Source organism: Streptomyces bottropensis ATCC 25435 (assembly GCF_000383595.1).
GTDB classification, from domain to species: Bacteria; Actinomycetota; Actinomycetes; order Streptomycetales; family Streptomycetaceae; genus Streptomyces; species Streptomyces bottropensis.
Genome location: NZ_KB911581.1, coordinates 5322702 through 5380372 on the forward strand (window position 1 = coordinate 5322702; position 57671 = coordinate 5380372).

The 57671-nt window shown below is 69.8% G+C and carries 39 protein-coding genes and 10 pseudogenes (2 of these 49 cut by a window edge); 34 read left to right on the plus strand and 15 right to left on the minus strand.

The window, feature by feature from the left end:
- On the minus strand, positions 1 to 697 hold the 5' end (the start) of the coding sequence (locus STRBO_RS45485) for an FG-GAP repeat domain-containing protein (RefSeq protein WP_005476558.1). It extends 758 nt beyond the left edge of the window; the window shows 697 of its 1455 coding nt (coding positions 1-697); it begins with the start codon at positions 695 to 697; its stop codon lies off the left edge, out of view.
- 254 nt (positions 698 to 951) lie between these two features.
- Between STRBO_RS45485 and STRBO_RS46010 the strand changes: the two are divergent.
- The 6 genes and pseudogenes from STRBO_RS46010 to STRBO_RS0123705 all read left to right on the plus strand — a co-directional run.
- A pseudogene (locus STRBO_RS46010) lies at positions 952 to 1051 on the plus strand (IS6 family transposase); the annotation flags it as partial.
- Between the two features lie 43 nt (positions 1052 to 1094).
- Positions 1095 to 1328 carry a hypothetical protein gene (locus STRBO_RS0123685; protein ID WP_005476563.1) on the plus strand — a complete coding sequence of 78 codons (234 nt, stop codon included), beginning with the start codon at positions 1095 to 1097 and terminating at the stop codon, positions 1326 to 1328.
- Positions 1329 to 1683: 355 nt separating this feature from the next.
- On the plus strand, positions 1684 to 2457 hold the full coding sequence (locus STRBO_RS0123690; protein WP_005476565.1) for a sporulation delaying protein family toxin: 774 nt from the start codon (positions 1684 to 1686) through the stop codon (positions 2455 to 2457).
- Between the two features lie 109 nt (positions 2458 to 2566).
- The gene (locus STRBO_RS41960) at positions 2567 to 3058 is read left to right on the plus strand and encodes an SdpA family antimicrobial peptide system protein (protein WP_158690947.1); all 492 of its coding nucleotides are present in this window, start codon (positions 2567 to 2569) and stop codon (positions 3056 to 3058) included.
- 17 nt (positions 3059 to 3075) lie between these two features.
- Positions 3076 to 4044, plus strand: a complete 969-nt coding sequence (locus STRBO_RS0123700; RefSeq protein ID WP_005476569.1) for a sporulation-delaying protein SdpB family protein — start codon at positions 3076 to 3078, stop codon at positions 4042 to 4044.
- A gap of 261 nt (positions 4045 to 4305) precedes the next feature.
- The gene (locus STRBO_RS0123705; RefSeq protein ID WP_005476570.1) at positions 4306 to 7851 is read left to right on the plus strand and encodes a BTAD domain-containing putative transcriptional regulator; all 3546 of its coding nucleotides are present in this window, start codon (positions 4306 to 4308) and stop codon (positions 7849 to 7851) included.
- A 40-nt stretch (positions 7852 to 7891) separates the two neighbouring features.
- On the opposite strand, the gene STRBO_RS41965 is transcribed toward STRBO_RS0123705, so the two are convergent.
- The gene (locus tag STRBO_RS41965) at positions 7892 to 8632 is read right to left on the minus strand and encodes an IS5 family transposase (RefSeq protein ID WP_078531390.1); all 741 of its coding nucleotides are present in this window, start codon (positions 8630 to 8632) and stop codon (positions 7892 to 7894) included.
- A gap of 2 nt (positions 8633 to 8634) precedes the next feature.
- Between STRBO_RS41965 and STRBO_RS0123720 the strand changes: the two genes are divergently transcribed.
- Together STRBO_RS0123720 and STRBO_RS0123725 are read left to right on the plus strand one after the other, a co-directional pair.
- Positions 8635 to 10203: a hypothetical protein gene (locus STRBO_RS0123720; RefSeq protein WP_005476578.1), complete on the plus strand. Its 1569-nt coding sequence runs from the start codon at positions 8635 to 8637 to the stop codon at positions 10201 to 10203.
- Positions 10204 to 10366: 163 nt separating this feature from the next.
- Positions 10367 to 10927, plus strand: a complete 561-nt coding sequence (locus STRBO_RS0123725) for a serine/threonine protein phosphatase (protein ID WP_245170611.1) — start codon at positions 10367 to 10369, stop codon at positions 10925 to 10927.
- Between the two features lie 29 nt (positions 10928 to 10956).
- Here STRBO_RS0123725 and STRBO_RS0123730 read toward each other — a convergent pair whose 3' ends face one another.
- The gene (locus tag STRBO_RS0123730) at positions 10957 to 12450 is read right to left on the minus strand and encodes a hypothetical protein (protein ID WP_005476586.1); all 1494 of its coding nucleotides are present in this window, start codon (positions 12448 to 12450) and stop codon (positions 10957 to 10959) included.
- A gap of 881 nt (positions 12451 to 13331) precedes the next feature.
- Here STRBO_RS0123730 and STRBO_RS0123735 point away from each other — a divergent pair.
- Positions 13332 to 13735: pseudogene (locus STRBO_RS0123735) on the plus strand (telomere-associated protein Tap); the annotation flags it as partial.
- Between the two features lie 147 nt (positions 13736 to 13882).
- Here the strand turns inward: STRBO_RS0123735 and STRBO_RS0123740 are convergent.
- Positions 13883 to 16678 carry an alpha/beta hydrolase family protein gene (locus tag STRBO_RS0123740; protein ID WP_005476588.1) on the minus strand — a complete coding sequence of 932 codons (2796 nt, stop codon included), beginning with the start codon at positions 16676 to 16678 and terminating at the stop codon, positions 13883 to 13885.
- A 267-nt stretch (positions 16679 to 16945) separates the two neighbouring features.
- A pseudogene (locus STRBO_RS0123745) lies at positions 16946 to 17143 on the minus strand (alpha/beta hydrolase); the annotation flags it as partial.
- Positions 17144 to 17284: 141 nt separating this feature from the next.
- Here STRBO_RS0123745 and STRBO_RS43500 point away from each other — a divergent pair.
- Together STRBO_RS43500 and STRBO_RS41975 are read left to right on the plus strand one after the other, a co-directional pair.
- Positions 17285 to 17473 (plus strand): hypothetical protein, encoded by a 189-nt coding sequence (locus STRBO_RS43500; RefSeq protein WP_158690949.1) that lies wholly within the window; start codon positions 17285 to 17287, stop codon positions 17471 to 17473.
- Positions 17474 to 17660: 187 nt separating this feature from the next.
- Positions 17661 to 18190 (plus strand): annotated as a pseudogene (locus STRBO_RS41975) (IS5 family transposase); the annotation flags it as partial.
- A gap of 266 nt (positions 18191 to 18456) precedes the next feature.
- Here the strand turns inward: STRBO_RS41975 and STRBO_RS0123750 are convergent.
- Entirely contained in the window at positions 18457 to 19470 is a 1014-nt protein-coding gene (locus STRBO_RS0123750; RefSeq protein WP_005476590.1) for a LacI family DNA-binding transcriptional regulator, read from the minus strand.
- A 316-nt stretch (positions 19471 to 19786) separates the two neighbouring features.
- Between STRBO_RS0123750 and STRBO_RS0123755 the strand changes: the two genes are divergently transcribed.
- The 5 genes and pseudogenes from STRBO_RS0123755 to STRBO_RS45670 all read left to right on the plus strand — a co-directional run bounded on the left by STRBO_RS0123755 (position 19787) and on the right by STRBO_RS45670 (position 25928).
- Positions 19787 to 21097, plus strand: a complete 1311-nt coding sequence (locus STRBO_RS0123755; RefSeq protein ID WP_020114891.1) for an ABC transporter substrate-binding protein — start codon at positions 19787 to 19789, stop codon at positions 21095 to 21097.
- Between the two features lie 95 nt (positions 21098 to 21192).
- The gene (locus STRBO_RS0123760; RefSeq protein WP_005476592.1) at positions 21193 to 22185 is read left to right on the plus strand and encodes a carbohydrate ABC transporter permease; all 993 of its coding nucleotides are present in this window, start codon (positions 21193 to 21195) and stop codon (positions 22183 to 22185) included.
- A 12-nt stretch (positions 22186 to 22197) separates the two neighbouring features.
- The gene (locus STRBO_RS0123765) at positions 22198 to 23115 is read left to right on the plus strand and encodes a carbohydrate ABC transporter permease (protein WP_005476594.1); all 918 of its coding nucleotides are present in this window, start codon (positions 22198 to 22200) and stop codon (positions 23113 to 23115) included.
- A gap of 128 nt (positions 23116 to 23243) precedes the next feature.
- On the plus strand, positions 23244 to 24683 hold the full coding sequence (locus STRBO_RS0123770; protein ID WP_005476595.1) for a GH1 family beta-glucosidase: 1440 nt from the start codon (positions 23244 to 23246) through the stop codon (positions 24681 to 24683).
- Positions 24684 to 25008: 325 nt separating this feature from the next.
- Positions 25009 to 25928 (plus strand): annotated as a pseudogene (locus STRBO_RS45670) (transposase).
- 67 nt (positions 25929 to 25995) lie between these two features.
- Here STRBO_RS45670 and STRBO_RS0123780 read toward each other — a convergent pair.
- Positions 25996 to 27888 carry a CASTOR/POLLUX-related putative ion channel gene (locus STRBO_RS0123780; protein ID WP_005476598.1) on the minus strand — a complete coding sequence of 631 codons (1893 nt, stop codon included), beginning with the start codon at positions 27886 to 27888 and terminating at the stop codon, positions 25996 to 25998.
- Positions 27889 to 28185: 297 nt separating this feature from the next.
- Between STRBO_RS0123780 and STRBO_RS0123785 the strand changes: the two genes are divergently transcribed.
- Both STRBO_RS0123785 and STRBO_RS45490 read left to right on the plus strand, forming a co-directional pair.
- Positions 28186 to 30216 (plus strand): flavin monoamine oxidase family protein, encoded by a 2031-nt coding sequence (locus STRBO_RS0123785; protein WP_028796819.1) that lies wholly within the window; start codon positions 28186 to 28188, stop codon positions 30214 to 30216.
- 454 nt (positions 30217 to 30670) lie between these two features.
- Positions 30671 to 31131 (plus strand): annotated as a pseudogene (locus tag STRBO_RS45490) (sensor histidine kinase); the annotation flags it as partial.
- A 69-nt stretch (positions 31132 to 31200) separates the two neighbouring features.
- Here STRBO_RS45490 and STRBO_RS0123795 read toward each other — a convergent pair.
- Entirely contained in the window at positions 31201 to 33576 is a 2376-nt protein-coding gene (locus STRBO_RS0123795; RefSeq protein ID WP_005476602.1) for an Orn/Lys/Arg family decarboxylase, read from the minus strand.
- Positions 33577 to 34136: 560 nt separating this feature from the next.
- Between STRBO_RS0123795 and STRBO_RS42995 the strand changes: the two genes are divergently transcribed.
- The 3 genes from STRBO_RS42995 (at position 34137) to STRBO_RS45495 (ending at position 36070) form a co-directional block, all read left to right on the plus strand.
- Positions 34137 to 34930 (plus strand): IS5 family transposase gene (locus tag STRBO_RS42995; RefSeq protein WP_425336039.1). Its coding sequence is split into 2 segments (ribosomal slippage): positions 34137 to 34469 and positions 34472 to 34930, totalling 792 coding nucleotides; the frame shifts between segments, so codons are not numbered across the junction.
- A 292-nt stretch (positions 34931 to 35222) separates the two neighbouring features.
- On the plus strand, positions 35223 to 35759 hold the full coding sequence (locus tag STRBO_RS0123810; RefSeq protein WP_005476605.1) for a DUF4240 domain-containing protein: 537 nt from the start codon (positions 35223 to 35225) through the stop codon (positions 35757 to 35759).
- Positions 35760 to 35935: 176 nt separating this feature from the next.
- On the plus strand, positions 35936 to 36070 hold the full coding sequence (locus STRBO_RS45495) for a hypothetical protein (protein ID WP_020114894.1): 135 nt from the start codon (positions 35936 to 35938) through the stop codon (positions 36068 to 36070).
- Between the two features lie 261 nt (positions 36071 to 36331).
- On the opposite strand, the gene STRBO_RS0123820 is transcribed toward STRBO_RS45495, so the two are convergent.
- Complete coding sequence (locus tag STRBO_RS0123820) at positions 36332 to 37756, minus strand: FG-GAP-like repeat-containing protein (RefSeq protein ID WP_005476606.1); 1425 nt, start codon at positions 37754 to 37756, stop codon at positions 36332 to 36334.
- A 422-nt stretch (positions 37757 to 38178) separates the two neighbouring features.
- Here STRBO_RS0123820 and STRBO_RS0123825 point away from each other — a divergent pair, with 422 nt between their 5' ends.
- Positions 38179 to 38706, plus strand: a complete 528-nt coding sequence (locus STRBO_RS0123825; protein WP_005476607.1) for a hypothetical protein — start codon at positions 38179 to 38181, stop codon at positions 38704 to 38706.
- A gap of 480 nt (positions 38707 to 39186) precedes the next feature.
- On the opposite strand, the pseudogene STRBO_RS40425 reads toward STRBO_RS0123825, so the two are convergent.
- Positions 39187 to 40135, minus strand: a pseudogene (locus STRBO_RS40425) (NAD(P)H-dependent glycerol-3-phosphate dehydrogenase).
- Positions 40136 to 40274: 139 nt separating this feature from the next.
- Positions 40275 to 40763 (minus strand): annotated as a pseudogene (locus STRBO_RS40430) (lamin tail domain-containing protein).
- Positions 40764 to 41434: 671 nt separating this feature from the next.
- Between STRBO_RS40430 and STRBO_RS0123850 the strand changes: the two are divergent.
- From STRBO_RS0123850 to STRBO_RS44180, 4 genes and pseudogenes are all read left to right on the plus strand, one after another.
- Positions 41435 to 41908, plus strand: a complete 474-nt coding sequence (locus STRBO_RS0123850) for a DUF6417 family protein (protein WP_005476612.1) — start codon at positions 41435 to 41437, stop codon at positions 41906 to 41908.
- Between the two features lie 400 nt (positions 41909 to 42308).
- Positions 42309 to 43274: an LLM class F420-dependent oxidoreductase gene (locus STRBO_RS0123855; protein WP_005476614.1), complete on the plus strand. Its 966-nt coding sequence runs from the start codon at positions 42309 to 42311 to the stop codon at positions 43272 to 43274.
- Positions 43275 to 43281: 7 nt separating this feature from the next.
- A pseudogene (locus STRBO_RS41985) lies at positions 43282 to 43513 on the plus strand (HAD family hydrolase); the annotation flags it as partial.
- A 1206-nt stretch (positions 43514 to 44719) separates the two neighbouring features.
- Complete coding sequence (locus STRBO_RS44180) at positions 44720 to 44884, plus strand: hypothetical protein (protein WP_005476621.1); 165 nt, start codon at positions 44720 to 44722, stop codon at positions 44882 to 44884.
- Positions 44885 to 45551: 667 nt separating this feature from the next.
- On the opposite strand, the gene STRBO_RS46015 is transcribed toward STRBO_RS44180, so the two are convergent.
- Positions 45552 to 46016, minus strand: coding sequence for a scabin-related ADP-ribosyltransferase (locus STRBO_RS46015; RefSeq protein WP_425336040.1), 465 nt, complete (start codon positions 46014 to 46016; stop codon positions 45552 to 45554).
- 224 nt (positions 46017 to 46240) lie between these two features.
- Here STRBO_RS46015 and STRBO_RS0123870 point away from each other — a divergent pair, with 224 nt between their 5' ends.
- Positions 46241 to 48925, plus strand: a complete 2685-nt coding sequence (locus tag STRBO_RS0123870) for an NACHT domain-containing protein (RefSeq protein ID WP_158690950.1) — start codon at positions 46241 to 46243, stop codon at positions 48923 to 48925.
- A 1067-nt stretch (positions 48926 to 49992) separates the two neighbouring features.
- Here the strand turns inward: STRBO_RS0123870 and STRBO_RS0123880 are convergent.
- Complete coding sequence (locus tag STRBO_RS0123880) at positions 49993 to 50445, minus strand: hypothetical protein (protein WP_005476637.1); 453 nt, start codon at positions 50443 to 50445, stop codon at positions 49993 to 49995.
- Between the two features lie 435 nt (positions 50446 to 50880).
- Here STRBO_RS0123880 and STRBO_RS43840 point away from each other — a divergent pair, with 435 nt between their 5' ends.
- A complete protein-coding gene (locus STRBO_RS43840; RefSeq protein ID WP_005476639.1) occupies positions 50881 to 51018 on the plus strand; it encodes a hypothetical protein in 138 nt (45 codons plus the stop codon).
- Positions 51019 to 51242: 224 nt separating this feature from the next.
- Here STRBO_RS43840 and STRBO_RS43505 read toward each other — a convergent pair whose 3' ends face one another.
- Positions 51243 to 51392 carry a hypothetical protein gene (locus STRBO_RS43505; RefSeq protein ID WP_158690951.1) on the minus strand — a complete coding sequence of 50 codons (150 nt, stop codon included), beginning with the start codon at positions 51390 to 51392 and terminating at the stop codon, positions 51243 to 51245.
- Between the two features lie 168 nt (positions 51393 to 51560).
- Between STRBO_RS43505 and STRBO_RS40440 the strand changes: the two are divergent.
- Positions 51561 to 51845, plus strand: a pseudogene (locus STRBO_RS40440) (Fe-Mn family superoxide dismutase); the annotation flags it as partial.
- Positions 51846 to 51897: 52 nt separating this feature from the next.
- Here STRBO_RS40440 and STRBO_RS43845 read toward each other — a convergent pair.
- Positions 51898 to 52074 carry a hypothetical protein gene (locus STRBO_RS43845; RefSeq protein ID WP_005476642.1) on the minus strand — a complete coding sequence of 59 codons (177 nt, stop codon included), beginning with the start codon at positions 52072 to 52074 and terminating at the stop codon, positions 51898 to 51900.
- A 131-nt stretch (positions 52075 to 52205) separates the two neighbouring features.
- Here STRBO_RS43845 and STRBO_RS0123905 point away from each other — a divergent pair, with 131 nt between their 5' ends.
- The 5 genes from STRBO_RS0123905 to STRBO_RS0123925 form a co-directional block, all read left to right on the plus strand.
- Entirely contained in the window at positions 52206 to 53606 is a 1401-nt protein-coding gene (locus STRBO_RS0123905; RefSeq protein ID WP_005476643.1) for an enolase C-terminal domain-like protein, read from the plus strand.
- On the plus strand, positions 53603 to 54370 hold the full coding sequence (locus STRBO_RS0123910) for an SDR family NAD(P)-dependent oxidoreductase (RefSeq protein ID WP_005476645.1): 768 nt from the start codon (positions 53603 to 53605) through the stop codon (positions 54368 to 54370). The genes STRBO_RS0123905 and STRBO_RS0123910 overlap by 4 nt, the downstream gene beginning before the upstream one ends.
- A 91-nt stretch (positions 54371 to 54461) precedes the next feature.
- On the plus strand, positions 54462 to 55505 hold the full coding sequence (locus tag STRBO_RS0123915; protein WP_020114902.1) for a sugar ABC transporter substrate-binding protein: 1044 nt from the start codon (positions 54462 to 54464) through the stop codon (positions 55503 to 55505).
- A 43-nt stretch (positions 55506 to 55548) separates the two neighbouring features.
- Entirely contained in the window at positions 55549 to 57099 is a 1551-nt protein-coding gene (locus tag STRBO_RS0123920; RefSeq protein ID WP_005476648.1) for a sugar ABC transporter ATP-binding protein, read from the plus strand.
- A 49-nt stretch (positions 57100 to 57148) separates the two neighbouring features.
- A protein-coding gene (locus STRBO_RS0123925) for an ABC transporter permease (protein ID WP_202499230.1) crosses the window boundary here: on the plus strand, positions 57149 to 57671 show its 5' portion. The gene runs 485 nt beyond the window's last position; 523 of the gene's 1008 nt are visible here — the first part of the coding sequence; it begins with the start codon at positions 57149 to 57151; its stop codon lies off the right edge, out of view.

The window sequence follows — 57671 nt, forward strand, 5'->3', positions numbered from 1 at the left end:
CGATCCGGGTCGTGGTGCGGGGTGCCGCGTGGGAGCGGTTGAACGGGCCGTGCAGGACGGTGGCGTACTGCCGCTTGCCCCGGCGGTCGTAGTCGCTCACCGTCTCGTCGAGGGTGAGGAGATCGAGCGCGCCGTCCCCGTCGACATCTCCGGTTCCGATGGGCTTCGCGATGCTACGCGGAAGCACGGTGGCACCGGCGGCGCCCTTGGAGCCGCCCCAGACGATGCGCCGATTCGAGGTGTACTTCCCGTCGGGACTGCTCAGCACGTTGTCGACGACGACATCGGCATGGCCGTCGTCGTCCAGGTCCCCGGTGAACTGGGCCGACCGGTCCTGATAGGCGGGGGCGGAGGTCAGCCGGGGATCAGGCTTCGCCCAGCGGTGCGCGAGCCGTACGGCCTTCGCCGGGTCGAGGCCGGAGGGCGAGGCGAGGGCGACGAAGCGGTTGTTGTACCACTTGCCGCCGGTCTTCGGATGCTTGTACCAGCCGTTGACAAGGGCGTCGTCCTTGCCGTCGCCGTTGAAGTCGCGGCGGTTGACCTCACCTTGGTCCTGCCGGGCAGGGGCGGACCAGGCGGGGGCCGGCCCGCTTGGCATCTCCTCGGACGTGCCCTTGCTTCCGCCCTCGGAGGAGCAGGCCGCGACGACGGCAGCCGCACAGAGGACGGCGGCCAGGCGGAGATACGGAGGATGCATGCCGCCAGTGTGCGCACCCGGGTGTCACAGGGCGGTAGAGGCCAGATCCCGATGCGGAGCCGCAGGCCGACGACCGTCGACCTGTCCAGCAGGGCGTGCAGCCACAGCCGTGGTGGCGGCGAGGCTCAGACGTGGCGCCTTGAGCTGGGCATCGCTGCCCAGCCGTTCGGCCTCGGCGAGCAGTTTCGTAGGCACCGTCACGTTGGCTGACCGGGGGATGATCTTCTGGTTGATCAGCCGGGGAAGGGTAGTCCGTGGGGAGCGCGTCGTCGCTGTCGTACAAGGGGCACCGGTACCCGGTCGAGGTCGTCTCCCACCGTGTGGCCGTACTTCCGCTTCCCGCTGTCATCCCGAGGGTCGACCTCGTCGTCCGAAGGACCGGCCGCCCCCACCCGCTGTGTCCGCCAGGACCGAGCAGGCCCTTGGTGCCGCGCTGGACCGGCTCTCCTCCGGCCGACCGTGGCACACCGACGGCAAGCTGACCAAGAACATTCTCTGGCGGGAAGCCGGGGTCAGCCGGGCCGCCTTGAACCGGGCGACCGCACTGCTCGCCGAGTGGGATGCCCGGGCCGCCACGAGCCCTGGTCGCGTTGGCGGGCGGCAACGCGACCAGGAACTCGCCGAACGCTAGGAAAAACTACGAAGGAACAAGGCAGAACGCCGTCGGATCCAGGGCCAGTTCGATGCAGCAGCAACGGTGATCGCGGTGCTCCTCGCCGAAAACGCCGCCCTGCCGCGCGATTGCCGGTCGATTGCCGGTTTCTTCACTCCGCCTTGCCGGTCACGATGCGCCACCGCACTCGATGAGCGGAGTTTTCGCAGGTCAGCAGCCGTAAGCAGACCGGTCCGACTGATCCAGGACGAATCCAGCCCTTTCTGTGGGGCCGCTTCCTAGGCTCTGACTCAGAAAGCGGCCGACCGACGGGGCTTCGCGAGAAGCCCACAAGAAATCGGTCCGAAAACTCCGATCAACCCACAGGAGAGCCATGCGCATCCGCAATGTCCTGCCCACCGCACTTCTGGCCGTCTCCGGCCTCCTCGCCGGGGCGGGAGCCACCTTCGCCGCCGGCGCCGGGGCAGAGTCCCCGGAGAGTAGCGGTTACCCGGCCTACCAGTGCTTCAAGACCGCGGACCGCGACGTGTACTGCAGTGACAAGAAGGTCAAGAACCATGCCGCAGGGGCCGCGTGGATCGGGATTTGTCCGCCCGACGTCCAGAAGAGCCTCACCGGCAAGCCGTACCTCAGCGACCTCCGCCCGAAGGACGCCCTCAGCTGCTCCGGTGAAGAGACCCCGGAGAACAGCGATTACCCGGCCGACCAGTGTTCGGGATACACGGCGGCGGAGATCATCCTGGGGTTCATGGGTGAGGGGGTAGTGGCCGAGGAGTATCCCGAGCTGGCGCTGGTGCACGTGAAGGAGGCTGTCGGGGCGACCCCCAGGGACGTGGAGGTCTTCCTGGCGCTTGCCTCGCTGAAGGAGTCGGGGTTCGCCGAGGAGTTCCGCGCCGATGTCACCTCAGGTGACCCGTACCGGGTCCGTAACGGGCTGGAGCGGCTGGACACCATGTCTGTGACCATCCACCAGGCAGTCACCAAGGGGCCCGTGGACCAGGGCACCGGCTCCGATGTGATCATCATAACTGAGGTCGCCCTCGCCGTGAATCAGGTGGTGATAAAGGCGGACTTCGAGGAAGGCAAGAGCGGTCTGACGACCGAAGAGGCCGTAGCGGTCGTGACCAAGCTGCTGGCCGGCAAGTAGATCTTCGAAAGGGCGGCTCCGCTGCGTGCGGCGGAGCCGCCCTTGGGGGTGGAGAGACATGTCTCGCATAGGTTTCTTCGGCGGAGCCGTTCTGTGGGGAACGGTCGGTGTGACATCGCTGCTGGTGGCCCTGCCGAGTTCGGCAGTCACTTCGGCGGGAGTCGTCGCATCGCGTCAGTATGTCGGCAAGGTGTGGCCCCAGGGTTGGTCGTTCTTCACAAAGAGCCCCCGGAGCCCGTCCAAGGGTGCTTACAGCATTTCATCCGACGGGCTGCCACGGAGCTTGTTCATCGGACCCCATGCCAGCCCGTCCAACGTGTTCGGGGCCGGCAGAAGAGTGCGGGCCCAGGGCCCCGAGCTGGCAATCCTGATGAATGCCACGCCGGAGCGGGCCTGGAAGAAATGTGGGGGATACACGGTCTCCGACTGCGGCATCGACGATTTCGGTGACGCTCCGAAGATCCGCAACGATTCCCCGATCCCGACGCTGTGCGGGAAGACCGTGCTCACCCGGGAGGAACCGATTCCATGGGCTTGGCGAAAGCTGACAGAAGGCCAGTACCGGGTCACGAAGGCGGCGGAGGTGAACATCCAGTGCTGAGACTCAGACTTCCGGCTGTGCCCGAAGCCGCCGAACGGTTCGACCCGCGCACCAATGTGTACGGGCTGATGCGCACTCTCATCGCCGTGGGCATGTTCGCCACCCTGTTCCTCACCCCGGCCGCGGCCTTGTTCCACCCCGTCATCGGCATGAAGGACGCCCCGTACTGCGACGGGCTGTCCGCGATCTCGGGATTCTGTGTCGGTGGGGACTCGCTGAGTCCAGAGATCCGCCGGTATCTGCTGGCAGCCGTTCTGGTCCCCGTGATGATCGGCTGGCGGCCGAGGTTCTGGGTGATACCGCACTGGTGGGTCGCGTTCAGTATCGCTACCTCGCTCAGTCTGCCCGACGGCGGAGACTCGGTGGCCCTGGTCCTTACGCTGTCCATTGTTCCCTTCGGGCTGGTGGACGACAGAAGGTGGCACTGGAGCACCAAGGGCGGCTCGAAACAACTCGGCGGTTCCGCCGCCGCCTTCTGCTACGTCACTCATTGGGCCATCCGGATCCAGGTGGCCGGAATCTATTTCCAGTCGTCCGTGGCGAAGTTCGGCGTGACGGAGTGGGCCGACGGAACCGCGCTCGCCTACTGGCTCAACGATCCGTTCTTCGGTCTCCTGCCGTTCTGGAAGCCCGCCATGCAGCCCCTGCTGGAGAACGCCTACACGGTCGCCGCCCTCACCTGGGGAGTCCTCGTCATGGAACTCGCCCTGGCGTTCTCGCTCTTCTGGAAGGCCGAGGTGCGGCGCAAGACGTTCTGGCTGGGGATCGCCCTCCACGCGGGGATAGCGCTCTTCATGGGCCTCTTCAGCTTCGCGTTCACCATGTTCGGCGCCCTGGTCATCGCCTACCAGGTTCCGACCACGAACCTCGCCCTTCCCCGGTTCGCGGCGCGACGAGTGCGACGCGTGCGAAGAGCGCGGCGCGAGGCTCGTGACGACGACACGTGCGACGCATCGGTACGGGACGCGTCCCTCGTTCCGGGCTGAGGTCGTCTCGTGCACTGCCCCCGCCGGGCGGCTCCGGGCGGGGGCAGTGATGTTTTTCCGCGCAAGTTGCCTGTATATAAAGGAAATTGACATGACGTCAGCGCAATTCCGCAGAAGAATTTTCGGCCAGTGGTTGACGGAGAAGGGTCTCTCCAAGCGACGGCTCGCAAACGTACTGTCATCCATCCGTGGCGGGAGGTTCCGCCTGGTGAGGTCGCCGCCGGTGCCGGGCGGTGAGGATGCGGGGAGAAGCAGGGGTGCATGCCTGAGCAGTTGGGGGCCTGGCTCCGTGGCCGTCGGGCGCAGCTGGGGCTGAGTCAGCCGCAGCTCGCCGAACTCGCCGGCGTCAGCACCCGCACCATCCGGGATATCGAGCGGGGCCGGGCGCGGTCACCGCACAGCCCGTCGGTGCTCAGGCTCATGGAGGTACTGGGACCGGGCAACGCTCCGGAACCCGGCGACGAACGGCGGCTCCGGCTCGACGTCCTCGGTCCCCTCCTGCTCCAGGTGGCGGGCCGGCCCGCCGAACCCGGCGCGGCGAAACAGAGCGCTCTGTTGGCCCTGCTCGGTCTGCACCCGGGCATCGCCGTGTCGCAGGACGAGATCGTCGACACCCTGTGGGACGGCCGCCCCCCGGCCAGCTCCCTGAACATGGTCCACACCTATGTGGCCCGGCTGCGTCGGCTGCTCACCTCGGCGACAGGCCCGGGGGACCCGCCTGGCGGCGTACTGCGCCGGACCCGGACCGGCTACGTACTGGACCTGGACGAACAGGACTCGGACGCGGCGCGGTTCACCGTCCTGGCCTCGCACGCCCTGCCCTCCCTCGCCGACGACGGGGGAGAGCCCGACGACCGGGCCGAGGCGTACGCGCAGGCCGAGGCGGCCCTGCGGCTATGGCGCGGTCCCGTCCTCCAGGGCATGGCGCCGGGGTTGCGTGAGCACCCCTCCGCCGTCGGCCTGACCCGGCTGCGCCTGTCCCTGGTCCAGGCGTACGCGGACAGTGCCCTCGCCGCGGGCACCACGGAGAATGCCGTCCACGAACTGCGCCGGACCGCCGACCTGGAGCCACTGCACGAAGGGGTCCACGCCCGGCTGCTGCTGGCGCTCGCGGCCTCGGGCGAGCAGGCCGCCGCCCTGAGCCTGTACACGGCGTTGCGCGACCGTCTGGACGACCAGCTCGGCGTCCGCCCGGGTCCGGAGCTGACCGACGCCCATCTGCGGGTCCTGCGCATGGACGTACCGCGCGCCGCCACCTCCCGGCCGCCGGCCGAGGCACCGGCCCCCGCCGCCCCGCCGATCGCTCCCGCCCTGCTGCCCTACGACGCCGCGTTCTTCACCGGACGCGACGATCACCTGGCCCGGCTGGACGCCCTGCTGCCCGTCCCCGGGGAGGGGCCCGCCGGTGGGAGCGGGGTCTGTGCCCTGACCGGTGCCGGGGGAGCGGGCAAGACCGCCCTGGCCGTGCACTGGGCGCACCGGGTGCGTGACCGCTTCCCCGACGGCCAGCTCTTCGTGGACCTGCGCGGCCATTCGCCGGAGGGCCCGGTACGCCCCGTGGAGGCGCTGGGCCGGTTCCTGCTGGCGCTGGGGGTGGCAGCGGAAGTCATCCCTGGGACGCTGGAGACCGCCGCCGACCTGTACCGGACGCTGGCCGCCGAGCGGCGGATGCTGGTCGTCCTCGACAACGCCGTGGACGCGGAGCAGGTGCGGCCGCTGCTGCCCGGCGGGCCCGGCTGTCTGGTGCTGGTCACCAGCCGCGACCGGCTGGCCGGGCTGGCCGCCCGCGACGGTGCCCGGCGGGTCGGTGTGGACGTGCTCAGCCCCGACGAATCCCGGCTCCTGCTGCATCGCACCCTCGGGGCGGCACGCGTCGACGCCGACCCGCGGGCGGCGGACGACCTCGCCCACGCCTGCGGACACCTGCCCCTGGCCCTGCGGATCGCCGCGGCAAACCTCGACCACACCCCCTGGCGCACGCTGGAGGAGCAGGCCGCCGAACTGCGCGAGGGCGACCGGCTGACCGCCCTGTCCGTCACCGGCGACGCCGCCACCGCCGTACGGAGCGCCTTCGACCTGTCGTACCACGCCCTGGACGCCCCGGCCCGGCGGATGTTCCGGCTGCTGGCCCTGGTGCCCGGCCCGGAGACCGGTCTGGACGCCGCCGCGGCCGTGGCGGGCCTCGCCCCCGCTCAGGCCGCCGGGCTGCTGGAACGGCTCGCCGCCGCCCACCTGCTGCGGGAACACCGGGCCGGCCGGTACCGCCGCCATGACCTGGTGGCGCTGTACGCGGCCGAGCGGCTGCGCCTGGAGGAGACCGCCGAGGATCGCAACGCGGCCTCCGACGCCCTGTACACCTGGCTGCTGAACGCCACGGGCCGCTGCGCCCAACTGCTGTACCCCGGCCAGGACCCCCTGCCCCCCACCGGCACCAGCGGCCCGGACGGCTGCACTCACGGCGACGGTGAGGGCGGCGCCGGCCGAGGCAACACCGTGCCCCCGCCTCGCATCCCCGACGCCGCCGCGGCGATCCGCTGGCTGGACGACGAACTGCCCAACCTCGCCGCGGCCGTCCAACAGGCCGCCGCCGAGTGCCACCCCGCCTCCTGGCGGCTCGCTTACACCCTCACCGGCCACTCCTGGACCCGCAAGACCGCTGTGGACTGGGCGGCCCTCGGGCGGGCCGCCCTGGACGCCGCCCATGCCGCCGACGAGCCCGTGGCCCAGGCCGCCATGCACAACCTGCTCGGCGCCGCGGACCTCCACAAGAGCCTCCCCTATGCGGCGATCTCTCACTTCGAGCAGACGCTCGCCCTCGCCGACGCAGGCGGCTGGCTGGAGGGCACGGCTGTGGCGCTCACCAACCTCGCCAGTGTGAACTGGCTCGTCGGCCGGCTGACACGCGGCGCGGAGTACCTGGAACGGGCCACGGAGATCGACCGACGCAACGGCATGCCGGACGGCCACCCGGTCGTCCTGCTCACGCTCGGGATCACGCTGCGCGACCTGGGCCGCCTGACCGAGTCACTGGACCGTCTGCGGCGGGCCGAGCGTGCACCGCGCAACCTCGACTCCCAGCACAACCGGATCCTGACCCACGCCAATCTGGGACGGACCCTGTACCTCCTCGGGGATCCCGCGCGGGCGGCGCACCACCTGAGGACCGCCCTGAAGATGGTCCGGGAGAGCGGCGAACAGGGCAGCGAGGCGTACGTGCTGCGGTTCCAGTCCTCCGTCCACCGCGACACCGGTGACCTCACCACCGCCCTGGACATGGCGACGACCGCCACCCGTCTCTTCGACCAGGACGGCGAGGAGCACTACCGCGCGGACGCCCGCATCGCCCTCGGCAGCGTCCTGCTCGTCCTCGGCCGCCCTGGCGAGGCGGATGTCGTCTACCGGGAAGCGCTCAAGCTGGCCGAGGAACGCGGCGCGGACGAACTGCGGGCACGTGCCCTGCTCGGCCTGGCCGCCGTGACCCACCCGCCAGACCGGGAGCAGATCTCCCGCGCCCTGGACATCGCCCGGGGCACGGAACACCTGATGGTGCAGGGCGAGGCCCTCACCGCCCTGGCCCGTGCCGAACTGCTGCACGGCGAAGCGGCCACCGCCGCCGCCCGCGCCCACGAGGCCCTCGCGGTGCACCGCGGAACCGGCTGGCGCAGGGCCCTGGCCGAGAGCCTCGACATCCTTGGCCGCGCCGTCGCCGCGACCGGCGAGGAGGACCCGGCCCCGTATCGGAAGGAGGCCCAGGACATCTTCCGCGCCCTGGGCATGACATCTCATCAGGACTCAAGTCTGTCGTGATCGTTCAGTACACGCGCAAGACTTGGGACTGCTTCTTGGATCATGTGCGGAGCCAGATCATGAGGGCTGCGAGGGTGACGGTGCCGAGGTAGATGTGGGCGCGTTTCTCGTAGCGTGTGGCGACGGCCCGGAAGCCCTTCAGCCGGTTGACGGCTCGCTCGACGGTGTTGCGTTTCTTGTAGCGCTCGTTGTCGAAGCCGGTGGGCCTGCCGCCGCGGGAACCGCGGTTGCGCCGGTGTCTTTGCTGGTCGAGGCGTTCGGGAATGGTGTGGGAAATGCCGCGCCGTCGCAGGTAACGGCGTTTCTTTCGCGACGTGTAGGCCTTGTCCGCCAGCACATGGTCCGGCCTGGTGCGAGGGCGTCCGACTCCGGTGCGGGGCACGGAAACATGGTCCAGGACACGCTCGAGTTGAGGGCCGTCACCGTAGTGTCCTGGCGTCGGGACGAGGGCGAGGGGGCGGCATCGTCCGTCGGCGGCGAGATGGAGCTTGGTGGTAAATCCTCCGCGGGAGCGTCCCAGGCACTCGCCGCCTGACCACCTCCTCCAGCCGGACGACCAGGTACACGGCGGGGAGCCGGAGCTGGCCGTGTTGATGCGGGTGCTGGGACGGCCGCTGGAGCAGTTCGCGGTGCTCTGCGGGGCGGGCGGGCTGGAGCGACGACCGGTCGAATCCACCACACGCGCCCCACGGCGTCCGTGGGGAATTTCTCTGCCGTACCTCTCTTGTTGGCCAGGTCTGGCTATCTTCGCCTCGCCCGGTCCGGCACAGGAGAGGTACATCCATGAGCACGCCGATCCACCGCACCTCGACACGGCAGTCCGCAGCCGTCCTGACGTCGGCCCGGCACCGTGACGGAGGGAGCCGGACCGGGAGTACGTCCGCACGCTCGCATGAGCGCGCCCTCCTGGAGATGCAGTCCCGCGCCGGCAACCGGGCCACGTCCGCGGCGGTGCAACGCATCCGGGACACCGAGAGAGGGAATGCGGCGGCGAACGGCGACGCGTCCCCCGGAGCGAAGAAGAACTATCGCGACCGGATCGCCGCGCTCCTCGACAGGTTCAAGAAGAATCTCGAACCCATCGACACCTTCATCAAGGGCTTCCAGACCCCCACCAACGCGGCCTTCACCCAGCAGGCCGCCGTGGCGGCCAACGAGGGCCTCAAGCACTCCGCCGCCGCCTCGGGGACCTCCGCAGCGTCGGGCAACCTCCTCACGGAGGCCGCCGGCACCCTGGTCAGTGGCATGGACGCGTACAAGAACATGAAGGACAGCAAGAAGCACGAGACCGGGGCCAACCACCACACGGCGAAGAAGAAGGCCAAGACCAAGGGGGTCGACACGGTCGTCGGCGCCGCCGGTTCGGGAAGCTACAGCGCCGCCATCGCCAAGGAAGTGACCAAGATCCAGAAGGCGGCGGACGCCGCGGTGGCATCCGAGGCGAGCGGTATCGCCAGCGCTTCCGTCGGCGCGATCAAGGGCATGCGGTCCGCCTTCCGCATCGGGGGAGCAGCCAACAAGTACAGGCAGGTCAAAAAGCTGGGAGATCCCCACCTCGTCCAGGCGGGGTCACTGGCACGGCTGAACGAGTCGCACGAGCAGGCCGGCTGGGCCGCAGCGGAGGCTTACGTCGCGCTGGACACCTACTGGAAGCATGAGGGCCCGGGACGGCTGGAGCTCGTTTCCGAGGCCATCGACGCCGCATGGGAGGCGATGGGCGAAGCCCGTGACGCCGCCGAGAACCTCCAGCACGCTGAAAACGACGTGGAAAAGCTGAGCAAGGTGCAGCAGTACGCGAAGAAGAAGCAGCTCACCAAGATCGGCAAGGAGACGGCCGGCGGCGGGGGCGAGTCCGTCAAGGCCGCAGCCGGCGTCGTGACGGCGGTCGCGGCGGGAACAGTCGGGCTGGCGAGCAACCCGGTCGGATGGGGCCTCGCCGGGGCCGGGGCCGGTCTCGTCCTCGGCGTCACCATGTACAAGGCGCTGCGTGCCGCCACGAAGCGCTACGAAGAGGTCCACCACCCCGAGCGCTGGGCGCTGCAGGGCGAGACCCCTGCGGAGGCCGCCTCCCGCAAGGAGTCGCTGAAGCACGCGATGAAGTTCTGGAAGAAGGTGTCGAAGGGCGAACGCCAGGCCATGGCGCGCGAGATCTACGCCCTGGCGGCAGGCCCCGACATCTCCCGGAACACCACAGCCGAGATGCGGGAATCCGCCAGGTCCCTGCTCATCGCCCTCAAATCCGGCCCCGCCAAGCACAAGCTGGAGCCGGACGCTTGGGCCGAGACCCTCAACGACCCGGCGAAGACCTCCGGTTGGATCGCGGAGATAGCGGAGCAGCTGGCCTCGGGGTGACCTGGAGCGGGATTGGTGAGGGCCGATCGCCGGCGTCGGTCGCGGACGACGAGATCGGCGAGGCCCTGAACGACTCGGGAGGCACGGGCCCCGAGGCCGACAGGCCGGCCCGGACGGGTCGCAGGAAGCGCCGTATTTCATCCCGGTCACCGTCGCGGTGACCGTGGCCGCCTCGGTCGCCGGCGCCGCGCTCTACCTCGATTCGGACCCCGGGGGACGCCGCCGCCCAGGGCGGCGCGAACGCATCCGCGACCCCGTCCTACTCCCGCTCCCCGTCCCCGAGGGCTTCCAACTGGTCACGGACGAGACCCTCGGCGTCTCTTTTCCCGTCCCCTACGGCTGGAAGGCCGGCAAACGGACGGCCCAGCCGGTCACTTACACCGAGGAGACAGGTCTGTCCGAACTCACGATCGGTGTCGTGGGCCCCGCCGGCTCACACCCCCTGGCCCACTTCGAGGACATCGAGGCGAACACCAAGACCCACTACCCCGGCTCGCACCGGAGGCTGTGGATGCAGCAGACCACCTTCCGTGGGCAGCCGGCGGCCGTCTGGGAGTTCACCTTCCGGGGCCGGGCCCGCGTCTTCCGTGCCATCGACCTCGGATACAGCCGCGAGGGCGAACGCGAGTACGACATCTACCTCTCGGCCCCGGACTTCGACGGGGACGCCTACCGTCCCACCTTCGACAAGGTCAGGGACGGCTTCAGCGCAGACGTCTCCTGATCCCTGCCCGGGCGCGATCCACCGGCCGGTCATCTTCCCGGGGCGCGTGCGCCTGCCGTCGGCTGCGCCACGAACAGCCTGAACCCGGCGGCCTGGTGAGCGGGCCACGCTCGCGCGAATCCGGGCGGGCCGCCGCCCGGCGCGACGAGGGCGGCGACGGGGACGCGTTCGGCGGTGCGCAAAATGCCGGCCCGGGTGATGTTGGCGTTGTTGCCGTGAGTGTGGGCGGAGGAGCAGCCCGCGTAGTAGGCGATGGGGATGGCGTAGGCGCCGGTCAGCAGACAGGGCGGCCGCACGCCGAGGCGCCGCAGCTCGGCGGCGACGCGGTCCCAGTCGCGGTGGAAGGCGACGGTGCGTTCGACGGTGCGTGCCAGCACGGTGTACTGCACCGCCAGATGCCCGAGGACCCCGGCCACCACGACCGCCCCGAGGACCGGCCGCCACGCTCCGCCCGGCCGCCGGACGAGACTCAGCAGCGCGTCGGCGACCGGGATCGCGAGCAGGGCGTACGCGGGCAGCAGGAAGCGCGGAGCGGCGTACCCGATCAGGAACAGATAGGGGACCGCGGCGGTGGCGGCACAGACCAGCGGCACCACCGTGGGAGTCGCCCGCCCGGCCCTGAGTGCGACGGCCAGCCCGATCGCGGCCAGCACCGGCAGCGCGAACCACCAGGCGAAGATCGCCGGATGCGGCAGGTCGCCGGTGCACGGACGGCACAGGGTTCGCCCCACCAGAGCGCGCAACTGGTCGTCGACAGCGATGTTCCAGCCCAGCCCGCCCTGGATCCGCGACGCGTCGGCCAGTCGCCGCGCCGGCCCGCCGAACTGGGCGTACGCCTCGACGACCCACGCCCCTGCCCCGGTGGCCAGCCCCACCACCATCGCCCCCGCCGGCCGCGGCTGCCGCCACTCCCGTACGCCCACCAGCAGCACGAACAGCGGAAGGGTCACCCACAGGGTGTCCGTGGGCCGCATCCACGCCATCAACGCCGTACCGGCGCCCGCACCCCACAGCGCCGCCCGGTCCCCGGGGTTCTTCCGCACCCGCAGGAAACAGCCCACGCAGACGAGCGCGCCGACCGCGACCCAGTAGTTGGGCATGGCCTGCGGCCCATAGAAGAGCGTCACCCACAGGGACGCGAACAGCGCCCCCGCGACCGCCCGCACCCGCACCGGGAACAGTCCCCGCCACGCGCGCAGGGCGAAGTAGAGCCCCATCCCCGACAGCACCGCCAGATATACCCGCAGCAACGCGGTGGATGACGACCACACGGCGACCGGCGCCACCAGCACCGGCACCCCCCGTGCACGCGGGGCGCTGAAGAACGCCGCCGGCGCATGTGGGCTGACCTGGCTGACATACACCGTCTCGTCCCAGCCGAGCCCCATCTCCGGTGGGACGAGCAGGAGTTGGGTCAGCGTGAAGGCTCCGGCGACCATGGCGACGGGGCCGAGCACCGGCGCGACGGCCGCCGGAACGGCGGTGGGTGTGACGGCCGGAGCGGCGCTCCCGTTCACACGCATGGGCCCTCCCGGAGAAATGAAGACAAGCCTTCAAAGAGACAAAAGGATGAGATGCCGACCGCACCCCGAAAGACGCGACGCACCGGCCCGCGCCCCTCTCTCACCCACCCGGCCCAGCACGTCGCGAGTCGCCCCAAGGGCCTCTCAGAGAGGGGTTCCTTCGCCCGGTGTGGGGTCCCCGGCCCGCAAGTGCCGGACGTCACCCGTCCGTTGTGGCTGTGCACACGTCAGTCGGTCGGCGGGGGCGGAAGCGACGACAGTTACCGGTCGGCCGGCGGGACCGGGACCGGAGCCCAGGGCTGCGAGTGGGACGGAGATGCGGCCGGCCGGTCGTCGGACCGTCGGCCGATCCGCTGGGCCGCTCCGCCGCACGGGGCTGTCGGCCACCTGGTGTGCGCTGCCCCCGGCCCGCCGACGGAGCGTGAGACACACCACTTCCCGGAACGTCAGCGTCCGCGCTGCTCCAGACGGGTGATCGCGCCTTCACTCAGGTGCCGGGCATCACCAAGGGGCGGAGCGGGCCTTGAGAGTGCGATGAGGCGGCATACCCCGAGGGTGTTGAGGACCAGGCCGAGAGCGCCGATCCAGCGGGCCGCCGTGGTCCGGCCGCGGCCAGCGGCCCCAGCCACGGCCGGTCTACCCGCTCGCCCAGCCGGTGGCACAACGGGTCGTCCTCGCCCCGCGCCCGAAGCCGCATACCCCCGCTTGCCCGCCACGCCAGCTCGGCCATGGCTGGGTCCAGCAGTGCGTCGGCGACGGCCCATCATTTCGGGGAAGACGGCCGCGTCCCGTCCCACGATCCGCCACCGCTAGCTCCCGGCGTTGCCGCCGGCCACCTGGTGCAGGCGCTGCGGCCAGACCGCCGCGCGCTCCCAGTGGAGCGCCTGCTCCCACCCACCGGGTTACCACCGCATGAGCCAGCGCGAACACCCGCCGCGCCACACCCGCCCACCGCCGCTGCGCCGCGGTCTCCTCCGGCACACCTCGCACGTCCAGGAGCCAGTGCCCGTGGGATCCGGTGGACTGCGCGCCGTGCGACGCCCCCGACGGGCACCCGCTCCTGGCGGATCTTCCGCGCTTCCACGTCCGTGGCCCTGGCGAGAAGCTGTTCGAGGAGGCGTACAACTGGGCGCGGCCGATGACGGATGCCGAGTGCACGCTGCGTCACCTGGTGGGCATCGACGTGCATATGGCCTTCGCGGCGGGTGCCAACGGCTTGGTCGTCGGCCTCGGTGCGCCCACCCACGTCAAGAAACCGGTGTTCGACCCGAAGCTGCCCGGCTCCCGGTGAAGCGCATGCCCTGGTCGAGGGGGCCCACCGCCGGCAACCGCGTGGCACCCGTGCCGGTGCGTGGGGGTTCCGTCGGGCCTCCCCCGGGGAGGGGAAGGCCCGACGGCGCCTCATGGGGTCCCGGGCGGTGTGGGTGTTCCGCTAGGAGGCGTCACGTACCGTGCCGGTGAACTCCGGGCCCTCGACCGGCGCTCCGTCGGCGTCGTAGGTCCACAGGAGCAGGCGCAGCGACTCCGTGTCCTCGCCGAGCTGGTCGGTGACGGTGGGCACGGACACGTCGATGCTCAGGTCGCCCGCGGGCACTTCGGACATGAGCAGCGCGTCGTTCGGCAGGGCGGACAGGGGCCGCTCGGGATCCGGCGAGGCCCGGAAGGTCTCCTCCAGCCACGTCGCGGGGACGTCCTTGGTGGACAGTTCGGTGCCGTCGGGGACGGGCAGCAGTTGCAGATCCGTCCACGTCACGACATCGGCGACCGCGGAGAGGCTGATCCGCCAGACCAAGGGCCGGCCCTCGGTGACCTGGTCGGCGACCGGTGTCACGGTCACCGTGGGCTGGGGGTCGTCGTTCTGCGCGGTGACGCCGCCCAGGTAGGAGCCGACCAGGGCGCCGCGTACGGTCTTGACGGCCACCCGGTGGAGATCGTCGGCGCCGTAGCGGGTGTTGCCCTCGACCGTGACCGGCACGTCGACGCGGGTGCCCGCCCGGACCCGCACCGTGCGCACGACCTGCTGGTCGCTGCCCGGCTCGTCCACGAACAGCCGGACCTCGCCGCTGCCCGACCCGGAGACCTGTACCGGCACCTGGTAGGTACGCGTGCCGGAGTCGCCCTCCTCGACGGTCAGCCCGCCGACGTCCACGCGCGGCAGCCGCGCGGGCTCGACGACGGGCGTGCCGGGACGCCAGCCGTGCGCGTCCACCAGCCAGGCCGTCCCGGACCCGGTGCGCGGGGTCAGGTGGAGCGTCTTGACGTGACCGAGGTCGATGCGCTCCCGCGTCTCGGCGGTGAGGGGTACGCGGACCTCGCGCGCCCAGTAGGAGGAGGTGCGGGAGGTGCCCGGCAGACCGTCGACGCCGACCCGGCCGAGGTCCGCCCGCCGACCGGCGGTGTCGGTGAGGGCGACGTCCAGCTCGGTGCCGGTGGTGTTCGGCGGGACGATCACGCGCAGGCTCAGCGACTTCGCGCCGGACAGGGAGACCGGGCGGGCGGGGCTGAGCTCGGTGGCGGTGCCGGCGCGGCTCCAGTTCATGGCCAGCGCGTACCGGTCCGGCTCCTTGCCGGGTGACACCCTGCGCCACTGGGCGAAGTGCGGGGAAGCGGTCCTGAGTTCGGGGTCCAGGCAGGAGACGTCCGGGTCCGGGTCCACCTGGGCGCACAGCCGGCCGCCGCCGACCGTGGCGGAGGGAGCCGGGAGGAACGCCCCCGAGCGGGCGGCGCCGACGGCGTGCGTGAGGACGCGGGCGGATCCGGCGGAGGCGGCACGCACGGGGGAACCGTCGAGCAGCGGGCGGGCCCGGTCGTCACCGGCGACGAACAGCCGGGCCGCGGCGGCTATGTACGTCGAGCCGGCCTTCTGCTGCTGCTCGGCGCTGAGCCGGGTGGCGGTGCCAGGCGAGCACAGCGGGTCGTGCTCGTCGCCGCCGTAGGAGAAGTCGTCGTCGGCCGGTGCCGTGGCCTGGCCGGGGGTCCACTCGCTGTTGAAGTAGTTGTGGTTCGCGCCGGTCATGTAGACCGCGCTGTGCAGGGCCCTGCCGCGGCTGACCCCCCGGGTGCCGTCGACGTAGAGCTCGCCCTGAAGGTCGATGACGTCTCCGTCGCAGCCCGGCAGGATCGTCACGGACGGCACGTCGGGTGCGGGGTTCTGGCCGAAGATCGTGGGGCCGATGAGGACGGTTCCGCGTATCGTCCAGCGGGTTTCGCCGTGGTAGCCGTCCTTGTCCGCGGGCGGCGGGGCGAGGCTGTCCAGCGCGGCCCGGTCGGCGCCCTCACCGCCACGGGAGTGGCCCACCAGCAGCACCCGGCCGAGGTCGGCGCCGGGCGCCCGGCGTACGGCCTCGGGGGCCGTGGACGGGTCGGCGGCCCAGGCCGCCCAGTGGGCCAGGTGCAGCCGTATCAGCGAGGAGCGGGCCTGGGCGCCGGCGTCGGTGGCCTGCCAGTCCTGGGCGTTGATCGAGTTGGCGGAGATCGAGACCGTCACATAGCCCTGGGAGGCGAGGAGTTGCTGGTCGTGGAGGTAGCCGCGGTAGCTCGGGACGGCCTCGTGGTCGGACGGGCACGGCCATTCCAGGGTCAGGTCGTCGCCCTTGAAGCAGGTGGAGTGGCGGCCGTGGAGGAACAGCGCCAGCGGGCGGCTGCCCGGGGCGTCCTCCGGCGCGACCACCACGGCCTTCATCTCGACGTCGGTGTCGTAACCGGGCAGGTGGACCGACGGCAGGGAGTACTCGCCGCTGGTCGTACGGAACGAGCCGGGCACGCCGGGGTCGACCTCGTTCACGGTCGCCGCGCGGGGCAGGAGCGACGGGTCCGACGAGTCGTCGAGTTCACGGCGCTCACGGGCGGCGGCTTTCGCTCCGGCCACGTCCAGACGGCGGCCCGCGGCCTCGACCCGCAGATCGTCCGTGCTGCCGAGGCGCACCCCGTCGAGCGGCAGCCGGAACGTGCGCCCGTCCGCGGCGGGTCTGGGAGTGCCCAACAGGCGTTCCCCGCTGCGGAACTCGACCTGGGCGTCGCCCACCGGCACCTTCTCGGGCGCCCGCCACACGAGCTCTGCGGACTCCCCGGAACCGGTGGTCAGCCAGCCTTCGGGAAGTCCCGGAGACGCGGGGGCGGACGGCCGCCCGGGCTCCGGTTCCGGCGCCGCGAGTGCCGTCCCCGGCACCACCAGCGCCACCGTGAGGGCCGCTGTAACAGCGGCCACCACGCGCGAGACACGGATCACTTCTTGTTCCTCCTGATGGTCGGTGCCCCGGGAACCCCACGGGCCCCGGGCTCCCCCGGCGCACCAAATGCAGCACATCAGATCGCCCTGTCACCTCTTCGCACAGCATTCGCACAACATCCGACCGCTGCGCACATCAAGTGGCTTGAAAACAGAGGCTGTTGGGCCGCGATCGCGCCAACCACTTTGCGGGTTAAGGTGGTTCCCTCGGACGGGCGCGCCGCGTCAACTCGGGCCGGACGACCGAGGCCCGGCAGACGGTCGGCCTCACTGCAGGTGGGGGTCCAAGAACCGGCAGGCGTCCTCCAGTTCGAACCACGGGGTGCCGGTGTGCCCGCCCGGATTGGCGTGCAACGCCTTCTCCTCGCTGCCGAAGGCGTCGAAGGTCCAGGGCCCGTTGCCGGGGATTCCCTCGTCGTCCCACTGCAGCAGGAGCAGTAGCGGAACGGTGGCCTGCCGGGCCTCTGCCACCGGTTCGGGTTCGGCTTGTGGTCGGCGCCGTGGGCGTGACTCAACGTCTGGGTCGGGGTTTCTCAGCCCAGACGTTTCGACAGGCAGCAAGCACCGAAATCGGAAGAATGCAGAAGGCGGGCGACGAGGAGACTCATGATAGAGGAAGCGATTTGGAAAACGCTGATCTTCTCAGCTATTGCGATACTGGCTGGCGTCTGCGTATGTATTGTTGGTGCTGCAACTGGCGACACGCCGCCCATTATCTTCGGGGCAGTGGCGATAGCGGGAGGATTGATTTTGGCCGTCATGGCCGCCCTGGCCAGACGTAAGGGCAACCGCTGAAACCGGAGTGAGCCAGGAAGACACCGTTTCATATGGAAGCCGTCACGGGCCAGCGTCCCGCACACATCAGCAAGCAGCTTCTCTACGGCATCCGAAGTAATGGCCGAAGCCTACGTGCGCTCAAGACTAGCTTCGAGAATAACTAAGACCGTGTCCTACATGGTCAGTTGACAGTTGTCCTGGGCATGTGAGTGGACGGTGGGGATGGATCGTTCCGGACGGACTGTGGGAAATAGCGAGGCCGTTGTTGCCGCCGGCCCGGGTGCGTCCGCAAGGGGGCGGGGTCGCGAACATCGATGATGAAGCGGTCTTCGCCGCGATCATCTATGTGTTGGTCAGCGGTTGCGCTTGGGGGCGTTGCCACCGTGCTTCGGGGCGTCGAAGTCGACTGTCCATCGCCGGTTTGTCATCTGGTCGCGAGCCGGTTTGGGGACGGCTGCATCAGAAGATTCTCCGGCTTCTGGACGAGCGGGACCCGGTCGACCTCTCCCGTGCGGTCCCTTGACTCTGCCCATGTGAGGGCTAAAAAAAGGGGCGAACTTGCACGGTCCGAGCCCCGTGGACCGGGGTAGGCCCGGTTCCAGGATGCATGTCCTGTCCGACGCGAACGGACTGCCTCTACGCGTCGGAGTCTCCGCCGCCAACACCCACGACAGCCAGGCCCTGAAGCCAATGCTGTCCCATTTCCACATGGGACACGAAGCCCAGCGCTGGAGGCCGAAGGGGCCGCCTGTCGGCCCCGGAGATGCCGCCGGTCCCGCTGAAGCCGCGGGGGAGGGGCGCTGAACTGCGGCTGCACTGCGAAGAGGTCTGCGGAAAGGTCTGCGGGCGGCAGGGGCACACCTCTTGCTGACCTGACGCACACCCGATCTGAGGCCTCATCAAGGAGGGCCGGGGGCTCCCGCCGGGGCTGACGGTGCCCGAAGGTGCGCCAGGCCCGTGGGCCGCCCTGCGGGACCTGCCGCGCCGAACACGCGGGATCGTCACGTGGACTCGCGCACCACCAGCTCGGTCGGCAGCGTGACCTGCCGCCGTGGCGCGCCGTGCTGGGTGATGTCGGTGAGGATGCGGGCCATCGTGCGACCGAGTTCCTCGACGGGCTGGCGCACCGTGGTCAGCGGCGGGTTGGTGTGGCGGGCGAGGACGGAGTCCTCGAATCCGGCGACGGCGACATCGCGCGGCACCTGCCGCTTCTGCCGCTTCAGTTCGGTGAGGGCGCCGACGGCCATGAGGTCCGAGGCGGCGAAGACCGCGTCGAGGTCAGGGGCGCGTTCAAGAAGCGAACGCATCGCGCGGATGCCGCTCTCCTCGGTGAAGTCTCCTTCCTCGACGAGCAGCTCACGCGCGGGAACGTTCGCCTCGCGGTGTGCGGTGTGCCAGCCGGCGAGCCGGTTGCGGCTGACGTCCATGTCCAAGGGGCCGGTGATGGTGGCCACGCGCCGCCGGCCGCGTTCGAGCAGGTGCCCGACCGCCGCGGTGGCGCCTCCGGCATTGTCGGCGTTCACATAGCTCAGCTGTTCGCCGGCGTCGCGGCGGCCCGCGAGCACGGTGGGCAGGCCCATCTCCTCGAGCATGCCAGGCAGTCGGTCCGTGGAGTGCACGGAGACCAGGAGCACGCCGTCCACGCGGCGGGTCGCCACCGATTCGGTCAGCTGATCGCGTTCGGCCTGGTCACGGACGAGCATCAGCTGCAACTGGGTGCGGCTGTCGGCGAGGGCGCCGCTGACGCCGCGGATGAGCGCGGCGAAGAAGGGCTCCGATCCGAGCCGGCTCTCGGACTCCGGGATCACCAGGGCCACGGCGTTGGTGCGGTTGGTGACCAGGCCGCGGGCGACCGAGTTGGGCACGTAGTTGAGTTCCTTGATCGCCGCGAGGACCCGGGCGCGGGCGTCGGCGCTGACGAGGTCGGAGCCGTTGACGACACGGGAGACGGTGGTGCGGCCCACACCGGCGCGGGCGGCGACCGTTTTGATCGTTGGGCGGCGGTTGCCGGACATGTGCTTCCCCCTCGGCGTCGCGCGGCGGTGCCTGCCGCGGAGGTGACCTGCGGCAATTTTGGCAGACCCGGCGGTCGGCACGGCACCCGGGATGCCGCGGGGCCGACTGCACCCGGGACGGCGCCAGGACGAGTTGCGTTCAAGTCATTGACAGACCGGCCCTGCTCCGACGAGTCTTCGATGCGCGGTGGGAACGTGCCCACCCCGCGTTGGGCACGTTCCCACCACCATTTGTCAGAGCCGCTGTCCGGCATCGCTGCAGCCATCGCAGAACTCGTCACTCCGATGTGCCGGCGCCGCCGCTGGGAGGAGATCCATGGGCACTTTCGGTTGGTCGCACAGAAAGGCGGTGGCGACGGTCGCGGCCGTCGGCGCGCTGACCCTCGTCGTCGGCTGCAGCGGCAGCGACGACTCGGTCACCGGTGGGGGCAAGAAGGACGGCAAGGTCACCATCACCATGGGCCTGTTCGGAGTGATGGGCATCAAGGAGACGGGCCTGCTCGAGCAGTACGAGAAGGAAAACCCCGGGGTCGACATCAAGGCCGAGATCGCCGGTGACGAACAGACCTACTACACCGCGCTGCAGACCAGGCTCGCCGCCGGCAAGGGCCTGAAGGACATCCAGGGCATCGAGATCGGGCGTGCCAAGGAGATCACCGAGACACAGGCGTCCAAGTTCGCCGACTTCGCCGGGACGTCGGGCACCGACCACTTCCTGCCGTGGAAGGAGTCCCAGATCAGCACCGCGGACGGCAAGGTGCTGGGCCTGGGCACCGACATCGGCCCGATGGCCGTCTGCTATCGCAAGGACTACTTCGAGAAGGCGGGCCTGCCCACCGACCGAGACGAGGTCGCGGCGCTCTGGGAGGGCGACTGGAAGAAGTACGTCGAGGTCGGCCGCACCTTCAAGAAGGACTTCAAGGGTGAAAAGGTCGCCTACATGGACGCGGCCAGCGGCCTGTTCAACGCCATGGTCTACGGCTACCCCGAGCAGTACTACGACGAGCAGGGCGAGCTGATCTACGACTCCAATCCCGCCGTCAAACAGGCGTGGAGCCTCGCCGCGGACGCTGCGGAGGACGGTCTGACCGCCAAGCTGCGCCAGTTCCAGCCTGGTTGGGACCCCGGTCTGGCCAACGGCACCTTTGCCACGGCCGTGTGCCCCGCGTGGATGCTCAGCCACATCAGTGAGAAGGCCGGTGCGGCGAACAAGGGCAAGTGGGACGTGGCCAAGGCCCCCAAGGGCGCCAACTGGGGCGGCTCCTTCCTCGGCGTGATCGAGCAGAGCCCGGTGAAGGAGGAGGCCAAGAAACTCGTCGCCTGGCTGACCGCGCCGAAGCAGCAGGCCCACATCTTCAAGGAGATCGGCAACATCCCGTCATCACGCGAGGCACTGGAGAGCGCCGATGTGAAGAACGCCAAGTCGGCGTACTTCAGTGACGCGCCGATCGGCGAGATCTTCGGCGCCGCCGCCCAGGAGATACCGGACAAGCAGGTCCTCGGCCGCAAGGACGGCACGATCAAGGACACCTTCTCCCAGGGACTCACCCTGATCGAGCAGCAGGGCACCGCGCGGGACAAGGCGTGGAAGACCACCGCGGAGCGCATCGAAAAGGCGGTCGGCTGACACCCGTCCGTCCGGACCGCGGCCGTCCGGGCCCGCCTTTCGGCGGCGGGCCCGGACGGCCGGCTCACCCATCCGCTCTCAGGAAGGATCCTCCGGTGGCCACCTCCACCTCCACCACCACCGCCCCGGCCGGGGGCGGGCCCGCCGGGCACTCCCCGGACAAGGCCCCGGCCCGGCGGCGCGGCGCACTCCTGCACCGTCTCGATCTCAGGGGCGCCCCGTATGCGTTCGTCGCGCCGTTCTTCGTGGTCTTCGCCGCGTTCAGCTTCTACCCCCTGCTCTACACGTCGTGGATCTCGCTGCACGACGTGGAGCTGGCCACCCTCGACGTCATGCAGTGGGTGGCGTTCGACAACTACGTGGAGCTGTGGGGTGCTTCCCGGTTCTGGAACGCGCTGCAGAACACGATCACCATCGGTGTCATCTCCACGGTGCCGCAACTGCTGATGGCCCTGGGGCTGGCGCACCTGCTCAACTACCGCATGCGGTTCTCGCTGTTCTTCCGCGTCGCCTCCCTGGTCCCCTACGCCACCTCGGTCGCCGCCGCCGCCCTCGTCTTCACGATGATCTTCGAGCGGGACTTCGGCATGATCAACTGGGCGCTCGGCACGGTGGGGATCGACCCCCTGGACTGGGAAGGGGGCAAGTGGCCCGCCCAGATCGCGATCTCCACCATCGTCATCTGGCGCTGGACCGGCTACAACGCCCTGCTCTACCTGGCCGCGATGCAGGCCATCCCCGCCGAACGCTACGAGGCGGCCTCCCTGGACGGCGCCTCCCGCTGGAAGCAGTTCACCCACGTCACGGTCCCCGGGATCCGCTCCACCATCGTCTTCACCATCGTGCTCTCCACGATCGGCGCCACCCAGCTGTTCGGCGAACCGCTGATCTTCGGCCAGGGCCCGAACGGGATCAGCGGCGGGGCGGACAACCAGTACCAGACGCTGGGCCTGCTGCTGTACGAGGAGGGCTGGAAAAACTACCAGATGGGCCGCTCGGCCACCGTCGCCTGGGCGATGTTCCTGCTGCTCGTCCTCGTCCTCCTCGCGCAGCGCCTCGTCAAGCGCCTGCGCTCCGGCACGTCCTGACCTGGAGTCACCATGACCACTCAGAGTCTCCCGGCCCGGACCGGCAGCGCGGTCCGCACCTCCGGGAAACCGGCCGGCCGCGGCGGCCGGCTGCTGCGCCAGCGCGCGGGCCGCCAGCACCACGCCGGCCCCCTGGCCTATGTGCTGCTCGCCGTCATGGCACTGCTGTCGATCTTCCCGTTGTACTGGACGATGGTGGCGGCCTCCACCGACAACACCCGGGTCAGCCAGACACCGCCTCCCTTCCTGCCCGGGCCGAACCTGTTCGGCAACCTCGCCCGAGCATGGGACGAGGCGGCGATGGGCAAGGCCATGATCAACAGCCTCATCGTGGCCGGGGTGATCGCCCTGTCCACGGTCATGTTCGCCACGCTGGCCGGGTTCGCCTTCGCCAAGCTGCGGTTCAAGGGCCGCAACGCGCTGCTCATGCTGGTGATCGGCACGATGCTGGTGCCGCCGCAGCTCGGTGTCGTACCGCTGTTCATGATGATGGCCGACCTGGGCTGGTCCCAGCAGCTGCCCGCCGTCATCTTCCCGACGCTGGTGAGCGCGGTGGGGGTCTTCTTCATGCGGCAGTACCTGTCGGAGGCGTTGCCGGACGAACTCGTCGAGGCCGGACGCGTGGACGGGGCCCACTCGCTGCGGATCTTCTGGAGCATAGTGCTGCCCGTCGCCCGGCCCGCGATGGCCGTCCTGTTCATGATCACGTTCGTGCACGCCTGGAACGACTTCTTCTGGCCGTTCGTGGTCCTCGACATGACCAATCCGACCGTCCCTGTCGCCCTCACCCAGCTCAGCGCGGGCTATGTCCGCGACCAGTCGCTGATCATGGCCGGCGCGCTGCTGGGCACCCTGCCGCTGCTGGCGATGTTCATCGTCTTCGGCCGCCAGATCGTCAGCGGCATCATGGCGGGCGCGGTCAAGGGCTGACCCGCCCCCGCGCGGCCATGAACAAGCCGGGCCCCGCCCTCGCCCGGCCCGGCGCGCCCCGGAACTCACCGCGCCGGGTGCCACCCACCGCACCCACACACCCCTCCGTCCCCCTCGAAAGGACTTACGTGGCCACCGCAGCACAGCAGAGCCCGTCCGCCTCGGACGCCGCACGCACCTTCCCCCGGGGTTTCGTCTGGGGCTCCGCGACCGCCTCCTACCAGATCGAGGGGGCCGCCACGGAGGACGGCCGTACGCCGTCGATCTGGGACACCTACGCCCGCACCCCCGGCCGGGTCCGCAACGGCGACACCGGTGACATCGCCACCGACCACTACCACCGCTGGAACGAGGACGTCGCCCTGATGGCCGAACTAGGTCTGGGCGCCTACCGTTTCTCCCTCGCCTGGCCCCGGATCCAGCCCACCGGCCGCGGCCCGGCCGTGCAGAAGGGTCTGGACTTCTACCGGCGGCTGGTCGACGCGCTGCTGGAGAAGAACATCCAGCCCGTCGCGACCCTCTACCACTGGGACCTGCCCCAGGAACTGGAGGACACGGGCGGCTGGCCCGAGCGGGCCACGGCGGAGCGGTTCGCCGAGTACGCGGCCCTCGCGGCGGACGCCCTCGGCGACCGGGTGAAGACCTGGACCACGCTCAACGAGCCCTGGTGCAGCTCCTTCCTGGGCTACGGCTCCGGCGTGCACGCCCCCGGCCGCACCGACCCGGTCGCCGCCCTGCGAGCTGCCCACCACCTCAACCTGGGCCACGGCCTGGCCGTTCAGGCGCTGCGCGACCGCCTGCGCGCCGACGCGCGGGTCTCGGTCACGCTCAACATCCACCACGTGCGCCCGTTGACCGCCTCGGACGGCGACACCGACGCGGTCCGCCGGATCGACGCCCTCGCCAACCGGGTCTTCACCGGGCCGATGCTGAACGGCGCCTACCCGGAGGACCTGCTCAAGGACACCGCCGAGCTGACCGACTGGTCCTTCGTCCAGGACGGCGACCTGCGCAACATCCACCAGCCGCTGGACTTCCTGGGCGTCAACTACTACAGCCCCACCCTGGTCTCCGAGGCCGACGGCAGCGCCACCCACACCTCCGACGGACACGGCAACAGCGCCCACAGCCCCTGGCCGGCCGCCGACCGGGTCGCCTTCCACCAGCCGCCCGGCGAGACCACCGCCATGGGCTGGGCCGTCGACCCCAGCGGGCTGTACGACCTGCTGCGCCGCCTCACCGCCGACTTTCCCAGGCTGCCGCTGGTCATCACCGAGAACGGTGCCGCCTTCGACGACTATGCCGACCCGGCCGGCCAGGTCAACGACCCCGCCCGGATCGCCTACGTGCGCGGCCACCTGGCCGCCGTCCACCAGGCGATCCTGGACGGCGCGGACGTGCGCGGCTACTTCCTGTGGTCCCTGCTGGACAACTTCGAGTGGGCCCACGGCTTCAGCAAGCGCTTCGGCGCCGTGTACGTCGACTACCCGACCGGCACCCGCATCCCCAAGGCCAGCGCCCGCTGGTACGCCGAGGTCGCCCGTACCGGCGTGCTGCCCGGCGCCTGACCGGGCCGGTGCGGCACACACAGCATCCCCGCGTGGTGTGCCGCACCAGGGGGACCGCCTCCGCCCGCCGCTTGCGCGCGGACGGGGGCGGACCCGTGCCGGGCGCCCGCTGCGCGTGAAGGACAGCAGGGGCCGTCCGTGCGGCGCGTCACTGCGTGCGGGCCACGAGGAATTCGGCACTGCCGCACAGCGTGGACAACCGGGTGGTGCTGTAGGTGGGAGCTGGCAACGTTTGTCGACGGCTTTGGGCAGCACTTACGAGTTGGTGCGTGATAGCGAGTGAGGCGTTGTGCCTGGTCGGTGGCATGATCCGTCTGTGGCGATCATGGTCAATCGGGCAGTGCTGGCGCATCGGCTGTTCACGGGGATCTCTCGGCGTCATCTCGCGCTCCTGGCGTTGGAGTTGGCGGCTCCCTGGCAGGCCGGGGGTTGAGGGTCGTCGCCATGCTGCACGCGGTGGGGTCCGGAAGCGGGCCGCGGGAGCTGGCGCCCGTCACCGGCTGGTCTTCGTCGACCGGCTGGTGGCCACGCTGATCCATCTGCGGCACGACCTGCCGCACTCGGTGCTGGGCCTGCTGTTCGGTGTCGACCGCTCCACTGTCACCCGTGCGATCGGAGAGGTACGGACGCTCCTGGCCGAGCGGGGGTGCGCGGTCCCCGACCGCCCCGGCCTGCGCTTACGAACGCTGACTGACGTGTTCGCCTATGCCCAGGCCGAGGGCATCGAGCTGCGGTTGGGTGCCACCGAGATCCAGGTCCGCCGGCCACCGGCCGGCCGCGGTGGGACGGCGCGCATTCGTTTCCGGGAAGAAGAAACAGAGCACCATGAAGGCCACCGTCATCGCTGACTGGCGGGGTCGCACGTGTGATGGACCGACACCCTGCGGCCCGGTCGTATGCACGACGCCACGGCCGCCCGCACCGAGGGCATCGCCGTCTGCTTCCAGTATTTCCCCGACGTCGAGGTCCTCCTGAACGACAGCTACCTCGGCCTGAGCCGTGACCACCGCGGGCAAGCCATCGCGCCACCCAGAAAACCCCGGCCTGCAGCACTGCCCCGACAGGGTCGAACAGCGGGAACGTGCCCGCCACGAACACTCCTCCGACCGCATCACCGTCGAACATGCCCTCGCCGACCACAAACGCTGGAAGCAACTGACGCGCTGGACCCACCGCCGCGATCGCCTGCCCGACACCTACCGCGCGATTGCCAGCCTGCTCTCCGACCGCACCGTCACCACCTGAAAGCAGGCCACGACCAGGCCAAACACGCCTCACTCGCTATCACGCACCAACTCGTAAAGAGGGTGTGTCAGTCCTGCGCGATCACGACCACCTCGTCACGGCCGGTCCAGCAGCGTCGCTCGTTCTTGTCCGGGTTGATGCGCACTCCGTGGTCGGGAACGGCCATGGCCCGGTCGTGGCGGCGGTAGCCGACGGCACATTCGCTGCGCCGCTGCGCGGCTGCGACGACCGTGCCGAAGGACGCCTCACAGCCGGGCAGGACGTATGACGACGCCGGCCGCAGGTGGACCTGACTGCCGGTGGGAGAGAACAGTTCCTCGAACACGGCGGCAAGGTGCCGGTTCTGAGAGATCTGGGCCATCAGCAAGCCGATGAGTTTTCCACTGATGATCACATCCGCTCCGGGGCTGACGGGCGCGAGCGTCCGATTGCGGTCGTCGGTCATCTCTGTGACCACCGGCAGCTCCCGCCCCGTCTGCCGTTCCAGTAGTTGCAGAACGAGGAGCGTGACGAGGGTCCGGTTGTCGGCCTCGTCCGGCTGCTGTCCCGCCACGGGGTCCGGGCCGAGCACGACAACGCTGTCGTACGAGTCGATCTCCAGACATCGAAGTGTCTCGGGTCGGGTGATGTCTCCAGGCCGGAACGTGACGGTCAGGCGAGGTGCGGAGTGTGTACCGATGCCCCTGACCTGTTCGGCTGTCACCTCGTCCGGGTCCGCCACCACGGCAATGACCGAACCGTGTGCGGCGGCCCGGCCCAACTGTTCGACAATGAGCGAGGCCCGCCGGTTCCATCCGAGGATCAGGCGCCGTTCGGGCCGGGCGTTCGTCGGCTGCCAGGGCGTCATCACCGACTCGTCGACCAGTCCGGAGCAGTCGCTGAGCCGTGCGGTGTCGTCGTCCCGCGTGATGACGATCAGCCGGTCTCCGGGGCCGATCAGGGTCTGCGGCGGCGGGTTCAGCAAGGGCCTGCCGTCGCGCAGCAGGCCGACCACGCTGGAGGTGGCGTAGGCCAGCAGCGTGTCGCCGAAGGAGCGGCCGATCAGGGCGGGATCGAAGGCGAGGTAGAACTCGTCTCCGGCGAAGTCCAGGAGGTCGCGGTACACCAGGGAGAGTCCGGGACGGCGGGCGGACTGGACGATCAGCCGGGCGGTGATCGCGTCGCTCTCCAGGACGATGCCGCGCGATCCGGCGGCGAGGGTGGCCGCCAGCCGGTACCGGTCGTCTCTGACGGCGGCGACGACGGGCGGCCCTTTCCCCTGGCCGAGTGCGGACCGCAGCGCCAGCAGCGTCTTGACCACTTCCGGGTCCCCCGACGGACCGTCGTGGGGCAGTACCAGCACGGCGCTGGCCGCGCCGGGGTTGGTCAGGGCGAGCAGGGCGGGGTCGGTGGGGGGCCCGCTACGGCAGATCAGCCGGGTGCGGCCGGTGGCCCCCACCTTGCTCCTGAAGGCCTCCTCCATGGTGGTCTTGTTCTGGTCCGCCATTACGGCCACCGCGCCGTACCGCTGGTTGGCGTTGGCGGCCACCAGCTCGCTCACCACCGTGAACACCTGCTCGGACCAGCCCAGCACCACCGCATGTCCCTGCTCGAGAACGGTAGAGCGGCCCCGTCGCAGTGCGGTGAGCCGCTCAGTGAGTCCGGTGGTGATCAGGCCGACGAGCGTGGACACGTACACCAGGGCGACCAGGGCGAGCAGTACCGACAGCAGCACGCGCAGAAGCGGGCCTGTCGCTCCGCCGAGCCGCAGCGTCTCACCGGTGAGACGCCAGATCGCTGCCAACCTCTCCGCACGGGACGCCGGCGCATGTGGGTCCGTCCACACCAGCACGGCGCTCGCCGGGAGGACGACTACGAGGCAGCCCAGAGCCAGCCAACCGACGAGCACGGAGGTACCACGTGCCAGAGTGGTGTCGAACCAGTAGCGTGCCCTGCCTGTGAGTTCGGCCCTTCGTCCCACGCCTGCCCCCTGTTCCGCCGAGCTCCCGCGGCAGCGGCCATGCCGCTCCGGGTTTGCCCCGCTGCTTCCCCACCGACCGCCCACGGCCTCGGCCACGGCCACACGGAAGTGTGCCGACGAGGCGGCCGTGACACGCGGATCACCGCCTGTCTTTCACCCCTTCGGGGACGTCGCCGAGGGGCGCGGGTCTGCGGCCTTCCGACCCGGCGTCAGCGGTTCGACCTCGGCATCGCTCGTTCGGGGCAACGCCGCGGCGCAGGTGGGCGGGCCGGGTCGGCGGACCGGTACAAGTGCGTCATGACTGAAGATCACGAAGCCGTCGTGGCAGGTTCGGACCTGTCCAGGCGCAGCTTCGCAACGGCAGCGGGAATGGCTGCGGCGGCCACGACTCTGGGTGGTGGCGCGCCTGCCTCGGCAATGCCCGTACAGGCCGCCCCGGCCGCACCGGCGCCCACCCGGGGCGCGGACTTCGACAGGTGCCTGGCTGTGGCCCGGGCCCTACTGGTCGTGGACGACCACGACCGGCCCTTGGTCCCACGCTACGAGCGGGTCCTCAAGGACGGACTGCCTGCTCAGCGGGCGACCAAGCCCAAGAAGGTCCTCGTCGTCGGGGCCGGCCCGGCCGGTCTGGTGACGGCGTTGCTGCTGAAGCGGGCGGGCCACCATGTGACCGTTCTCGAGGCGAACGGCAACCGGGCGGGCGGACGCATCAAGACCTTCCGCCGCGGCGGGCACGAACGGGCGGCTCAGCCTTTCGCCGACCCCCGCCAGTACGCCGAGGCGGGCGCCATGCGCCTGCCCTCCAGCCACCCGCTGGTCATGGGTCTCATCGAGCAACTGAACCTGAAGAAACGGCGCTTCCACTACGTGGACGTCGACGGTGACGGCCGGCCCGCCAACCGCACCTGGATCTACGTCAACGGCATCCGGATGCGACGGGTGGACTACGCCCGGGCGCCCCGCCGCATCAACCGGTCCTTCGGCGTGCCGCGCGCCCGCTGGGACACTCCCGCCGCGGCCATCCTTCGGTCGGTGCTGGATCCGGTGCGCGACGAGTTCAGCACCGTGGACGCCGGCGGCAAACGGATCGACAAGCCGCTGCCGGAACGGGTGCGGGGCTGGGCCATGGTCATCCAGCGATTCGGCGACTGGTCGATGTTCCGCTTCCTGACCGAGCACGCCGGGCTGGACGAGCGCACGGTCGACCTGATCGGCACCCTGGAGAACCTCACGTCACGCCTGCCCCTGTCGTTCATCCACAGCTTCATCGGCTCCTCCCTCATCAGTCCCGACACCGCCTTCTGGGAGCTGGAGGGCGGCACGGCGGTGCTGCCGGACGCGCTGCTGGCGCAGGTACGCGACACGGTCCGGTTCGACCGCCGGGTCACCCGTGTCGAGTACCACGATCCTGACCGTCCTTCCTCCGACACCCCGCACGTCGGCGGCAACGGCCCTCAGGTGTGGGTGGACACGGTCTCAGAAGGGCGCGACGGCCCGGTCGTGCGCGAGCAGTTCACCGCGGACGCGGCCGTGGTCACCGTGCCCTTCTCCGGTCTGCGGCACGTACAGATCAGCCCCCTGATGTCGTACCGCAAGCGCCGCGCGGTCGCGGAACTGCACTACGACAGCGCCACGAAGGTCCTCCTGGAGTTCAGCCGCCGTTGGTGGGAGTTCACGGAGGCCGACTGGAAACGCGAACTGGGCCGGATCGACCCGAAGCTGTACGACGCCTACCGCACCGGCCGCACACCCGCCGACGGCAGCCTGCTCGGCGTCCATCCCTCCGTGCCGGGCGGCCACATCACCGCAGGCCAACGCACCCACTACGCCGCCAACCGTGCCGTCTCCCGCGACCAGCCGCAGGCCGCACACGTCGTGGGCGGCGGCTCGGTGTCCGACAGTGCCAACCGGTTCATGTATAACCCCTCCCACCCGGTGCCCGGCAGCTCCGGCGGAGTGGTGCTGGCCTCCTACAGCTGGGCGGACGACGCACTTCGCTGGGACTCCCTGGACGACGAGGCCCGCTACCCGCACGCCCTGTGCGGACTGCAACAGGTCTACGGCCAGCGCGTCGAGGTCTTCTACACCGGCGCCGGACGCACCCAGAGCTGGCTGCGCGACCCCTACGCCTACGGAGAGGCATCCGTACTACTGCCTGGCCAACACACCGAGTTGCTGCCCTCCATTCCCCTGCCCGAAGGCCCGTTGCACTTCGCTGGTGACCACACCTCCCTCAAGCCTGCCTGGATCGAGGGCGCCCTGGAATCGGCGGTCCGCGTCGCACTGGAGGTCCACGTCTCGCGACCTGATGGGCAGCCTGCCTCCTGAGCGCACCTGGGGTTCAGCAGCGAAGTCGCCGAGGCAAGTCCAATACGGGGTGGCGGGCAGTCGGGGCACGGTGGTGGCCTGGCGCTTGCGCAGCCGCAGCCGCAGCCCGGCGATGCCCAACTTTCAGCACCGTCGTCGAAGAGCCGCTTCACGCCACTTCGCTATCTGAGCTGGTCAGAAGGGCGACGGGAGTGTTGTCGGGTGGAGTGGTGCTCGGTGGAGTCTTCGCCGAGCACTACTCCAACCAATGGAGCGGCCGCTGGTCAGGGCAGTGGCGGGCGACTGCCTGGCGCCTTGCGGCGCCAACGTGACCAGGTCAATACGTGTGCGCGAACCGTCCGGGCGGCTCGGCGGTTCGGAGCGAGGTGCAGCTCCAGGAGCCTGCGCACCTCTGTCAGGGTGAGGGGGGCCAGGGTGGCGGAAGCGTTTCTGCAGCCCCCTTTGCCGCAGCGCGGACGACCTCGTCACCCAGACGGTGTCGGCCCACCGCACTCGGGCGGAGTCCTCGGACATCCCCTTGCGCACCCTCACCGATCCCGGCCTCGTCCTGGACGCCGACCCGGCGAGGATGCGGCAGGCCCTGGGCAACCTGACCTCCAACGCGCTCTCACACCCCGGCGGGCGGCACTGTCACCCTTACCGCCCGTCATGACGCGACCTGCCTGTGTCCTCACCGTTGAGGACACAGGCCGCGGCATCGCCGCCGATGACCTCCCCCACGTCTTCGAGCGCTTCTGGCGGGCCGAGAAGTCCCGCAGCAGACGCACCGGCGGCAGTGGACTGGGCCTGTCCATCGTCCGCCAGTTCATCGAGGCACACGAGGGAACCGTCACCGTCGGAGGTAAGCCCGGCAAGGGTTGCGTGTTTACCATCAGGCTCCGCCCGGGCCGGCACACGGACCGCCGCACCCCATGAGGTGCGGCGGCGTGAGGCACGGCCGACGCGGGACGCTGTCCGTCCCTCGGCCGACCAGTGACCGAGGACTCAACCCATCGTCTTGGCGCTCTGCGTCCTCCGTCGCTGCGCAGGCGTCATGGCGCCAGGCCCTTCCTGCTCGTCCGGGCGCAGGCACTCGATCAGGTAGTCGCCGGTGTCGGGGGCACGGGTCACACCGTGCGTCTCGCTGCCGAAGCCGGGGAAGTGGCGGTCGAAGGACTCCAGGGCGCTGAGGTAGCGCAGGAGAGGGCCCTCTTCCTCCCCGATGCTTTCGCCCGGCATGAGGACCGGGATGCCGGGCGGCGTCACTGTGACCATCGCCGCGGCGACGCGGCCCGGTGCGTCCCTCAGACGGATCCGTTCTGTGCCGCCGCGGATTAGGCGCTCATAGCACAGCTGGGGCGGGGCGACCGGCTCCGGGAGCTGCTGGAAGGCCCGGTCGAGTAGTTCGACCAGACAGGCATCCCGCAAGTGGTCGTGCATCTCCTGGCAGAGATCGCGCAGACTGCGCCCTGTGTAGCGCCGCGGGTGCTCGGCGACCAGGGCGGGCAGCACGCGGTCCAGCGGGGCATCACCGTCGTAAAGGTCCTTGAAGTCCATCAGGGCGTCCAGAAGCGTGCCCCATTTGCCCTTGGTGATGCCCATGGAGAACAGCACCAGCGTGGTGTAGCTGTCGGTCTTCTCCACGACGATGCCGCGCGTGGTCAGATAGGCGGTGAGGACGCGCGCCGGGATGCCCCACTCGGACATCGCACCGGTCGCGTCGAGCCCCGGGCAGGTCAGGGTGACCTTGATCGGGTCGAGCATGCAGTAGCCATCGGCCAGGCCGGGGAAGCCGTGCCAGACCGCGTCGGATGCGAGGTGCCAACAGGATGCCTCGGTCCGCAGCAAGTCCGCCGGAGCCTCATCGAACGGTAGCCGCGTCCCGCTCGCGGGGTCAGTCACCTCATCCGGCTGCCACACTCCGAAGAACCAAGGCGGCCGGTCCCCGGCGGCCTTGATCCGCCGTCCGATCCGCACCATCTCCTGGCGGAACCGGACCGCCTCCGAGATCGCCTCGTCGATCAGCCACTGCCCTTGCGGACCGTCCATCATCGCGGTGGCCACGTCCAATGAGGCGATCATCGGATACAGCGGTGACGTCGTGCCGTGCATCATGAGCGCTTCGTTGAACCGGTCGTGCTCCACCGGCGCCCGCGGGGCGGGCCGGACGTGCACCATGGCGCCCTGCGACAACGCGGCCAGCAGTTTGTGGGTGGACTGGGTCGCGAAGACCGTCGGCCGGTCGGGGCCGGTGAAGGCCTTCTCGTCCACCGACATGCCGTAGCGCCCCGCGTAGAGCGGATGGAAGCGGGCGTACGCGAACCACGCTTCGTCGAAGTGCAGCCGGGGGGTACTGGCCGCGAAGGCCCGGGCCGCCGCCGACGCGTCGTAGCACAGGCCGTCGTACGTGGAGTTGGTGAACACCGCGTACTGGGGACGCGACGACACCGCGCCCGCTGTGAGAGGGCTCGTCGCAATCCGCGCCGCCACCGAGTCCGCCGCGATCTCGGCCGGAGGCAGCGGCCCGGCAAGCCCGTAGCCGTTGCGGGTAGGCACCAGGTACACCGGTCGGGCTCCGGAGACGACCAAGCCTTGCAGGATCGACTTGTGGCAGTTGCGGTCCACCAGGGCGATTTCATCTCGAGTCACACTGAAGTGGCCAACCAGACGGTTGCAGGTGGAGTCGCCGTGCAGGACGAAGTACGTACGGTCGGAGCCGAAGACCCGCGCGGCGTTGCGTTCCGCCTCGCCGATCGGGCCGGTGTGCTCGAACAGGGAGCCGAGCTCCTCCACCGAGATCGAGAGGTCGCTGCGCAGCAGCCGCTCCCCGAAGTAGTCATGAAAGGCCCGGCCCACAGGCGACTTCAGAAAGGCGACACCGCCGGAGTGCGCCGGGGTGTGCCACGAGTACTCATGCGCGTCGTCGAAGCGCCGCAGCGCCTTGAAGAACGGCGGGAGCAGGGCGTCCTGGTAAGCACGCGCGGCGGTGGAGATCCGCCCCGCGATGAACGCCGGCGTGTCCTCCAACGGCCACACATAACCCACCACCGACTGCGACACCCACAGCGGCAACTCATGCAACCCCTCGCCCGCCATGACCAGGAACACCGGCAGATTCTGGAACCGGCGTCCGATTCGGCGCAGAACCATCGCGCCACCCGGCCCGTCCTCAGCTCCGGGCAGAAGATCCCAAGCCACCACCGCAGCAGCCAGACCGGCCTCCGTCCTGAGCACCGCCTCAGCGTCCGAAACGCTCACCACCCACCGGACCTGCAAGCCGGTCGCCCTGATCCCCTCGGCGATGCGCGTCAACTGCCCAGCAGTGGCGCCTCCAGCCTCCGGATGCTCTGTCACTGCCACCAAAACCGTGCCCTCGGCCATGCCGCCCCCCTTTCCCGGTGCCACGCGCCACCTGCTACCAGTGTTCGCGGCCTCCGTGCGCACGATCGTCCAATGGCCTGTCAAACAACCCCAACGGGTGGCAGCGCCGAGCGCTCTTTGACGTATGACCAAGGTGCGTTCGGGCCCCGGGGGAGTACCTGATCAACGGCCCTGCGCATCACTCACCCCTCCAATGCGGCGGGAGGGACGGTGGCGGCGATCGTGCCGTACCCCGGTGGCCGCTGGCATGGAGGCTCCGCATGGAGGCGAAGCGGCAGGAACGCGGTCGGAAGAAGGAGATTGCCGCGCCTGCCCCGCAACAGGCTGCGAAGTCCGACAGCTATTACGACGTAATAGAGGACGACGCATCGCTCGAAGCACCGAGTGCCCACGCACAGCAGGCGGTTGAAGATCAAGTGCCTATGGCCGGGGGAGCGGTACGTGGGGTGCGCGGGTCGACGGTGAAGTGTCTGCTGCCGGTTGTTGGCGTGTGTGGGCGAAGGCGGCCATTTAGAGGAGGTCTCATTTGGCTCGGTCGGTAGTCTGCGTTCGTGGACATCGTGGAGCGTCTGGTGCCGGATGAGTTGTGGGAGTTGTTCGAGCGGGTGGTGCCGCCTGCTCCGTCGCGGCCTCAGGGCGGTGGTCGGCGGCGGTACGGGGACCGTGAGGTGCTGGCCGCGATCGTCTTCGTGGCCACGTCAGGGTGCACCTGGAGGCAGCTGCCGCCGTCGTTCGGCCCGTCGGGGCCGACCGCGCACCGTCGGTTCGGCGAGTGGAGCAGGGCCCGGGTCTGGGCCAAGCTGCACCGCCTGGTCCTGGACGAACTCGGTGCCCGCGGGGACTTGGACTGGTCGAGGTGCGCGATCGACTCGGTGAACATGCGGGCCCTGAAAGGGGGGATCTGACAGGTCCGAATCCTGTCGACCGGGGCAAGAAAGGATCGAAGATCCACCTGATCACGGAGCGGACCGGTTTACCCCTCTCCGTCGGTATCTCCGGCGCCAACCTGCACGACAGCCAGGCGCTGGAGCCGCTCGTGCGTGGAATCCCGCCGATCCGCTCCCGCCGAGGGCCACGCCGACGTAAGCCCGCCAAGTTGCACGCTGACAAGGGCTACGACTACGACCACCTGCGCCGATGGCTGTGCAAGCGCGGCATCACCCACCGCATCGCGCGCAAGGGCATCGAATCCTCCACACGGTTGGGCCGCCACCAATGGACGATAGAGCGCACCATGGCCTGGCTCGCCGGCTGCCGTCGGCTCCACCGCCGCTACGAGCGCAAGGCCGAACACTTCCTGGCCTTCACTGCCATCGCCTGCACCCTCATTTGCTACCGCCGACTCACCAAATGAGACGACTTCTTATTCGGACGTCGCAGTCCACCTCCGAAAGATCGGCGTCCCGCCGCAACGAGGCAGGACCTCCGCGATCCGCCAGCTCGGCCTCCACGTCCCGGTACCCGCCATCGCGAAGGCACTCGGTTACCACGACAAGACCGCCCCCCCTGGTCACCGAAGCCGGAGGAACCTGGAGCCGATATGCACCCGGCGACCACACACGCTGACAGGGGCGACGTGGCTGCTCTGATGGGCCAAGCGCCCGCGACCGGCCCGATGTCAGTACCAGGTGGCAGGCTCTGCCTCCATGAACAAGCAGCAGTTCTGGCAGCTCGTTGAGGCAGCCCGCAATCAGGCGTCCGATCCGACCGACGGCGAAGCGGTCGCTCGCGAGGCGGCCTCGCTGCTGGCCTCACGGCCAGTCGAGGAGATCCTCGCAGCTGAGCAGGTGCTGTGGGACCTGATGGTTGACTCCTACACCAATCCTCTGTGGGCCGCTGCTTACATCGCCAACGGTGGGTGCTCTGACGACGGCTTCGACTACTTCCGCGGCTGGCTGATCGCTCAGGGCCGTGAAGTCTTCGAGCGCGTAGTCGCTGACCCCGATGCCCTGGCAGAACTGCCCATCGTTCAAGCCTCCGCAGCCGACGGCGTCGACCTGGAGGGCGAGGACATGCTGGGCATCGCCTGGAACGCACACATCTCGGCGACCGGTGATCAGCTCCCCGCGAGCCCACCCACCATCCGCTACCGGGAGCTGGACCCCACCTGGAACTTCGATTTCGATGACCACGACGAAATGACTCGCCGACTGCCCCGCTTGGCAGCTCTCTATCTGGAGTAAGCGGAAGCTCGCAGTCACAAGACGAGGTCAAACAGCAGAGAGCGAGACTCCCGGACCTCACTGTCCGTCGCCTCCTCAGGTCGTGAACACGCCTCGGCTGACGAGCACGCGACACCTCAACATGCGCGCTTACCAGTCCCCAGGCCGTACCAGATTCCGACGATCCGGAGGAGATTGTGCGCAAAACCGTACTCAGCATCTTCGTGGCACTGGCAGCGGTACTCGCCGTCCCACCCAGCGCCAGCGCCAGCGCCGGCGCCGACAAGACCGACACCGTCGCCTGCTGTGGCAAGCCGCCCATCCATCCGTAGAGGCCGATCGAAGCGGGCGGCCCGTCCGGGCAACGTGCGGGGCGCGCGGACGGGCTCCAGCTCGGAATTGTTCCTGACAGCGGGACCAGCCACCGGCGGGGCCGGAGGTCGTCGCCCCGCGTCGGCCGACCCGCGTGGACCTCACCGGCCCCGGCAGCGGCACCGACCCCGAGCTGTAGCCAATATCGCTCACTGGGCGCGGTCTCGGGCGCGGTACGTAGCGCGTCGTGCTGCGAACTTCGAGGTGACGGTGGTGGGTGGTTAGTTGGGCAGTTCGGCCCAGAAGTTGGCGAGGGAGGTGAGGTTCAGGTTGTTGGAGTCGAGGAGGAGGGAGCCCTTGCCAGTGGGGCCCGAGGAGGTGCCGGGGAGGATGTGCAGACGGCCCGCTTCGGGAGCGGCGGCGATGAGTTCGGCCCGGCCGTCCCGGGTGAAGTCCCGCAGGAGGAGCGAATCCCCGAACCAGGCGTCGTTGCGCTCGTCGGGCTCGCCCTCGACACCGGCCGTGGCGTAGTCGTACAGGCGCGCGTTCTTGCCGGTGAGGCCCGACTTGCCGCCGCGCAGGACCGTGACAGCGCCCATGCGGAAGAGGCTGTCGCCGATGGCCTCGCCCGGGGCGCCGATCGCGAGATCGGAGTAGCCGTCGCCGTCGGTGTCGCCGGCCGACACGTCGCTGCCGAAGGTGTCGGAGGATTCCGGAGAGCCGGGCACTCCGGGCGTCGCCTGGGTGATCTGTCGAGGCGAGCGGCCGGGGCCGGTGGAGGTGCCGGAAAAGACGTACGCCGTGCCGCCCTTGCCCGAGCGGCGGCTGCCGAGCGCGAGGTCGCCGTAGCCGTTCCGGTCGAAGTCGGCGATGGTGGCGCTCGCTTGCGTCAGGAGGTTGGCACCGTCGGGCAGGGGCATCCTCTTGGTTCTCTTGGGGGCGTCGGGGCCGCCCTTGTAGAACCAGACGCCGTTGCCCTCCTTGCCGAGGCCGTGGGCGTCCCAGTCCCAGCCGAGTACGGCGAAATCGGCTGTTCCGTCCTTGGTGACGTTCCCGGACACCACGGTGTACGACTCGATGTGGTCGCCGTCGGTCGGGTCGAGGTTGGTCGCCTTGCCGCGCTTGCCGGACTCGGTGAACGGGCCCCGCAGATACCAGATGTTCCGTCCGTCGACTGCGACGACGTCCTGCTTGCCGTCCTGGTCGAAGTCGCCGACGGCCAGGTCGTACGCGAAGCCGCGATCGCGGTACTGCGGGTTGTGGTGAGAACTTCCCGTGGTCAGACCTGACTTCGAGCCCCACAGGACGGTGAACGTGCCGTTATAGCCGCTGTCGTTCTCACCGGGAGCCGTCGCCAGGACGTCCGCGTAACCGTCCGAGTTCAGATCCGCCGTGGTGATGGTGGTGCCGAAGTGGTCCGACGCCTCCGCGGCGCCTGGAATGCCGGGGCTGTTCTGTGAGACGACAGTGCGTCGGGCGGGGTCGAGTCCCTTGGCCGTGCCCCAAATGACGATGACGGCGCCCGCCCGCTTCTTGGCGTCGATCGTGGCGCCACGGTCACCCATGGCGAGGTCGCGCCAGCCGTCGCCGTTGAAGTCGTCGGCGTGCTTGGCAGGGGCGGCGGTGGCGGTGGGCGTGGGGAGAGCCGGAGCGGCTGTCAGGAGGGCGGTGGTCAGGACGGTCAGGGGGAGCGTGCGCTTGCGCAAGGTGAGGGACTCCGTGGCGGGGGTGGGGAGGGCCGGCGTCCTCGGCAGACACGGGCCCCGGACCGGATTCTCTGGCTGTCAAAGAGGTTGCCGGACAGGAGACTGATGAAGTGGCAGGAGGGTTGTGCGCAAGTTCCGGGAAATCTTGGGGTGGTTGCGGCCCATACAGCAGCACCTGAGGTGGCTTCCAGGGCGGCCGCCACAGCTGCGGTGAATGGTGTTGGTCCAGTCCGGATTCGCACCGTGTGCGGCCTCGCCCACCAGGCCGCCCCCTCGGGAGCGGGAGCCTTCTGCGACACATCCCTGCCCTGATCACCCTCGGCCTGCCTGCCGGTCCGAAAGCAAGCGCGTTCGACCTTGGGGATCAGTGGACATCTCCGTCGGCCAGGGCCGTTGTCAGTGGCGGCGGCTAGCCTGCGGCCATGATCGAGACGACCGGCGACGACCGCCGCTTCCCGCCCGCCCTGACCGCCGTCGCCCAGGTGGAGTTTGACTGCGACGACGGCGAGGGCGTGGACTTCGAGCCCTACGACGCCTTCGACTCCGCTGAGGAGACCACCGACTGGATCCGCAACTGGACCGGCAACCACGAACTGGACGGCGACGCCTACCGGGTCTTCGGACAGGACGGCACCGGCGGCCTCGTCGCCCTGTGGCGTGTGAGCCCGGGCCAGCCCCTCGCCGAACAGCCCGTGGTGTTCCTGGGCTCGGAGGGCGGGCGTGGCGTCGTGGCGGGAAACCTGTCCGACTTCCTGTGGCTGCTGGCCGACGGCCTCGGCCCGATGGAGGTCGTCGAGTACGAGCAGCGCGAAGCGCGACCGAACCCGGCACTGACCGAACTCGCCGAGCGCTACGCCACCACGGCGCGCCGACCCGCCCGGGACATCATCACCGAGGCACAGGCCGAGTTCCCGTCCTTCTCGGAGGACCTGGACAAGCTCTGCCGCTGACGCGGTCCCTCCAATCGGGTTTGCGCGACTTCCTATCGACGCAGCAGAACGCAACACACATGACACGCGCGTGCCAAGGCCGGACTACGGATCTGGGAGCAGCCACGTAGAAGGAAGTACGACCGTCGCAGGAGCAGGAGTGCCGACTGCAGCAAGAAGCCCTCTGGAGCCAGACTCGTTGTGCTGCTGAAGTCCACCCGGCCACCGCAGAACGTCACGTTGGTGAAGGCCATCGCGCCGCCGGAGAACACCGCGCTGCCGACGTGCACCGTTCCTCCAGAGAACGTCACACCGGTGAAATACACCTCGCCTGCCACGGCGCGCGGCGGTATGAGTGGCGGAGTCAGGCGGCCAGGCCCGTGGAACGGGTCGGGTTCTTATTCCAGGGGCTTCCAGCCGCCCTGTCCGATAGAGAGGACGAACCGCACGGTGAGGACGGTGCCGTAGACGATGCGGAGGGAGTAAAGGTGGTGGGCGCCGCTATTCGGGCTTGGGTGGCCGCTGCATCAGGGCGGCGGCGGCCTCGTCGAGGGTGGCTTTGCCGTGCAGCACGGCGGTGACCACGGTCGTGATCGGCATGTCGACGCCGTGGGCGCGGGCGAGGCCGAGGCCGAGGATCGCCTCGGCGCTCTTGACACCCTCGGTGGTCTGCCGGGTCGCGGCGGCGGCCTCGTCGACGCTCAGGCCGTGACCGAGGTGGGGTGCCGAAGGACCTGTTACGGGAGAGTGGGGAGGAGCAGGTGGCCACGAGGTCGCCCATGCCGGACAGACCGGCGAGCGAGCCCGGCTCGGCGCCCAGTGCGGTGGCCAACCGGGTGCTCTCCGCCAGGCCGCGGGTCATGATCAGGGCCGTGGCGTTGTGGCCCGGGCCCATGCCTGTCGCGATGCCGACGGCGAGTGCGATCACGTTCTTCAGGGCGCCGCCCATCTCGCAGCCGATCACGTCGGTGGAGGTGTAGGGCCGGAAGTAGGGGGTGTGACACGCGGCCTGGAATGCCTGGGCGGCATCCTCATCGGGGCAGGCGATGGTGGCGGCCGCAGGCTGTCTCGCCATGATCTCCCGGGCCAGGTTCGGCCCGGACAGCACCGCGACCCGCTCGGCAGGCACGCCGGTCACCTCGCGGATGATCTCGCTGGCCCGCAACGCACTCCCCGTCTCGATGCCCTTCATCAGCGAGACGATCACCGTCTGGGGCGGGATGTGCGGCGCCCATGCCGCCAGGCACCGGCGCAGGGACAGCGCGGGCACGGACAGCACGAGGAAGTCCGCGCCGTCCAGCGCGACGGCCGGATCGGTCGTGGCGGTGAGCGAGGCGGGCAGCTCGACGTCGGGGAAGTAACCCGGGTTGCGGTGCTGCGAGACGATCGCGTCGGCGATCTCGCTGCGACGGGCGTGCAGGACGGTGCTCGTGCCGGCGTCCGCGAGGATCGTCGCTGCGGCAGTGCCTCAGGACCCGGCGGAGAACACTGCCGCACGGGCGGGGCGGCGCTCGCTCACTGCTTCGTCCTCTCGTCCGGTACGCGGCCGCCATCTGGGTGGGCGGTGGCCGTTTGTGTGGTGCTGGGGGTCAGTGGTGGTGGCCGCCTCCGCCGTGGTGGTGGCCCCAGGAGTCGCTGTCGATGTAGCGGCCACGGTCGTTGCGGAGGGTGGCGGTGTCGGAGCGGTTGTCCCAGATGTAGTGGCGGCTGTCCTGGTAGAGGTCGGTGTCGATGTCGCGGCCGTGTCCGGTGTGGATGCGGACGGTGGTGCGGCCTTCCAGGCGGTAGTCCTCGAAGGTGTAGGTGTGGCCGTCCTCGTCCTGGAGGGTTCAGCCGTCGAGGTTGACGCTGCGGCGGGCGTTGTTGGTGATTTCCACCCACTCGCGGTTCAGGGAGCGGTGGGGGCGGTCGTCGTAGCCGGGGGAGTCGTACTGGACGTCCGAGATCTTCCCCCTCGACCGCTCAGGGCGGGCGTGGTCGGCGGCCGATGCCGGCAGGGTGACCATGGAGACCACGGCGCCGGCGGCGAGCGCGGCGGCGACGAGACTGCGAGCGGTGACAGAAGCGGAAGCGGACATGAGACCCCTCAAGGTGCGGACACCTTCCCCCGCAAGCCATTACAGGCGCCGGGGATCTGGTGTGGTGGGCGTCGGCGGCCGACTGACCGCACACACACTTTGTCAACGTCACGGATTATTCGCGGGGACAACGTGGCCTCTGTTACCTATTGCCCATATTTCCATGACTTTTGGATGTAGCGCCCACTTATGTCACATGGGTGGTCGCGTTGACGCGCCGACAGGCGGGGGAGACCTTGCAGGGGTTGGGGCACGGCGTCTCTCCGCCACGATGCACCACTCTGCGGGGGTTCAGGCCGTCACCCGAAAGTGAGTAACAACAGGCTGCTTCCGAGCACTCGATTTCTGTCTGTAGATCCCGAATGCCGAGGTCGCGCTCCCACTCGATCATGGTCGTACAGCTCACTCCGGCACGGAGCGCATGCTCCTTTCCGAGCTGATCGGATGGCAGAGCAGTTTCCTCACCCGGTAGGACCGCCGCGCCATCGGGCCGTCGACTTCGGCACAGCCCGGGCCGGCAGCATGGATCCTCGCCCACGGCGGTGGCCGGACGACGGCGTGGTCGTTTCCTCCGCCCGCGATGCCTCGTTGGAGCCCTGAACGCCGATTCACGGGAAGGGGAGGGGTTGTGCGGGGTGGGGAGCAGGTTTTTGCTGCGCTGGGGGCGCTGGATGAGGGAGGACCGGGCGGAGCTGTCGGCGTGGGAGGGCACCGTGGTGCTGTGGGCGGCCCGCCTGTCCCCGGCCGGACACGACCTTCTGCTCTACGCCAGCTCCCGCCCCCGCCCCCACAACGCCGGCGAAGTACCGGATGCGGGACGGCGGCTGGTGAAGTTGTTGCCCTCGCAGATGGCGGCGCTGCGTCTGTTCCTGGGGCTGGCCGGCCAGCTGCGGGTGCCGGTGTCGGCAGGGCCGGCGGAGCAGGCGCGTACGGCCCGCTGCGATCACGGCGCACGGCGGTGGCTGCTGTACCTGACATCGGAGCAGATGGAGTCGGTGGCGTACGGGTTCTGGCTGCACCGGATGACCGGATCAGCGATAGAAGCCAACCACTTCACCCGCGACTACGGCATCACCCACCACCCCGCTCCACGCCCGGCCTCTCCCGCCTCTGCACGGCGGACCAGCCCCTGTGAACAGCCGTAAGCGGCATCATGGCCTCCGGATCCGTCTTGGCCTCCGCCGCGCTGCGGACCGCACGGGAGAGACTGGTCCCAGGGCGCCCGTGCGCCCGCTGCCAGCCCCCGGGTAGCCAGGGGTTCCGGCGAGCCAGCACAACCCGCGGCAGTGTTCCGCAGGGCTCGGGATAGCGCTGCTGGCTTCCTTCAGATGCCCTTGAAGCCGGGGCCCAGCCCACGCCGCCGCGGGCGCCGTACGGTACGCGGCCCAGCGGCTGAAGAAGCCCGGCAGCGCCGACAACAACGCCGCCGCCAGCACCGTCAGAGCATCATCGTCGACCACCGGGGTACTCGCGCCTGCGGACGAGGCCGGCCCGGGCGGAGGGGACCCGCCCGGGACTGCGCAGGCGACAGAGGAGAAGAGCGGCATGGTGCGGATCGGGTACACGATGATGACCGAGCAGGCCGGACCGCGGGAGCTGGTCGGGCATGTGGTCGGCGCCGAGCGCGCCGGCTTCGACTTCTCCGTCACGTCCGACCACTACTTCCCCTGGCTGACGTCCCAGGGACACGCCCCGTACGCGTGGAGCGTGCTCGGCGCCGCCGCGCAGGCCACCGAACGCATTCCCCTGATGACATACGTGACGTGCCCGACGACCCGCTACCACCCGGCGGTCGTCGCCCAGAAGGCCGCAACCCTGCAACTCCTCTCCCAGGGGCGGTTTCGCCTGGGTCTCGGCTCCGGGGAGAACCTCAACGAGCATGTGGTGGGGGGTGGTTGGCCCGCCGCACACGTCCGGCTCGAGATGCTGGAGGAGGCCGTGGAGATCATCCGCTCGCTCTTCGCGGGGGAGAACGTCAACCACCACGGCGACCACTTCGACGTCGAGAATGCCAGGTTGTGGGATCTGCCCGACACGGCGCCGCCGATCGGTGTCGCCGTCTCGGGTGATCGTTCGTGCGCACTCGCCGGCCGTCTGGCCGACTTGCTGATCGCCACCGAACCCAGGCCGGAACTGACCTCCGCGTTCGATCGGCACGGCGGCGCGGGCAAGCCCAAGGTCGGCCAGCTGCCGATCTGTTATGACACCGACCGCGACGCCGCGATCGCCCGCGCCCACGACCAGTTCCGCTGGTTCGGCGGCGGCTGGACGGTCAACTCCGAACTGCCCGGACCCGTCTCCTTCGAGGGTGCCACCCAGTTCGTACGGGCCGAGGACGTCGCCGAGTCTATTCCCTGCGGCGACGACGTGGACGCGGTGGTCGAGGCCGTACGCCCTTATGCCGACGCGGGGTTCACCGAGGTGGCACTCGTCCAGATCGGCGGCGACCACCAGGAGCCGTACCTGGAATGGGCCGAGCAGAAGCTGCTGCCCGCCCTGCGTGAACTGTGAGCGGGCGATGGCCACGAAACGCGCCGCGATCTTCGATGTCGACGGAACGCTCGTCGACACCAGTCACCTGCACCTCGTGACCTGGTGGGAGGCGTTCGGACAGGCCGGTCACCGCGTTCCCCGGCGGGAGATCCACCGGGCCGTGGGCCTTCGGCAGCGGTGACCTGATCGAGCATCTGCTCGGCGAGGACCACCTTCCCGAGGACGTCGAGCAGCTCGTCGCGGCCCGCCACGCCCTCGTCTGGCGACCTCGGCGAGCGGCGCGGACGGGTCCGGTGCCCAGCGGGAGAGGTCGGGTCGCGCACGGTGCCGACGTGCGGGATGGCGCCATCGGCCGGAGGCGTCGCGGGTGACGTCGACGCCGACTTCCACCACCAGTTCGGGTTCCACCAGTGTGACGTTCAGCTTGTGCTGGCTGCCCCACGCGGCGGAGAACGACCAGCCTGTGTGGATGTGTGGGGACCGTCTACGGGGTGGCCTCGGGGATCCTGCACGGCCGCGCGGCGCACCCCGCCGAGGCCGCCGTCCTGTACGCGGACATCCTCGGCGCCGCCCGCGAGTTGCTGGTGCCGCTGGCGCACAGGGCGGCCCGCGTCCCGGAGCTGGTCGCCCTCCAACACCCCGGCGCCGCCGAGGCGAAGGAACTCGCCGGCTGGGCCGGACCCGCGCGCCGAGGCCTACTTCTTCCGCTCCGGCCCCGCCACCCGGTGGCTGGGCGTTCTGCAGGAGCACGTGCCGCACCTGCTGATGCCGGACGGGGCAGCCGGCGGACGGTGGCCGGCCGCGCCTGGCTGAACGCACCGGCCGACAAGGCCGCCCCCGGCGCCTGGCGGTCCCAGCAGATTGCCGCCTCCGGCCGGTCCGCCCTGGACGCGCTGCTGGGCCTGGCCGTACGCCACTGGGACGCCGTTGCGCCTGGCGGCGCGGTGGGCCCGCGCGGTCCCGCGCGCCGAGGGGACGGGGCAGTGGATCGGTGCGGTGGAGGGGCTGCTGACCGGAGCGGTCGAGGACGAGCACGTCGGCCACCTGGGCCTTGGTGCGGTCGCCGCGCGGGTGAGGGCCCGGATGGGGGCCGCCGGTCTCCTCGACGGCGCCGCCGAGGACGTCGCTTGCGCCGCGGACGCGGATGAGGTGGCGGGCGGGGACTGGGTGGCGGCCGAGGAGGAGATGCGCGAACGGGCAGCGCTGCAGGTCGCGTCCCGGCTGCCCGACCACGACGTCGCGATGCTGGTGCGGGAGCTGGCGTGCACCGCCTACCCGGTCGGCCGCCGCGGCCCGGCACACCGCAACGTCGGCGCCGTCCGTGCGGTCCTGGCCAAACTGCTCGCCCACGACGTCGAGCTGACTCCCGACCAGGCCCGGCCGGCCGTCTTCCACGCCGACCTGGACCAGGTGCGCGTCGGTGACAGCGCGGCGCTCGGCGGGGGCCGCGGCTGGCGCGCGCCGTGCTGGACGTGGCCGCGGCGGACGCGGACGCCGGCCTGGCCCAGCGCACCCGCCACTTCCGGCGGGTGGCGTCCTGGACGGGCCCGAGTGGTGGCAGGAGGCGATCGCACTCGTCGCAGGCCCTGGCCGCCGATGCCGCCCTCCTCGGCGAACCCGCCGCCTGATGGGCCGAGTTGGCGGTCGGCACCGGCGAGGGAGTTGCCGCCATCTCCCGCTTGCCGGAGGCGATCGCTGCCCGCACCCCGCGCTCCGGCGTCGACGGCCCGCTCCCGCCGACCGCGCAGGCGCGGGTGGAGGCGGCTGCGGGCCTGTGGTGGGCCGCGCTCGGCGCCCCGGCCCGCCGGCGGGAGCGCTCGCCGGCGCGGGCACCTTCGCGGACGCGGCCATAGGGGAGATGGAGTGGCTCGAGCTGATGCGGGCGAGCGCCGAGCACTCCCCGGCCCTGACCGACGCCGATCTCCTCGCCGAACGCGCTGCCGCCCACCCCGACCGTGCCGACGCCCTGCTCCTGGCTCCGCGGCACTGGTCACCCAGGCACCCGGGACATGGCGGGAGGCGGCCGTACGACGCAACGCCCGCGCCCTGCTGGACGCCGCATCGGCTCTGCCCAGGACGAACGCCCCTGCGGGGTGCAGGAGCTCAGGACGGCGCTGGTCAACGCCGGCGACGTCGACGCCGCCGCCCGCAGGTGAGCCACCCGGCCCCGCGCCCGGCGCTTCACTGCACCGCCGGCCGCAGCCGTTCACGAGTCCGAAGGAAGCCACCATGCTGGGAATCCGCGTCCAAATCAAAGGGCCCGCCCGACGTTGCGCAGGATGGTCCAACTCGCGGTCAGCACCGCCAGCTTGAAAAGGGAACATAGTCAGGATTGTCGACGACGCGGCTGGTGGGCATTCCCCAGGACCACCATACGGCGCGCCTGATCCGGGACGGCGGCATGTCGTGCAGGAATATAACTTCGCGTTCGTTGCGGAAGAGATATCCGTAGCCCAAGGCCCGGTTTACGTCGATTCCTGTTCCGGGCCGGTCTACTTCGTACACCCAGGTGCTGCCTCGCGCGGTCTGGGGGAACATGGCCGCCTGGTTCTCCTTTTTGGAATACCCGACCCAAGGAGAACGCGTATTACGCAACCCGTACGACTTGAGGTCTACGTTCGCGCAGATGCAGGGAACGTGGAATCCCTCCGCGAAGACGGCTGGAGGTTTCCTGCCGTCACCCCGGAAGACCCGAGTGGGTGCGACGACGGATCTGGCCGGTACGACGAGGTGGGTGCCTGCGGCAGTGGGGAGGGACATGCTTGTGCGCGGTGCGTACACCTGGGGTGCTCCTGGACTCGCGCCGTGCCGGGCTGGCACAGCTGAGGAGCCGAGGAGGCAGGTCGGGCGGCGGTCGATGCGGTGTACGACTGTGCTGTTGACGGGTACGTAGCTGGTCGGGGACGCCAGGCGAGTGGTTCGTCGGCGGTTCGCTCCGAACTCCGGAAACGGTGGAGGGCGGGGCCTTCAGGGGAGGCGCGAGGATGACTGACGGACTCTCCGGCGAGGAGCACGCCGGACTCTCGGACAAGGAACGCAACTTCTTCGCGGCGCTGACTGAACTGCGCCGTCTGGCCGGAAATCCAAGGGCTGCGAGCCTGATACAGCTGAGCCTTTCTCCGACGGGCGGCACACTCCTCAACAAGGCTTCTTTGAGCGACTGGTTCGGCAGTAAAACCGTGCCGGGCGACTCGGAATCGTTCCGCTGGCTGATCGACTACTTACTTGAACGAGCTGCAAAGAAAAACGTGAAAGGCCTCAAGGGGCGCAGGCACTTCGAGTTTCTGCGCGCAGAGGCGGCCGAAGCGAAATCTCTGCGAATGGGCAGCGGAAAGGCCGCTGGTAAACTCGAGATGTATCTCCGGGCGGTAAGCGAAGTCGCTTTTCAGCACCCCAACCCCGGGACCAGGAGATGGACCACACCGAGCCTCACTGACGTCTACCAACCGCAGATCGTCATCAAGGCGTCTCCTGGCGGAGCGGGGGCTACCAAGGGGTTCTCGGCGCCCGCGGACGGTTCTCCGTGGGACCCCGTCGATGTACTGCACGGCGGGAGCTGTGTCCTCGTAGCGGGGCCCGGCGGCGGAAAGTCGAGCCTACTGCGTCAGGTGTTGAGGGCCGGCCTGAAAGAGGAAGCCGGGCACGGGTCCCCGGTCCCTGTGCTGCTGCCCGCGTGGGCGTTGACCGGTTCCCGGTCGCTGTGGCATTCGGTTGCCCAGTACGTCGTTGAGGAATTGGGGCCACTTGCCGGTGCTCATGAACTCTTCGGCGGTCGGCCCAGACCCCACGCGCGATGGCTCCTGCTGGTCGACGGTCTGGATGAGATTATCGATCCAGGCCAGCGCAAGCGGGTCCTGGAAATCCTCAAGGGCCCGCTGCAAGGCACGGATCCGGTCTGTGTTGCCGTGGTGGCGAGCCGCCCTCTTCCCGAGGACGAATTCAAGGTCCTGCAGGACGGTGTGCCGCGGTTCGAACTGCAGCCGTTCGACAGGAAGAGCTTCAACGCCTTCACGCACGCGTGGTTCTCGGCCCAGGGCGCGGCCGACCCCGCAGGCAGGTCGGCGAGCCTGGCTCGCTCGGTATCCCGATCGGGGCACGCGACACTGGCCCATACCCCGCTGATGGCAGCCATGCTCTGCTATTTGTTCGAGCCGCATGATCAGGCGGAGGAGCCCGTCGGTGGACGCAGCGACCTGTATGGGCGGTTCACCGACCTACTCTGGGAGCGCCAGTTCCACTCGGGACTGCGGCAACGGATCGAAGCAGCATTGAACCCCTACGGAGATAACCTCTCCGAGCATGTGGTGGAAGAGACTCAGAAAATCGTTGAAATGCTCGCATCGAACGCTGTTTCCACCGACTCCGAGCCTCTCACCATGGAATTGGGGCAATGCCCGCCCGCAGTGCCGAAAACGGTGTGGCGCGTAGTGGTGCGGGACTCATTGCGGAGCACCGGGCTTCTTGTCGAAAGAGCTGGCAAATGGGAGTTCATTCACCACACGCTGGCTGAGTTCCTCACTGTCCGGAGTCTCGCACGCGACCCCGCCGTTCTGCGAAAGCAAGCCCTTGCCATTATCTACGCCAGCCCGCGGGTCGGCCTCGGGAGACTATTCGGTCCTCCTTTCCCCTGGCATGCTCCGGCGTCGGGCGACTCGTATGCAGGGTTCGTCCTGGACCGAGCACAGGAATCGGGGTTGGAACTCGATCGTGCCTTCCGCCGACTGACTGCGCGCGGAGGAACCAGAGCGCGTTCGTTCATCGTAAGGCAGCACATATTGGGCACTCATGTCCCGTCTCAGTTGGTGGATGCCTCCATAGAGAAACTGACGGATACAGCGTTCTGGGACGGGGCGCAGGGCGAGGACCGCATTGATGCTTTGGACGTACTCCTCACGTTGGAGGATCCCCGTGCCGAGCTGGCCCTGGCCGAGGTGGCGGCTCATCCCCACCGGCTCCACGTCTACATAGATGTTGACCCTCCCATCGACACCGGTGCCGGTCCGGTGCATGAAGGGGCGAGATCCAAGGCGATTAAAGAGATGATGGAACGAAAAGCGCTGGTGACCGCCCTTTCGAGGATCGCCCACAACCCAGATATGCCGGACAAGGCGCGGGTGTACGCGGCATGGACGATGGTGATCAAGGGATGGGACGAGGACGAACAACGCGGAATTGACGCCCTGGAAGCTCTCACCCGCAGCGGCCTAGACGCGCCAGCCCACCGTCTCGCCGTGCTGAACCTGGCGGCCCTGAGGCGCCGCAACACCGGGATCATCGGCGCAGTCACGGGGCCCCCCACCTCTCCCGACACCGTGCTGCTCGGCCGCTTCGACGCATCGGGACGCTTCCGCTGGGTCGGCCGCATCAGTCCTGTGGAGGAAGCAGCCGGAAGGGAGCTAGGTGCGCTACTCGCCCCCGCGAACACTGGTCATCCATGGGACCGGAAGTCGTTTCGATCAGGCTGGAAGAGGCAGCCTCTCCTTGGCGTCGCGCGGGTCGAGCTGGCTGTCGTCGTCGAAGTAGACTCCGCCCCCACCTACGGCCGCTGGTCCAATCCGGTTGGCCTACTACGCGTCCGCCACGATCTCACGCCCTCGGACGTTCCCTCTACGGACGAGACACCCTCCCTGATCGGCCTGGAAGGGGACCCTGCGCATCCCGCGCCATAGGGCAACCAGTCCGAAAGCGTCAGATCGCGGTACGACACACCAGAGGACCGCTTCCCACCACGTCATCTCCCGACCGATCGCGACTCAACGTGCCGCGAGGGAGAGGAGCTTTCTGTCGACCTTCTCCCGGTCCAGATTCCCGCGTCGGTGTCGTCATGGCCGCGGCGGACGAGCGCGCAACGGTGCGGATGAGCCACTTCAGGCTGAGTTCGATCTGGGACGATCGCGTCACCAACGTCTCGGCGAATGAGCGCAATTCCTGACCACTCCGCCGGCGTCGACCGTCAGACTCGGTCATCAACTCCACTGCCCCCGGGACCCGCCAGGCAGTTCCGGGGTACCGGAGGTGCGGTGGCCCCGGCCGCACACACCGTGCGGCCCCGCCGTACGTATCCCGCATCAGCCGACGGCGGTGGTCAGAGTGGGCCGCGCCGATGGCGCAGCAGCCGCTCTGGAGGGCGATGACGGCCTCCAGAGCGGTGTCGGCGAGGACCAGGCCGGTGCCGGGCCCGAGAGCCTCTGAGGCGCAGGTGGTCAGCGTTTGATGCGTCCGCGTACGGCGAGGGCCAGGAGGACGGGCGCCAAGAGCCGCGAGAGCATCTCGATGTAGGTGCCGGTGGTGGTGAGGTCCTGGCCGCTGGAGCGGAAGATGACGGAGTTTAGGGTGACGTTTCGCCGGATGACGATGCACGCCACGTGGTGCGCACCGCGATGTCCGCCACCGCATCGGGCGGCGCACCACCCGACGATGCCCGGCACTCTCGCGCGCGCCCGGTGCGCCGCACCCGATGTCCCGCACCGCACCCCCACCGCCGACCGACCCCTTGACCGGGTGCGGCCGGTGGCGTGCGCTACCCCTTGACCAGGTCCGCCACCGAGGACATCTCCCCTTGACACGGCCCCTTTCGGCTGGCGATCAGGTCGTGGCAAGGGGGTGTGGGATAGGGGAGCCCGCCCAGCCGTGGCTCGCGCCCGGTGCCGTGCGACGATGCCGATGGAGCGCACCACGATGGGCGATGCGGTGCGTCGCGCGGCGGTGGCGCGCATCGGGTGCGCCTACACGATGGTCAGGCGCACCGGGTGCGAGTCGCCGGTGCGGGGTGGGCATCGAGAGCCTGGCCCACTCCGACGGCCTCCAACTGGCGCAGAGTGTCGGCGACGTCCTCGTGGTCCTCGGTGAGGAACTGCGCGGCGAAGTCGATGACGGCGCGGGCGACGCCTTCCGCCGTGTCCGGTCCGGCCTGCGCCCAGCTCCGCAGCGAGGTCACGAAGACGCGTCCGAGGGCCTCCAGGGCGAAGGTGTCCGCGCAGGGCTCGCCCGCCTCCGGGCCGGGCAACGCGGTGACGGGGACGACGATCCGTTCGACGACGTCGACGAGCAGCTCGGGCATCCGCGGCTCGCCGCTGGCGAACTCGCGGTCGGCTTCGACGTCGTCGGCCTGGACGGCCCGGAGGTAGCTGAACGCGCTGATGGCCGCGTCCGGGCTCATCGGGGCGAGCGGCATGTCGGTGGTGGGCATGATGGCTCCTCACGTACAGGGCGCCGCGCCGATCGCGGCGGCCTCATAAGCGATCTGGTGACCTCCTGGGTCGAGGACGGGATGCTCGCCAACCCCGAGCCGCGCAAGACCAGCGCGCACGGCAGCGATCTGCGAGTGTTCCTCCCGGAGCGACGTGAGTTGTAGACCTCTCGAAGCTCGAGAGCGTGCCCCGCTGGGGCGCATCCCGCTACGGTCGCTGATCCGCGTCGTGCTGTACCTGTGGCTGATCGACGACACGATCCCACAACAGCCGTGGGGGAGCGTTGGCCTGTGCGCGGCGGGCTAGGCCGGTGCGGTAGTCGCCGGGCAGGCCGGTCAGGGTCGGACACGCCTGGCGCCCCGGTCTCCCTGCTGTCTAAACCGGGCCGGGATCGGCCTCGCCGAACGGGCCCGTCACGTCGCACGGGCGCGGCTGTGCCGCACGGCCGGGCAGATGGCCGGGGGTCGGACACCTGGCTGACATACGGCGAGCAGAAGCACCACGTCCACCTCACCCTCGCCGCCCTCACCGCCGCCCGGACCGACGTCGACCAGACCCTCTCCCCCGAATGACCGCGTTCGTCTTACACGACCTGGGCAGCCGCCGGGAGTCCCGCGCCTGGTTCGCCACGGCCGCCCGGGCCGCTTGCCCAGGTACGCCATCCAGTCGTGGTCTACCAGGCCATTCAGTACGACCAAGACGACAACGTCCTGGCGGCCACGACCACCGTCGTCCCTTCCCGGCATCCGACTCCCGAGGGCTGGGACACCCGGATGCACGCGCGTCGAACGACAGATCACAGCCGGCGTGCTCCCATCACGACGGCGACACCGAGCAGGCGTGCCGCCGTACGGTCGCCGCCCTGACCGCGCTGCCCAGCGAGTACCGCACCGGCCTGGTCCGCCGCCGCGGCCTGGACCTGTACGAGGCGATCCCAGCTCAGCACCACTACGAGCGCGCCGTACGCGACTTGAGGGACGCCCTGGCTGCCTGACCCGTGGGCGGTCGCGGCGCTCCCTCAGGGGTGGGCCTTGCAGGAAGGGTGATCCATACCTGGTCCGGTATGGGGCAGGACAGTGAGGAAGGCGGCGGCCAGGCCGCGCAGCACGGCTAGGCTGCTGCGTCCACCCAGGGTTCCGGCTGGGGCGTCCTGGTGGCCTACGAGCCGCTGAGTGGCCGGCTGGTCGTCGAGCAGGTCTACGACCACCAGGGCAACGTCGGCCAGGGCTCCACCCCGATCCTGGAGTTCGACGCCTGGGAGCACGCCTTCTACCTGCAGTACAAGAACCAGAAGGTCGACTTCATCGACGCCATGTGGGCCGTCGTCAACTGGCAGGACGTGACCAAGCGTTACGCCGCCGCCAAGGAGCGCGGCAACAGCCTCCTGCTCAAGCCGTGACGCGGTAGCAGCGCCCCCGCAGACGTCCTGCTCGTGATCGTCTTCTCACCCTTCACGTAGCACCGTGCTGGGCTTCGGCGTCCTCGATGAGTTCGCGCAGCCGGTCGCGCTCCGGTTGGCGCTGGATGAGGCTTTCGACGTAGGCGGACATGCCGCGCCTGCCGGTGCGTGCCTTGAGGGCGGCGATGGTGCCTTCGTGGAGGGAGACGGCTTGCCGTTGCCGTACCAAGCCCTCGGAGACACAGGCGTGCGGTAGTGCGGCCGGGGCTTTTGGGCGATATACAGTTATTTGGCCGTCCCAGCTTACCGTCAGGCCTGATTCTTTGGAGTCCTTCCGATGACGTCGATGAGCCGCCTGACATGAGGCCCCACCCGACGCGGGGGCGGATCACGGCGCTGGACGCCTACGACATCCGGTTTCCCACGTCTCGTCGGTTTGAAGGGTCGGACGCGATGAATCCCGATCCGGACTATTCGGCGTCCTATGTGATCATCCGCACCGATGCCGGGGACGGGCTGGAGGGCCATGGGTTCTGCTTCACCATCGGCCGGGGCAATGAGGTCGAGGTGGCGGCGATCAACGCCTTGCGCCCGCATGTGGTGGGGCTGCGGCTGGGAGAGGTCCTGTCCGACCTCGGCGGGTTCTGCCGCTCGCTCGTCGGCGACAGTCAGCTGCGATGGCTGGGGCCGGAGAAGGGCGTGGTGCACATGGCCATCGGGGCCGTGGTGAACGCTGTGTGGGACCTGTACGCGAAGCGGGAGGAGAAGCCGCTGTGGAAGCTGCTGGCCGACCTCGCGCCCGAGCAGGTGGTCGCGTTGATCGACTTCCGTTACGTGGAGGACGCGCTGACCCCCGATGAGGCGCTGGGGATTCTGCGGCGGGCGCGGGCCGGGATGGGGGAGCGGGAAGCGCTGCTGCTCGCCGAGGGGTATCCGGCCTATGCCACGTCTCCTGGCTGGCTCGGCTACCCGGACAGCAAGGTCGCCGGGTTGGCCCGGGAGGCCGTGGACAGTGGGTTCACGCAGATCAAACTCAAGGTCGGCGCCGATCCGGAGGACGATGAGCGGCGGTGCCGTACCGCGCGGGGAGTGATCGGCCCCGGGGTGCGGATGGCTCTGGACGCCAATCAGCGCTGGGGGGTCGCCGAGGCGGTCGGGCGGATCCGGCGGCTGGCGGAGTTCGACCCGTACTGGATCGAGGAGCCGACCAGCCCGGACGACATTCTCGGGCTCGCGGCGATCCGCCGGGAGGTGGCGCCGGTGCTGGTGGCGGCGGGCGAACATGTGCACAACCGGGTGATGTTCAAGCAACTGCTCCAGGCGGGCGCGCTCGACTTTCTGCAGTTGGACGCCTGCCGGGTCGGGGGAGTCAACGAGAACCTGGCGATCCTCCTGCTCGCGGCCAAGTTCGGGATCCCGGTGTGCCCGCACGCGGGAGGGGTGGGGCTGTGCGAACTCGTGCAGCACCTGGCGATGTTCGACTATCTGGCGGTCTCCGGCACCCTGCAGGGCCGGGTCATCGAGTACGTGGATCATCTGCACGAGCACTTCCTCGACCCGGCCGTGATCGTCCGGGGTCGGTACGCGGCCCCGACCGCCCCCGGCTTCAGCTCGGCGATGCGGCCCGAGTCGCTCGCCACGTACGCGTTCCCCGGCGGCGCCGCCTGGCAGGTCCCGTACGAGGAGTCCGCTGCTGGACCGTACGACGAGTCCTCTGCTGGACCGTACGACGAGCCCCCGGCTGAAGGGCCCTCGGCATGAACACCGGGGAGGAATTCCAGGGGTTGACCGCGATCGTCACCGGCGGGGCGTCCGGGATCGGGCTGGCCACCGCCGAGACCCTGGCCGTGAGGGGGTGCCGGGTGGCGGTGCTCGACCGGGTTCCCGGGCCCGTGCCCGCGTGGCTGCACCCGGTACAGGCCGATGTCGGGGACGCCGTATCGGTGGCCGATGCCGTGAGCCGGGTGGCGGAGCTGTTCGGAGGCCTGGATGTGGTGGTCAACAACGCCGGCATCGGCGCCCAGGGCACCGTCGAGGACAACGCGGACGACGAATGGCACCACGTGCTGGACATCAATGTGCTCGGCATCGTCCGCACCAGCCGGGCGGCACTGCCGTATCTGCGCCGGTCTCCCAGCGCGGCCGTCGTCAACACCTGCTCGGTCGCGGCGCTGGCCGGGCTGCCGCAGCGGGCGCTGTACGCGGCCAGCAAGGGCGCGGTGCTCGCGCTGACCCTGGCGATGGCCGCCGACCACATCGGCGAGGGCATCCGGGTCAACTGCGTCAACCCCGGCACCGTGGACACCCCCTGGGTGCGCCGGCTGCTCGAACACTCCGACGACCCGGAAGCCGAACGCGCCGCTCTCGTCGCCCGCCAGCCCACCGGCCGTCTGGTCACCGCCCAGCAGGTCGCGGACGCCATCGCTTATCTCGCCGGGCCGCTGGCCGGTGCCACCACCGGGACGGCACTCGTCGTGGACGGAGGGATCCAGGGCATCCGCACACGTCCGGACACCTTCCACTGACCTGACCTGACCTGACCTGACCTGACCTGACGTGACCGACCACCGACCGACCGCTGACCGACCACTGACCACTCACTCGGAGCCGAGCACCATGAAGCGACGCATCGCCGCTGTCGGAACAGTCCTCGCACTCGGCTGTGGGCCGGCCGTCACCGCCTGCGGCGGGGACACGAGCAGCACCGACGCCACCGCTTCGGGCGAGGTCGGGGTGGTGCTGCCGCTGCTGACCTCACCGTTCTGGGAGTCGTACGACTCCTACATCCCCGAGCAGGCCGCCGCCCAGGACGTCCGCCTGCTTCAGACGGTGAACTCCGACTCCGATCCGAGCAAACAGATCACCGACATCCAGAATCTGCTCGCCCAGGACGTGAAGGGCCTGGTCGTCTCGCCGCTGGACTCCGCGGCGATCGTCGCCGGGCTGAACGCGGCGCAGCGCAAGGACGTGCCGGTGGTCGCCGTCGATGTGGCGCCGGACAAGGGCAGGGTGGCGATGGTGGTCAGGGCCGACAACCGTGCCTACGGGGAGAAGGCCTGTCGGCACATCGGCGACGCGGTGAAGACGGGCAAGGTCGTACAGATCCAGGGCGATCTGGCGTCGGTCAACGGGCGGGACCGGTCGGAGGCGTTCAGCGCGTGCATGAAGAAGGACTACCCAGGCATCAGGGTGCTGGACGTTCCCGCCGCCTGGAAGGCGGAAAGGGCGGCGGCCGGTCTGGAGGCGCTGTACACCGCCAACCCCGATATCAAGGGCATCTACATGCAGGCCGGCGGTGTGTATCTGGCCCCCACGCTGAGCACGCTGCGGCGGCACGACGCGCTGGTGGCGGCCGGTAGTCCCGGGCACGTCGTGATCGTGTCCAACGACGGCATCCCGCAGGAGCTGGATGCGATCCGCAAGGGTCTGATCGATGCGACCGTCTCCCAGCCGGCCGACCAGTACGCCAAATACGGCATCTACTACATCAAGCGGGCGATGGAGGGCGAGACCTTCCGCCCGGGCCCGACCGACCACGACAGCACCATCGTCCGGCTGCCCAGCGGAATCCTGGAGGACCAGCTTCCGGCACCGCTGGTGACCGAGGACAACGTCGACGACGCGTCGCTGTGGGGCAACCAGATCGGCAAGAGCTCCTGACCCGGGAGAGCGTCTCCCCGGGCCCCCGGGAAGCGAGACCGCGATGAACCGGACGCCACCGACCGACCCCCGCGCCGATGACGCCGGTCGCCGCGCGGTGGCCGAGGCCCACGGGGTCCACAAGCGCTACGGGCCCACCGTGGCCCTGGACGACGTGGGGATCGCCGTACGGGCCGGTGAGTCGCACGCCCTGGTCGGCCGTAACGGGGCCGGCAAGTCGACCCTGGTGGCCGTCCTGACCGGACTGCAGCGGCCGGACCGTGGCGTCGTTGTGTTCGACGGCGAACCCGCGCCCGGCCCGGCGGACCGTGAGGCGTGGCAGCGGCGGGTCGCCTGCGTCTACCAGCAGTCGACGATCATCCCTGATCTCACGGTCGCCGAGAACCTGTACGTCAACCGGCAGCCCACGGGGCGAGGCCAGATGATCAGCTGGCGGCGGATGCGCGCGGCGGCCCGCGAGCTGTTGGACGAATGGGGTGTGGAGGTCGACGAGAACGTGCCGGCCGGCCGCCTCACCGTCGAGGACGCCAAGATGGTGGAGATCGCGAGGTCGATCTCGCGCGGAACCCGGTTCATCATTCTGGACGAGCCGACCGCCCAGCTGGACAGCCGGGCGATCGACCGCCTGTTCACCCATGTCCGGCGGTTGCAGCGGGCCGGGATCACCTTCCTCTACATCTCTCACCATCTGGAGGAGGTCTACGCCGTCTGCCAGGTCGTCACCGTCCTGCGGGACGCCCGCTGGATCACCACGGCGCCCGTGGGCGAGCTGGGCCGGACCGAACTAGTCGAGGCGATGACCGGAGGGCGGGGCGCGGGTGCGGTCCCCGGCTCCGGCGCGATCCGGCCGCGGTCGGCGGACGCGCCCGTGGCGGCACGGGTGCACGGGCTGAGCGGCACGCATTTCACTGACGTCAGCTTCGTCGTCCGGTCCGGCGAGACGGTGGGGCTGACCGGGCTCGCGGGCTCCGGAAGCCATCAGGTCGCCGAGGCGCTGGCCGGGCTGTACCGGCCCGACAGCGGGCGGATCGAGGTGCTCGGCCGTCCGACGCGGCCGGGCAGTGTTCCCTCGGCGCTCGCGGCGGGCGTGGGCTGTGTGCCGCGCGACCGGCACCATGAAGGGCTGGTACCGGAACTGTCGGTGGCCGAGAACGCCTCCCTGAGCATCATGGACCGGCTGGGGCGGCTCGGCGTGATCTCGCGCCCGGCCCGGGACGCCTTCGCCCGGCGGACGATCACCGGTCTCGACATCACGACGGACGGCCCCCACCAGCCGGTCAAGGACCTGTCGGGCGGTAACCAGCAGAAGGTCGTCATGGGCCGGGCGCTGGCCACCGACCCGGCGGTACTGGTGCTCATCAACCCGACGGCGGGTGTCGACGTGCAGTCCAAGCGGGCGCTGCTGTCGGTCGTCGACCGGGCCAGGGCCGCGGGACGCGCGGCGCTCGTCGTCTCGGACGAGCTGGCGGATCTGCGGAGCTGTGACCGCGTCCTGGTGATGTTCAACGGTTCTCTCGCCGCCGAGTACACCGTCGGCTGGACCGACGAAGAACTGGTGGCCTCGATCGAAGGGGTCGGCACCGGCCATGAGTGACACCGCGCCGAACGGCCCGACGAGCGGCGGCTCGATGCCGGGTGGTCCGATGCCGGGTGATGGGCCGGACAGAGCTGTCGGCCGTCCCGTCCGCGTGATCGCCCTGGGGCGGATCCGGGACCTGGCGCTGCTGCCCGCGGTGCTCCTGCTGCTGGTCATCGGGGCGGTCAGCAACGACAGCTTCCTTGAGCGGGACAACCTGCTGAACGTGCTCAGCGCCTCCTCGGCGCTCGGACTGCTGGTGCTCGCCGAGGCGATGATCCTGATCAGCGGCAAGATGGACCTCTCGCTGGAGTCGATCGCGGGGCTCGCCCCGGCCCTCGGCTTCATGGCCGTGATCCCGGCCGCCTCGGCGGGGTTCGGCAGCGAGCTGCCCGTCTGGTTCGGCCTGCTGATCATTCCGCTCACCGGGGCGCTGATCGGCGCCGTGAACGGTCTGCTGATCGTCAAGCTCCAGCTCAACGGATTCATCGTGACCCTGGCGATGAACATCGTGCTGCGCGGAGTCCTGGTCGGCATGGTGTCCGGCAAGACCTTGTTCGACGCCCCCACCGCGCTCCTGGCCCTCGGGT

What these genes read in the sequence shown, in the direction of transcription:
- STRBO_RS0123690 (WP_005476565.1), top strand. Translation starts at nt 1,684, where the DNA reads ATGCGCATCCGCAATGTCCTGCCCACCGCACTTCTGGCCGTCTCCGGC.
- STRBO_RS0123705 (WP_005476570.1), top strand. Translation starts at nt 4,306, where the DNA reads ATGCCTGAGCAGTTGGGGGCCTGGCTCCGTGGCCGTCGGGCGCAGCTG.
- STRBO_RS41965 (WP_078531390.1), bottom strand. Translation starts at nt 8,632, where the DNA reads ATGTACCTCTCCTGTGCCGGACCGGGCGAGGCGAAGATAGCCAGACCT.
- STRBO_RS0123720 (WP_005476578.1), top strand. Translation starts at nt 8,635, where the DNA reads ATGAGCACGCCGATCCACCGCACCTCGACACGGCAGTCCGCAGCCGTC.
- STRBO_RS0123730 (WP_005476586.1), bottom strand. Translation starts at nt 12,450, where the DNA reads ATGCGTGTGAACGGGAGCGCCGCTCCGGCCGTCACACCCACCGCCGTT.
- STRBO_RS43500 (WP_158690949.1), top strand. Translation starts at nt 17,285, where the DNA reads ATGATAGAGGAAGCGATTTGGAAAACGCTGATCTTCTCAGCTATTGCG.
- STRBO_RS0123750 (WP_005476590.1), bottom strand. Translation starts at nt 19,470, where the DNA reads ATGTCCGGCAACCGCCGCCCAACGATCAAAACGGTCGCCGCCCGCGCC.
- STRBO_RS0123755 (WP_020114891.1), top strand. Translation starts at nt 19,787, where the DNA reads ATGGGCACTTTCGGTTGGTCGCACAGAAAGGCGGTGGCGACGGTCGCG.
- STRBO_RS0123765 (WP_005476594.1), top strand. Translation starts at nt 22,198, where the DNA reads ATGACCACTCAGAGTCTCCCGGCCCGGACCGGCAGCGCGGTCCGCACC.
- STRBO_RS0123785 (WP_028796819.1), top strand. Translation starts at nt 28,186, where the DNA reads ATGACTGAAGATCACGAAGCCGTCGTGGCAGGTTCGGACCTGTCCAGG.
- STRBO_RS0123795 (WP_005476602.1), bottom strand. Translation starts at nt 33,576, where the DNA reads ATGGCCGAGGGCACGGTTTTGGTGGCAGTGACAGAGCATCCGGAGGCT.
- STRBO_RS0123810 (WP_005476605.1), top strand. Translation starts at nt 35,223, where the DNA reads ATGAACAAGCAGCAGTTCTGGCAGCTCGTTGAGGCAGCCCGCAATCAG.
- STRBO_RS0123825 (WP_005476607.1), top strand. Translation starts at nt 38,179, where the DNA reads ATGATCGAGACGACCGGCGACGACCGCCGCTTCCCGCCCGCCCTGACC.
- STRBO_RS0123850 (WP_005476612.1), top strand. Translation starts at nt 41,435, where the DNA reads ATGAGGGAGGACCGGGCGGAGCTGTCGGCGTGGGAGGGCACCGTGGTG.
- STRBO_RS0123855 (WP_005476614.1), top strand. Translation starts at nt 42,309, where the DNA reads ATGGTGCGGATCGGGTACACGATGATGACCGAGCAGGCCGGACCGCGG.
- STRBO_RS46015 (WP_425336040.1), bottom strand. Translation starts at nt 46,016, where the DNA reads ATGTCCCTCCCCACTGCCGCAGGCACCCACCTCGTCGTACCGGCCAGA.
- STRBO_RS0123870 (WP_158690950.1), top strand. Translation starts at nt 46,241, where the DNA reads ATGACTGACGGACTCTCCGGCGAGGAGCACGCCGGACTCTCGGACAAG.
- STRBO_RS0123880 (WP_005476637.1), bottom strand. Translation starts at nt 50,445, where the DNA reads ATGCCCACCACCGACATGCCGCTCGCCCCGATGAGCCCGGACGCGGCC.
- STRBO_RS0123905 (WP_005476643.1), top strand. Translation starts at nt 52,206, where the DNA reads ATGAGGCCCCACCCGACGCGGGGGCGGATCACGGCGCTGGACGCCTAC.
- STRBO_RS0123910 (WP_005476645.1), top strand. Translation starts at nt 53,603, where the DNA reads ATGAACACCGGGGAGGAATTCCAGGGGTTGACCGCGATCGTCACCGGC.
- STRBO_RS0123915 (WP_020114902.1), top strand. Translation starts at nt 54,462, where the DNA reads ATGAAGCGACGCATCGCCGCTGTCGGAACAGTCCTCGCACTCGGCTGT.
- STRBO_RS0123920 (WP_005476648.1), top strand. Translation starts at nt 55,549, where the DNA reads ATGAACCGGACGCCACCGACCGACCCCCGCGCCGATGACGCCGGTCGC.